This window comes from Marinobacterium sp. YM272 (genome assembly GCF_050908845.1).
Classification (GTDB): domain Bacteria; phylum Pseudomonadota; class Gammaproteobacteria; order Pseudomonadales; family Balneatricaceae; genus Marinobacterium_D.
The window spans coordinates 225,465-277,500 of sequence record NZ_CP194171.1 but is presented as its reverse complement, the minus strand read 5'-3'; the positions used below and the strand labels follow the sequence as shown (position 1 = coordinate 277,500).

The window sequence follows — 52,036 nt, the reverse complement described above, 5'->3', positions numbered from 1 at the left end:
TGGGAAACAGGTTAATATTCCTGTACCGCGCATAACTGCGACGGGGGGACGGAGAAGGCTAGGCCAGCACGGCGTTGGTTGTCCGTGTTTAAGGGTGTAGATTGAGGAACTAGGCAAATCCGGTTCCTTAAGATCGAGACCTGATGACGAGCTCCCATGTGGAGTGAAGTGGTTGATGCCAAGCTTCCAGGAAAATCCTCTAAGCTTCAGGTTATGTGTGACCGTACCCGAAACCGACACAGGTGGTCAGGTTGAGAATACCAAGGCGCTTGAGAGAACTCGGGTGAAGGAACTAGGCAAAATGGTGCCGTAACTTCGGGAGAAGGCACGCCGGCGTTGGTGATGAGATTTACTCTCTAAGCTGACACCGGTCGAAGATACCAGGTGGCTGCGACTGTTTATTAAAAACATAGCACTCTGCAAACACGAAAGTGGACGTATAGGGTGTGACGCCTGCCCGGTGCCGGAAGGTTAATTGATGGGGTTAGCGCAAGCGAAGCTCTTGATCGAAGCCCCGGTAAACGGCGGCCGTAACTATAACGGTCCTAAGGTAGCGAAATTCCTTGTCGGGTAAGTTCCGACCTGCACGAATGGCGTAACGATGGCCACACTGTCTCCACCCGAGACTCAGTGAAATTGAACTCGCTGTGAAGATGCAGCGTCCCCGCGGCTAGACGGAAAGACCCCGTGAACCTTTACTATAGCTTCACAGTGGACTTTGACATTACTTGTGTAGGATAGCTGGGAGGCTTTGAAACTCTGACGCCAGTTAGAGTGGAGCCGACCTTGAAATACCAGCCTGGTACTGTTGAGGTTCTAACCTAGGTCCGTAATCCGGATCAGGGACATTGTGTGGTGGGTAGTTTGACTGGGGCGGTCTCCTCCCAAAGTGTAACGGAGGAGCACGAAGGTACCCTCAGCATGGTCGGAAATCATGCATTGAGCGTAAGAGTATAAGGGTGCTTGACTGCGAGACAGACACGTCGAGCAGGTACGAAAGTAGGTTCTAGTGATCCGGTGGTTCTGTATGGAAGGGCCATCGCTCAACGGATAAAAGGTACTCCGGGGATAACAGGCTGATACCGCCCAAGAGTTCACATCGACGGCGGTGTTTGGCACCTCGATGTCGGCTCATCACATCCTGGGGCTGAAGCCGGTCCCAAGGGTATGGCTGTTCGCCATTTAAAGTGGTACGCGAGCTGGGTTTAGAACGTCGTGAGACAGTTCGGTCCCTATCTGCCGTGGGCGTTTGAGATTTGAGAAGAGTTGCTCCTAGTACGAGAGGACCGGAGTGAACGAACCTCTGGTGTTCGGGTTGTCATGCCAATGGCATTGCCCGGTAGCTACGTTCGGACGGGATAACCGCTGAAAGCATCTAAGCGGGAAGCCTCCTTCAAGATGAGATCTCACTGGACCCTTGAGGTCCCTAAAGAGCCGTTCAAGACCAGGACGTTGATAGGCTGGGTGTGTAAGCGCTGTGAGGCGTTGAGCTAACCAGTACTAATTGCTCGTGAGGCTTGACCATATAACGCCAAAGGCGTTTGAACATTGAATATATAGATCGTATCGCGGTTGTAGCTTGTAGCGAACGACAAGACATCAGATAGGAGATAAGCGACAGCGGGTCTTCTACTAAAAAGCTTTTAGATCTCAGTTTGTTCCAGTTTTGCCTGGTGACAATAGAGACGTGGAACCACCTGATCCCATGCCGAACTCAGTCGTGAAACGCGTCATCGCCGATGGTAGTGTGGGGCTTCCCCATGTGAGAGTAGGTCATCGCCAGGCACCTAATATGAAAAAAGGGTCACCCCATTGGGGTGGCCCTTTTTTTATGTTTGGACGGCAGGGTCTGCTGTGCACTACCAGGCCCATGTGAATACGCCTGTACCGTAGGTACGGCGGATAGGCGCCGCAGGCGTCCGAAGGATCGCAAGCACCGCTTGCGACCTAAAGTAGGTCATCGCGCCCCACCAAACGAGTCGGCCCCTACAGACACCCGCAGGGTCAGAAGTAACGCCTCTGATCACTGTAGGTCATCGCTGTTAAGCCTCCCTGCCCAACTCGCCCAAGCACTAGCCACTCGAGCTCAGCCCGCAGCCACTCCCCAGGCATAACCGCCACAGTAATCGGGGCGAGGGCGCCCCTCCTACGAAAACCGATTCTGGCACCGCCCCAGGGTAGGAGGTACGCACCCAAAGGGCATAATAACCATCGTGCCGATTGAACTCGGCATTCAAACCCCTGGGATTGATCGGGGCGACATAACCGCTCCCACCAACCCTTCCGATTCCTCACCGAACCCCCTAACATCAGACTAAAAGCCACACAGAGGGACAAGGCCGTGCCAAGATTTGCTGCCAACCTGTCGATGCTGTTTACGGAACTGCCGTTTCTGGAGCGCTTTGAAGCGGCTGCCAGGGCGGGCTTCAACGCCGTGGAATACCTCTTTCCCTATGACTTTCCGGCACAGGAAATAAAACAGCGCCTGGATGCTCACAGACTGGAGCAGGTGCTGTTCAATGCGCCTCCCGGTGACTGGCAGGCCGGTGAACGTGGTCTGGCTGCTCTACCGGGAAGGGAGGAGGAGTTTGCACGCGGTATCGAGCAGGCGATCGCTTATGCCCGCGTGCTCGGTAATCGGCGTATCCATGTTATGGCAGGCGTGGTCGGCGGAGATCTGTCACCCGAAGCGGCAAAGACCTGCTATGTGAACAACCTTCGCAGTGCCGCCCGCCAGGCTGCACAGCATGGTCTGAGAATCATGGTCGAGCCGATCAATAATATCGATATGCCCGGTTACCTGGTCAACTATCCAGCCCAGGCCAGGGCATTGATTGAAGAGATTGCTGAAGACAACGTCGGTCTGCAGCTGGATCTGTATCACTGTCAGATGATGCAGGGGAGGGTTACGCAGACTATGAAGGAGCTGTTCGGCCTGATCGAGCATGTGCAGATTGCCGGTGTACCAGGTCGGCATGAGCCGGATATCGGTGAGCTGAACTACGCTTACATTCTGGCTGAGCTGGACTGTCTGGGGTATGCCGGCTCTGTGGGCTGTGAATACAACCCACAGGGTGCAACAGCGGATGGACTAAGCTGGATGGCTGCGTATTGAGAAAATGGGCGTGGCGGCTCTCTCAGGCGCCCATGCTCTCGAGAATTTCATCTTTCAGGTTCAGGTAATCCAGGTCGATCACACCGAGGTAGCGCAGTGCCTGTTGCACGGCCGGCAGGCCCTGCTTCTGATTGATGCGCCAGTAGTAGCGGTATTCTTCGCTGATATCCTGGGCCAGGGTTAATACCGACAGCAGCTCCCGGGCGCGCTCTGTTGCTTCGATGCGGTCGTTCAGTACATCGTCAATCTGCGGCTGCAGTCGGATGGCGTCGGCCAGGTACTGCGGCAGCAGCCAGCGCTCAGCCATACGGGAGCCAACCTGGTAGTGGCTGAAGCCGAACTTCGCCACTTCGGCGCTTTCCAGCTCGCCGGTGCTGAGGTTGCCATGTTGCTGGAGGAAGTCACGAAAACCCTCGAACGCCTGGACCATCAACGGCAGCCCGCAGTCGTGCAGCATGCCGCAGGTGTACACATCGTCTTTGTTAAGATGGGTCAGGCGCGAGGCGATCAGTGTCGACAGCTCGCTGACATCGCGGGCCGTGTCCCAAAAGCGTTCCATCCTGCCGGTTTTTGCCAGGCTGTTTTTCATCAGAGTCAGCCTGACAAGGCTGAAAATGCGCTCGAATCCCAGCAGGCTCAGGGCACGTTCTACCGAGGTTATCTCTACAGCGAGCCCGTAGTAGGGGCTGTTGGCTGCCTTCAGGATGGTGGAATAGAGAGCCACATCCTTGCGCAGCAGGCCGGCGACTTCACGCTGATCCGGATACTCCTGGTTCAGCGCTTCGGCAAGAGAGCGCAGGATCTCCGGTTGAGGTGGAATCAGGGTGTTGAAGCTTTTATTCATCCCTTATTACTCATCCTGGTAAGTCCCGGCGGACTTGCTGTTGAATAGGAAGCCAGTATAGTGCGCACAACATGCATTTTCAGTCTCAAAATATGTCCAAAATCAACGAACCGGCGCGCAGGCCCTATTTAGCCCGCGGAGCCGGCGTAAAGCGCTGTGAAACCTGCCGTCTGGCGGTGGAGTCCTGCATCTGTGCACACCAGTCAAAGGTCACAGCAAACTGTGAATTCTGGTTGCTGATGCACCATAACGAGTTCTACAAGCCGACCAACACCGGCAAGCTGATCGCTGACAGCATCAGTGCGACCCGGGTGTTTGAATGGTCTCGGACCGAGCCGCCCCAGGCGCTGCTTGATGCGCTGAACGACCCCGCTTACTTTCCGTGTCTGGTGTTCCCTGAAGGTGATGACTACCAGGAACGGATGGTTGAACGTGCACCCGCAGACGGGCGCATTCCCGCCTTTATCATCCTGGACGGTACCTGGCGTCAGGCGCGCAGGATGTTCAGGCACAGCCGCTATCTGCAGCACCTGCCGGTGATTGAGCCGAAGTCAGATCGGGTATCGAGTTACACCCTGAGGCGTTCAAAGGTGGCACATCATCTGTGTACTGCCGAGGTGGCTATAGCGCTGCTGGAATTACAGCAGGATGAGGTGGCGGCTAGCCATCTGGAGGGCTATTTCGAGCGTTTCAACCGGGAGTATTTCGCGACGCGGCGAAAGTGGGACAGGGAAGGGGATAAGGTGGAGGCCTGACCGCGAAAGCGCCAGGCGGCGCTCGCGATCAGTGCGCGGAAAACGAATCAGTGCTTTTCGGTTTCCGCGGCTTTCTGCTGCTGCTGTGCGTACAGCGCATCGAAGTTCACCGGTGCCAGCATCAGGGCCGGGAAGCTGGCCTTGGATGCCAGGTTGTCGATCGCTTCGCGGGCGTACGGGAACAGCAGGTTCGGGCAGAACGCTCCCAGGGTGTGCTTGGTTTCCGCTTCGCCGAGGCCTGCCAGCAGGAAGATACCTGCCTGCTGAACTTCAACCAGGAATGCCGGCTCGCCTTCGTTCTTCACAGTTACGGTCAGGGACAGAACCACTTCATAGTGCTCTGCGTCCAGGGACGAGCTGCGGGTGTTGATATCCAGGTTAACTTCCGGCTGCCACTGCTTGGTGAATACACCCGGAGCAGCAGGAGTTTCCAGAGAAGCGTCTTTCAGGTAAACGCGCTTCAGCGCGAACTGGGGCTGTTTCGGTTGATTTTCAGACATCGAATTTTTCCTTTGATTGGTAACAGTCGGTGCTCAGTCAGCCAGTAGTGGGTCGAGCTCTCCTTTCCGCTCAAGCATGAACAGCTCGTCGCAGCCACCTACATGGGTTTCACCGATGAAGATCTGCGGCACGGTGTGGCGGCCGTTGGCGCGTTCCATCATCTGCGGTCGCAGTGCAGGGGCCTGGTCCACATCAATGGCGTTGTACTCAACCCCTTTGTGATCGAGCAGCATGATCGCCCGTGTACAGAACGGACACCAGCGGGTCAGGTAGATATCGACGGGCTTCATTATTTCACCACGGGCATGTTCTGGCCGCGCCACTCGGTCATACCACCAGAGAGTCTGATGGCCTGGGTAAAGCCTGCGGTCTTGAGTTGCTTGGTAGCCGTGGCCGCTGCCTGGCCAACGTTGCATACCACGATAACGGGCTTGGACTTATCTGCCTTGATTTCACTCATGCGGCGCTCGAGGTCGGCCAGCGGGATATGCACGGCGCCAGTGATGTGGCCGGTGTCCCACTCTTTCTTCGGGCGGATATCGAGAACGGCGGCGTCTTCTTTGTTAATCAGGCGGGTTGCCTCGGCAGGAGATACCGATTTGCCTGACTTGCGGCTTTCAGTCCAGAGCAGCATCGCCAGGGTGAGTACCCAGGCAGCAATCAGATAATAATGTTGAGATACAAATTCAATCACGCGATCCATAAAGCTTCCCTAAGTGGAGGGCTGTCAACAGGCGGGACAGTATACATGGGCGAAGCTAAGTGGATAAGGTTTGCGCCAGGAATTTGCCCGCCAGGGGGCAAGGTGAGGTAAACTCGTAGAACTCGATCTATGCTGCGGAATACTGTTGATATTCCGGAATTTGAATCCAAAAGAATACAGATTGCGATGACTCAAGCACGTTCTACCAAGGCACTGATAATCCTCGATGGTTTCGGTATCGAGGAAACTCCCTCTTCTGCGGTCCAGGCAGCCAATACTCCCACCTGGGATAAACTGCTTGCCTCCAAGCCACATAGCCGGATCAAAACATCCGGAATGGCGGTGGGGCTGCCCGATGGTCAGATGGGCAACTCCGAAGTTGGCCATATGAATATCGGCGCCGGACGTACCGTCTATCAGAACCTGACACGGATCACCAAGGCGATTGAAGACGGCAGCTTTGCTGAGAACGCGGCACTCACTGGCGCGATGGACAAGGCGATCGCTGCCGGTAAAGCGGTGCATCTGCTGGGACTGCTGTCGCCGGGGGGCGTGCATAGTCATGAAGATCATATGCTTGCGCTGGCTGAAGTGGCCGTCAAGCGCGGTGCCAAAGAGGTTTATCTGCACGCAATTCTCGATGGCCGCGATATGCCACCGCGCTCCGCAGAACCCTCCATCGCCAAGACCGAAGCGAAATTCCGCGAGCTGGGTGTAGGCGCCATCGCCACCGTGGTCGGTCGCTATTTCGCCATGGACCGTGATAATCGCTGGGACCGTGTACAGCAGGCCTATGATGCCATGACCAGCGGCGCAGCCAAACAGCACGCCCAGTCGGCTCAGCAGGCACTGGCGGAAGCCTACGCTCGCGATGAGAACGATGAATTTGTCACCGCGACGGTAATCACCGATATGGCCGGTCACCCGAAGGGACTGGTCAAGGATGGCGACGCCGTGATCTGCGCCAACTTCCGCCCCGACCGCGCGCGGGAGATTACCCGCTGCTTCGTCGAAGACAGTTTCGATGGTTTCGAGCGCCAGGTACGCCCGGCTCTTGCCGATTACGTCATGATGACGCAGTACGCGGCGGATATTCCGGCAAACTGCGCTTATCCGCCGGAAAAACTCTACAACGGGCTCGGTGAGTATCTCTCCAGCCTGGGCAAGACCCAGCTGCGTATTGCTGAAACCGAAAAGTACGCCCACGTCACCTTCTTCTTTAACGGTGGTGAAGAGGCGGTCTACCCGGGTGAAGAGCGTATCCTGGTGCCCTCACCGCAGGTGGCCACCTACGATCTCAAGCCGGAAATGAGTGCGCCGGAGGTGACCGACAAACTGGTTGAGGCGATCCTGGGCCGTCAGTTTGACCTGATCGTCTGTAATTTCGCCAACGGTGATATGGTGGGCCATACCGGCAAGTTCGATGCTGCCGTGAAGGCGGTGGAAACCCTCGACGAGTGCCTGGCCCGCGTGCTGGCCGCCATGGCCGAGGTCGACGGAGAAACGCTGATCACTGCCGATCACGGCAACGTTGAGCTGATGGTCAATCCGGAAACCGGTGAACCGCACACCTCGCATACCAACTGGCCGGTTGCGCTGATCTATGATGGACCGCGTGCAGCGCAGCTTAAGCTCGATGAAGGCGCGCTTTGCGACCTGGCACCGACACTGTTGACGCTGATGGATCTCGATGCGCCGGCAGAGATGAGTGGCAAGAACCTGGTTCATTTCAACTAATGCGGGGCACCCGGATCTGATTCATGCGTCTTCTTATTTTGACGCTCGTGCTGCTCGTTTCCCTGCCCCTGAGGGCGGCCACCGAACAGGAGGCGCGGGAAACCGAGCAGCGGATCGAGGCACTCAAGGATGAGATCGCCGGTCTGCAGAGAGGCATCGAGCGGCAACGTTCGGAGCAACAGAATCTGCAACAGGCGCTGCGTCAGAGTGAAAAGCGGATCAGTGAAGTCACCGCCCAGCTGCGTCAGATAAACGCCGATATCGACGGCCTGGGCGCTGACCTGGATGGCCTGCACGAGCGAGAGGCGCGCCTGGAACAGCAGGTGGAGGCCAGTGCAGAGCGGGTACGTGAACAGCTGCGTGCACAGTACCGTGAAGGCCGGCAGCCCCAGCTGCAGCTGATGCTCAGTGATCGCGACCCGGCACGCACCGAACGGCTGATCTACTATTATGATCAGCTCAACGCTCGACTGATCGAGCAGATGGAAACCTACCGTACACAGCTTAGCGCGCTTAACAGTACGCGCTCCCAGGCTGCCGACACCAGCGAGCGGATGCTGGCCAAGCGCGAGGAACTTCAGACTCAGCAGGGAGAGCTGGAAAAGGCCCGTGAGCAGCGTGCCTCCAGCCTTGCCAGTCTCAAGGCCTCTTTGGCCAAGGATCGGCAGCGTCTCAGTGGCCTGGAAAAAGACCAGGCGCAGCTGCAAAACCTGCTCGAGCAGATCCGGGAATCGATCCGGCGCTCGAAACTGGAGACCGCCAACCAGTCATTCGACAAGCTCAAAGGCAAGCTTTCCTGGCCCGTGGACGGGGCTCTCAAGCGCCGTTTTGGCCAGAAAGTAAACGATCTGGCCTACGAGGGGGTGCTGATCGGCGCCAGGGTCGGGCGTGAGGTGCATGCGGTGCACTCCGGTCGAGTCGTCTTCGCCGACTGGCTGCGGGGTTATGGTTTACTCTTGATCATTGACCACGGTGGCGGTTATATGAGCCTGTATGGACACAACGAGAGTCTGCTGCGGGAAACCGGTGCCTGGGTCAGACCGGGCGAGGTTGTCGCGACCACCGGCGACAGTGGCGGCTATGATGAAACCGGCCTCTACTTCGCGATCCGCAAGGGCGGGCGTTCTATCGACCCGGCCCCCTGGCTGGCAGACCGCTGAAAATCACTTCAAGGATAAGCTATGAATCTTCTTGCCAGTGTAAAACGAACCTCCCTGCTGCTTGGACTTTCGGTGACCCTCTCTGTGCCTGCCACCGCCTGGTCGCAAGAGGCCGATGAGGCGGCAATGCAGCCGGAGAAAGTGCTGCCACTGGAAGAGCTGAGAATGTTTGCCGAGGTCTACGGGCGTATCAAGGATGCCTACGTGGAACCGGTGGACGACAAGACCCTGCTCCAGGACGCCATACGCGGCATGCTGGCAGGTCTGGATCCGCACTCCACCTATCTGGAGCCGGAAGCGTTCGAAAACCTGCAGGTACACACCAGCGGTGAGTTCGGAGGCCTGGGGATCGAAGTCGGCCAGGAAGATGGTTTTATCCGGGTGATCGCGCCGATCGATGATACGCCTGCACAGCGTGCCGGTATCAAGGCGGGCGATCTGATCGTCAAACTGGACGATACGCCGGTGCAGGGGATGCCGCTTAACGAGGCGGTGGACATGATGCGCGGCGAGATCGGCAGTGAGATCGTGCTGACCATCGTCAGAGACGGGATCGAGAAACCCTTTGAGGTCACCCTGGTACGTGATGCGATCAAGGTGGCCAGCGTCAAGAATCGCCTGCTGGAGCCTGGCTACGGCTATCTGCGGGTAACCCAGTTCCAGCTTAATACCGCCGAGGATCTGCGTGATGCGATCAGCGAAATGGAGCAGAAGCAGCCGCTGCAGGGACTGGTGCTGGACCTGCGCAACAACCCCGGTGGTGTACTCCAGGCGGCCGTGGATGTGGCCGATACCTTCCTCAACGAAGGACTGATCGTTTACACCGAAGGGCGCCTGCCCAGCTCGCAGCTGGAGTTCAGCGCCCAGGCCGGTACCCAGGCGCCAGACCTGCCGCTGGTGGTGCTGATCAATGGCGGCTCCGCATCCGCTTCGGAGATTGTCGCCGGTGCGCTGCAGGATCATCACCGGGCGGTTCTGATGGGCACCGACAGCTTCGGCAAGGGATCGGTTCAGACCGTACTGCCCCTGGGTAGCGATCGTGCCGTAAAACTGACCACCGCCCGCTACTACACGCCCAGCGGGCGCTCGATCCAGGCTCAGGGGATCCATCCGGATGTGCTGGTCGAAGAGGGGCGCCTGACGCAGGTTGAACACGAAAATCTGGTGAAAGAGCGTGATCTGGTCGGTCACCTGGAAAACGGGGGTAGCGACGAGATGGCTGCCAACGAAGACAAGCAGCTGGCGGAGCGCGATATTCAGCTTTACCAGGCGCTCAACCTGCTCAAGGCGCTGAACATCGTGTCGGCGAACGCGCAGAGCAAGGGCTGACAGAATGGCCATCAGGCTGTCGCTGCTGGCGTTCTGTCTCCTCTCACTGCCGTTGTGGGCCGCACCGGTGGTCGACCGGCCCAGACTGGTGCTGATTATCGATGATGTCGGCTCCAGCCTGGAAAAGGGGCGGGCGGCCCTGGCGCTGCCAGGCCCGATCACCTACGCCATACTGCCCTTTCGTACCTATTCCCGCGAGCTCAGCCAGGAAGCCTCGGCACAGGGCAAGGAGGTGATCCTGCACGCGCCGATGGCCAACACCCGACAGCTGGAACTGGGACCGGGTGGACTGACGCCAGCGCAGACGCGCGAGCAGCTGCAGCAGCAACTCAGTGATTCGCTGGACGCGGTGCCGGAGGCGATCGGCGTCAACAACCATATGGGAAGCCTGCTGACCCAGCTGGATGAACCGATGGGCTGGGTAATGGAGGTTATCCACAAGCGCGGTCTGTTTTTTATCGACAGCCGCACTACGGCCAGCACCCGGGCGATGTCGATAGCCCAGGCCGCAGGCGTGCCCTCGGCCGAGCGTAACGTGTTCCTTGATAACGACCGTTCCATCGAGGCGATCACCGGTGAATTCAGGCGTGCCGTCGAGCTGGCCCTGAACGAGGGACGTGCGGTGGTTATCGGTCACCCCTATCCGGAAACGCTTGCCGTACTGCAGACCTTGCTGCCGACCCTTGGCGAGCTGGGCATAGTGCAGATGTCGGCAGCGGCATATCTGGATGAAATCGAAGATGCCAAACGGCGCGTGATCGCGCGTCAGAGTGCCGCGTCACACTGATCAGTCGCGCAACCTGCCTGCAATCTCAAGACCCGGTGATGGTGCCGGGCTTACCCGCCACAAGTCCCAGCAGGCACTGGATCACCTGCAGCGAGATCAGCAGCACGACGGCGTAGAACCAGCTGCCGTTGAAATCGTTGATCGCACCGATCACCAGCGGTCCGGCCGCTGCAATCAGATACCCCACCGACTGTGCCATCGCCGACAGCGCAAAAGCTTCGGTGGCCGTATTGGTTCGCAGCGCGAACAGTGTCAGCGACAGACTCAGCGAAGCGCCACCGCTGAGACCGATCAAGGTTGCCCAGAGCAGCGTCGCCTGGGTCGGTGCCAGCAACAGTCCCGCCAGTCCGGTGATCGCCAGCAGGGCAATCCCCAACACCAGCTTACGTTGGTCGTGAAAACGTGTTGCCAGCAACGGCGTGAGCAGGCCTGCGGGGATCCCGGCCAGGTTGCTCAGCGAGGTTGCCAGGCCCGCGTGTTCGTCGCTGAGGCCGCTGTCGGTCAACAGGTTGGCGAGCCAGGTGACGATCGAGTAGAAGAAGGTGGACTGCAGGCCCATATAGCCGGTGATTGCCCAGGCTCGGCCATTACGCCAGAGGCTGGGGCCGCGACTTTGTGGTGGTTGATAGGTGCGGGTGTGGACCCTCAACAGATACAGCCAGGGCAGAATGCATAGCGGGGGCAGCAGGGCCCAAACCGCTAAAGGTACCCGCCAGTCGTCAAAAATATCCCGCAGGGGGACCGCCAGGTAAACGCCGAGACCCGCGCCGGTGCCCAGTGTCACGGTATAGAGCCCGGTCATAATCCCCGGATGGTTCGGGAAATAGCCTTTGACCAGGCCAGGAATAAGCACGTTGAGCAGGGCGATGGCCGAGCCCAGCAGCAGCGTCCCGAGCAGAATCAACAGAAAAGCCGGCGCCATTCTCAGCGCTACGCCAAGACTGATTACCAGCAGCGCGATGATCACCAGTTGAGGTGGCTCCAGGCGCCGCGTCAGGGCGGGTACCAGGGAAGACACGAGGCCAAAACAGATCAGTGGCAGTGTGGTGAGCATGCTGAACTGGCTCGCGCTTAGGCCAAGGCTGGCGCGGATGTCGGCTACCAGCGGGCCGACCACGACGATGCCACCACGCAGATTGGCGGCAGTCAGCAGGATGGCAGCGATGGCGATGGCAAAGGCCAGCGGGCGGCCATGGAAGGGGCCCTTGATCGGCTCTGGCATGGGGTGTCCTTAATTCTTCTGTGACCCGACTGAAATGGCGTCACAGGTGAGGGGTGGTAAGTGTAACTGGTGTTACATATTTTAGGTAGGCCGATAGCTGCCCTGTTTCGTATAGTGAAATCGATGGGAAGGCAGGGCACCCGGAAGTGCCCTCAGTAAATCATCAGGAGGGGCGGAACAGGCCCTGGGCGAGGCGTGCCCACTGTTCTGGCCAGAACTCTGTGGGGCGGCGTTTGAATTCACTGCGCACAAACTGACGGATACGACCTTCAGCAGTGGCGAGAATCAGGTTGGCGGCCGAACCCGCCGGGATCTCGGTGCGCAGCCCTTCGCGGACTTCCGCTTCGCGCATGATCTGCTTGAGCTGGGTTTCCAGGCGCTCGAACAGCTGGTTGACCCGGGTACGAAGGCGCTCGGTTTCGCCGGCCAGGGCATCGCCGGTGAGAATGCGTGCCATGCCCGGATTCTTCTCCACAAACGCCAGCAGCAGCGTAAGGATCTGTTCGCACTGGCGCTTGCCACTGGCGTCGGAGCCGACGATCAGGTTAACCCGGGAAAACAGCGTATCCTCGATAAAGCCGATCAGGCCTTCGAACATCCGTGCCTTGCTCGGGAAGTGGCGGTAAAGCGCCGCTTCCGAGACACCGACTTCCCGTGCCAGGGCGGCAGTGGTGATGCGGGCGCCGGGGTTGCCCTCCAGCATCTGCGCGAGCGCCTGCAGTATCTGCTCGCGACGGGAGACTTTCCGTTCCTGCTGTATTTCGCTCATCCGCTGTCCTTAGCCGAGGTTCCGGTTTGTGATCAGGGTGCCGACACCTTCGTCGGTGAAGATCTCCAGCATGCAGGAGTGCTCGACCCGGCCATCGATGATGTGAGCGCTGTTTACGCCACATTTCACTGCGCTTAGGGCGCAGCCGATCTTCGGCAGCATACCGCCGTAGATGGTGCCGTCCTCGATCAGCTCATCCACCTGACGCGTGGAGAGGCCGGTCAGGACCTTGCCATCCTTATCCATGAGACCTGCGATGTTGGTCAGCAGAATCAGCTTTTCCGCCTGCAGTACCTCGGCTACCTTGCCGGCAACCAGGTCGGCGTTGATGTTGTAGGACTCGCCCTTTTCGTCGACGCCGATCGGTGCGATGACGGGGATAAAGTCGGAGTTGACCAGCATCTCCAGGACCCGCACGTTGACCTTTTCCACCTCGCCCACATGGCCGATGTCGATGATCTCCGGTGCTTCCATCTCCGGTGTCTTGTGCTTCACCTTGAGTTTGCGTGCGCGCAGCAGCTCGCCATCCTTGCCGGTCAGGCCGATCGCCTTGCCGCCGGCGGCATTGATCAGGCCGACGATCTCCTTGTTGACCATGCCGCCGAGCACCATTTCGACCACATCCATGGTCTTGGAATCGGTGACGCGCATGCCGTTGATGAACTTGGACTCGATGCTGAGCTTTTCAAGCAGATCGCCGATCTGCGGACCACCACCGTGGACCACGATCGGGTTGATGCCGATCAGCTTCATCATCACGATGTCACGGGCAAAGCTCTCCTTGAGCTTGTCATCGGTCATGGCGTTGCCGCCATATTTGATCACCAGCGTCTGGCCGACGAAGCGCTGGATATAGGGCATCGCTTCGGATAGTACCTGGGCGGTGGAGATCGCCTGACTACGGGTAAGGGGCATTGACTCATCCTCTGATTGATATGGCTGAAGACGCCTGTTTCTCGCGCTTATTCCTCGGGAATATCGAGACTGGCGTCGACACTGTGCAGTCGGGTTTGGAATGCGTTGCGGATACGTTCAAGCGCCGCTTCGCTCTCGGCCTCGAAACGCAGCACCAGCACCGGCGTGGTGTTGGAAGCGCGTACCAGGCCCCAGCCATCCGGGTAATCGACGCGGAGGCCGTCGATGCGGCAGGCTTCGCCACCGGGGAAATCGAGCTGCTGCAGGGCGTCCACGATCCGGAACTTGTTTTCTTCGGTGACCGGAATATTGATCTCCGGCGTGCTTATATCCTCAGGATAGCCGCTGAAAATCGCATCGGCGGTTTCTTCCCGCCGTGCCAGAATTTCCAGCAGGCGCACGGCACTGTAAAGGCCGTCATCGAAGCCGTACCAGCGCTCCTTGAAGAAGATATGGCCGCTCATCTCGCCGGCCAATAGCGCACCGCTCTCCTTCATCTGGCGCTTGATCAGCGAGTGGCCGGTTTTCCACATGGTCGGCTTGCCACCGGCGTTTTCGATCACCTTCGGCAGCCGGCGCGAGCATTTCACGTCGAACAGGATTTCGGCGCCCGGGTTACGCGCCACCACGTCCTCGGCGAACAGCATCATGACGCGGTCCGGGTAGACCACCTTGCCTGTGCCGGTCACCACACCGACACGGTCGCCGTCGCCATCGAAGGCGAGTCCCAGGTCAGCGCCGGTTTCGGCGACCTTGGCGATCACATCCTGTAGGTTTTTCAGCTTGCCCGGATCAGGATGGTGGTTCGGGAAGGTGCCATCCACGTCGCAGAAAAGCGGGATCACCTCCACGCCCAGGCGCTGGATCAGCTCCGGTGCCAGGATACCCGGGATACCATTACCGCAGTCGACGACCACCTTCAGCGGTCGGCTGATGTGCACGTCGCCGGTGATACGCTGCAGGTAGCTCTCGGCCACATCCTCTTCAGAGCCTGAACCCTTGCCCTCGGTGTAGTCGCGCTTCTCGATGCGGGTGCGCAGTTCCTGGATCTCTTCGCCGGACAGGGTGTGTCCGGCAAGCATCATCTTGAAGCCGTTGTAGTCGGACGGGTTGTGGCTGCCGGTGATCATGATGCCGGTCTGGTGGGCATGCTGGTGGGCGGCAAAGTAGAGCACCGGTGTCGGTACATAGCCGATATCGATCACATCCACGCCGCCGTCGCGCAGACCTTCGCTGAGTACCTCTTTCAGGCGCGGGCCGGACAGGCGGCCGTCGGCAGCGACGATCACCTCTCCGATACCCAGGCTGTGAGCGCTGGCGGCGAAGGCGCGGCCGAGGTGGTAGACCAGCGGTTCGGTCAGTGACGCGCCGACGATACCGCGGATGTCATAGGCGCGGAAAACGCCTGCGTCGAATGTCTCCAGATCAAAACTCATAACCTGCTCCTTGCTGTGCACCTGGCTGAGAGACGCATAATTGCTCTGGCCTCAGTGCCGGCCCGAAGAGCCGAAACCGCCGGCGCCGCGGTCGCTGTCGGTAAACTCATCAACCACTTCAAAGTCGGCCTGCACCACCGGTACCAGTACCATCTGGGCGATACGCTCGCCCGGTTCCACGGTAAAGGTGGTATTGCCGCGGTTCCAGCAGGAGACAAACAGCTGGCCCTGGTAGTCGGAGTCGATCAAACCCACCAGGTTGCCCAGGACGATGCCGTGCTTATGGCCCAGCCCCGAGCGTGGCAGGATCATGGCGCACAGGTTCGGATCCTCGATATGGATCGCAAGGCCGGTGGGGATCAGCTCGGTCTGGCCTGGCTCCAGCGTGATGGCTTCGTCCAGGCAGGCGCGCAGGTCGAGGCCCGCGGAGCCGTCGGTGGCGTAGGCCGGCAGCGGGAACTGACCGCCGATGCGGTCATCAAGAATCTTTACCTGTAGTTTTCGCTTGTTCATTGAAGTGCTCTGCTATGCGGTTGATCAGTTGGCGTGCCAACTGCTGTTTCGATGATTGCGGCAGCGTTTCTTCGCTGCTGGGCCCGATCAGTGTCACGGCGTTTTCATCGCTGTTAAAGCCTATGCCCTCGGCGGACACGTCATTGGCGACGATCAGGTCCAGGCGTTTGCGCGTCAGTTTGTCCCGGGCGTACTGCAGCACATCGCGGGTTTCTGCTGCGAAGCCGATGGTAAAGGGCCTGGACTCGGACGCAGCAACGCTGGCGACGATATCCGGGTTCTTGGTCAGGCGCAGCTCCATGATCTCTTCGGCGCCTTTTTTCATCTTGTGCTCCGCCACGGCAACCGGACGGTAATCGGCCACGGCAGCGGCGGCGATAAACAGGTCGCAGTCATGCAGGCTGTTCAGGGCGGCGTCCAGCATCTGCTGTGCGCTCTCGACCTCAACGCGCTGCACCCGGTCGGGGACGCCCAGATTGACCGGTCCCGAGATCAGTGTGACCCGGGCGCCGGCGTCACGGGCCGCTTCCGCCAGGGCGTAGCCCATCTTGCCGGAGCTGTGATTGGAGATGTAGCGCACCGGGTCGATCGCCTCACGGGTGGGACCCGCGGTGATGCAGACGTGGCGACCGGTTAACGCCTGGAAATCGAACTGCTCGGCACAGAACTGGGCAATTTCTGCAGGCTCCAGCATCCGTCCGGGGCCGGTATCGCCACAGGCCTGTGCGCCACTGCCGGGGCCGAAGGCTTTGACATTAATAGTATCGCGCAGCTTTGCCATGTTCTGCTGGGTGCGCGTGTCGCGCCACATCGCCTGGTTCATGGCGGGGGCCAGGCAGATGGGAGCATCGCTGGCCAGGCAGAGTGTCGTGAGCAGGTCATCGCCCATACCGGCCGCCAGGCGGGCAATGAAGTCGGCACTGGCCGGCGCCACCAGAATCAGGTCCGCCCATTTCGCCAGTTCGATATGGCCCATGCCGGCTTCGGCTTCAGGGTTTAACAGTTGCAGATGGACCGGGTTGCCGGACAGTGCCTGCAGTGTCAGCGGTGTAATGAATTCGGTGGCGGCGGGCGTCATGACCACGCGAACGTCGGCACCTGCGCCTTTCAGAAGCCGTGTCAGCTCGGCGCTTTTATAGGCCGCGATACCGCCCGTGATGCCCAGTAGAATCCGGCGGTTAGTAAGTCTGTGCATACCCTGTGAATCCGATGAATGCGGGGTGGAGGCTTGGGATAAACAAGCCCTTTAAGATAACATTCTGATGCTGTATTGCGTAGTGCAGGCAGTGCGATCGAAACCACAGGGAGGTGGCAAATGGCGATCACAGACTGGCCCGCCGACGAGCGGCCAAGGGAAAAACTGCTGGCGCGCGGCGCCGAGGCGCTCTCCGATGCGGAGTTGCTGGCGATCTTTCTGCGCACCGGAGTCAAAGGCAAGAGCGCGGTGGATCTGGCGCGGGAGCTGTTAAGTACTTTCGGTGGGCTGAGGCCGCTGATAGAGGCCCCGCGACAGGAGTTCTGTGCCGCGCTGGGGTTGGGCGATGCCAAGTATGTGCAGCTGCAGGCGGTGATGGAGATGTCGCGTCGCCATCTGGAAGCGCAGTTGCAACGCGGCTCGGCGCTGGAAAGCCCGCAGGCGGTGCGACGCTACCTGGCAGCCCAGCTCAGACATGAAAACCGCGAGGTGTTTGCCTGTCTGCTGCTGGATAACCGGCACCGGGTGATCCGCTTCGAACCGCTGTTCTTCGGTACCATCAACGCCGCCAGCGTCTACCCGCGCGAAGTGGTGTCACTGGCGCTGAGGCATCAGGCGGCGGCGATGATTCTGGCGCATAACCATCCGTCCGGGGTGGCAGAGCCCTCCCAGGCCGACCGGCAGATCACCGACCGTCTGATCGATGCGCTGGCGCTGGTGGAGGTGCGGGTGCTGGATCACCTGGTGGTGGGCGATGGCGAAAGTGTTTCCTTCGCGGAACGGGGGTGGATTTAACCCGAAGCCAGGCTGGTGAATAATTAGCCAAAAAGACTGGTGCTTTGGCGGCGATCTCTGTATAGTACGCGGCCTTCTGTCTCCTAATGGTACGGGATTTTGTCCGGGTTTTGGACGCTCCGCCTGAGAGAGCTGCTGTTTTGCTCTCGATAAGTATCTGACAGAGGTTAAGTCAAACCCTTTAAGATAAGGTTTAAAACAATGTCTCGAGTTTGCATGGTAACGGGCAAGCGCCCGGTAACCGGTAACAACGTTTCTCACTCCCAGCGCAAGACGCGTCGTCGTTTCCTGCCGAACCTGCACTGGCACCGTTTCTGGGTTGAGAGCGAAAACCGTTTCGTTCGTCTGCGTGTTTCTTCCAAGGGCATGCGTATCATCGACAAGAAGGGCATCGAAGTAGTTCTGTCTGAACTGCGCGCCCGTGGCGAGAAAGTCTGAGGAGATTGAATCATGGCTGCTAAAGGCGCACGCGAGAAGATCCGTCTGGTATCCTCTGCTGGTACTGGTCACTTCTACACCACCGACAAGAACAAGCGTAACACCCCGGACAAGTTCGAATTCAAGAAATACGATCCGGTTGTTCGCAAGCACGTGATCTACAAAGAAGCCAAGATCAAGTAATTGATAAGGCTTCAGAAAAAACCCCGGCCCCGGCCGGGGTTTTTTTATGTCCCCAGATCGTAACCGGCGTCGGCAAGTTGCCGGGTAGATGATCGCGCTGCTGCACCGCTTCAAGGTCCGATTTCCCTGCGCTGTTGCCGGAATCTGTCTATACCCGCGGTGCCAGTCTCCGGTATCTTGGGCCTTTCCGTCGATTGAGGGTCAGGCCCGATGCCCGTTGCTGCGCTGAAACGCTATATACCGCTGCTGTTTGTGCTGCTCTGGAGTACAGGCTTTATCGGTGCGCGTTTCGGGCTGCCCTATATCGAGCCGTTCAATTTCCTGTTTATCCGCATGCTTGTGACGCTGCTGGTGTTCCTCGGCCTGGTGCTGGCGTTTCACGCTGCCTGGCCCGGGCCGCGCCAGGCGCTGCACCAGATGGTGGTCGGTTCCCTGGTGCACGCGGGCTATCTTGGTGGGGTATTTGCCGCGATTGACTGGCAGATGCCCGCCGGCGTGGCATCGCTGATCGTCGGCCTGCAGCCGTTGCTGACGGCGGTACTGGCCTGGGTGGTCTGGCGTCAGCGCCTGCTGCCGCTGCAGTGGCTTGGTCTGGTGCTGGGTCTGCTGGGCGTGGCACTGGTGCTGGCCGGCGGTAACCGTCTGGGCCAGTTCGATCTTAACGCCCCGGCGCTTATCAGTGTGTTGATCGCACTGGTCGCCATCTCGCTGGGCACGCTGTACCAGAAGCACTTTGGCCAGGGCGTAAACCTGCTCACCGGTTCCTTTTACCAGTATCTGGCCACGGCGCTCTGGATGGGACTGCTGACCTGGATGTTCGAAACCGGTGAGGTGGACTGGCAGCCCGAGTTGATCGGCGCCCTGGCCTGGCTGGTACTGGGGCTGTCGGTGTCAGCTATTCTGCTGTTGCTGCTGATGATCCGCGAAGGTGAGGCATCCAGAGTGGCCAGCTATTTCTATCTGGTGCCGCCGGTTACCGCGATAGAGGCCTGGCTGCTGTTTGATGAGCAGCTGGGCGCCCTGGCGCTGCTCGGGGTTGGCGTGACTGTCAGCGGCGTTTATCTGGTTCTGCGGCGTCAGGCCGCGTCGAGTTAAGTGGATCCATGCCTGAATTACCCGAAGTCGAAACCAGCCGGGCCGGTATCGCCCCGCATCTTGAAGGTCGTATCGTCACCCGTCTGGTGGTTCGCCAGCCGCGGCTGCGCTGGTCCGTTCCTGAACAGCTGGCCGCCTGTCTCGAGGGAAAAACCATCCGCGCGGTTACCCGGCGCGGCAAATACATTCTGATCAGCGTGGATGGCGGTGCGGCGCTGCTGCACCTGGGGATGTCTGGCAGCGTACGTATCCTGCCGGCGGATACCCCGGCCGGTAAGCACGACCATGTGGACCTGCTGCTGGATAGTGGTTCAATGCTCAGGCTCACCGATCCGCGCCGGTTTGGCGCTCTGCTCTGGCAGCCGGACAATGAGCTGCACTCCCTGCTGGCCTCGCTGGGGCCTGAGCCGCTGTCGGACGAGTTTGATGCCGGCTACCTGCAGGCCTGCTGCCAGGGGCGCAAAACGGCGATCAAGACGCTGATCATGAACAGCCAGGTGGTGGTGGGCGTGGGGAATATCTACGCCAACGAAGCGCTATTCCAGGCGGGCATCGACCCGCGCCGTGCGGCGGGGCGGATCTCCGCGGCACGGCTGGAAACGCTGGTCGCCTGTATCAAGCAGGTGTTGGCACGGGCGATCGAGCAGGGCGGCACTACGCTAAGGGATTTTGTCGGCGGTGACGGCAAACCGGGCTATTTCAAGCAGGAGCTGCATGTATACGGCCGTGCTGGTGAGTCCTGTACCGCCTGTGGCAATATATTGAAAGAGGTGCGCCTGGGGCAGCGAAGCACCGTTTACTGCCCCTCCTGCCAGCGCTAGCCGCACAGCCGGACCTGCCTGATCGCTTGAGGAGGAAAGATGAACCGCCCTGCTGAAGAGTTGGCTCCACCGATCTTTGATTACAGTGATGATCCGCTCAGGGATGAATTGCGCCGACGCCTGGGGATTGGCCCCTATCTGGCGCGGCGGCAGGCCTTTCGCATCGGCCCGGATGGCGTGCACTGTGAATACTATCACTACTCGGACGACGCGCCGCTGCTGCTGTTCCTGCCGGGTATCGGTACCTACTGTGAACTCTACGCCGAGCTGCTGGCGCGGATCAGTGATCGCGGCTTTAACGTGGTCGGCGTCGATCCAAGGGGGCACGGTTATTCGGACGGCTCCCGGGGCGTCTACACCGTAGCGTCAACGGTCTGTGATCTGGAACGGGTCATCTCTGCGCTGCAAGGACGCAGTAACGGCAGGGTCCTGGTCTACGGCTACTCCATCGGTGCGGTTGTTGCGCTGGCCCTGGCCGAAGCCGACAAGCGGGTAGACTCCGTGCTCTGTGGCACCCTGCTGCTGACCGAAGAGCCCCCCGACATGCTGCATCAGATGGGCTGGTTCTGGACCTGGGGAGCTGCACAGTGGTTCCCGGGGCTGCGGGTGCCCTTACGCTCCTTCATGGATTTTGACACCCTGCTGGCCGGCAATCCTGCAGGTGAAGTGATCAATGACGATCCCCTGGTGGTTTTCGATTACCCGGTCAGTACGCTGGCCAGCCTGTTTACGCACCGTGCCGCTATCTGTTCCAGCGCTTTCGACTTCCGCCTCGGTATCATCCAGGGCGACAGGGACGAAGTCTTGCCGGTCAGTTATGCCAACCGGGTCATCGATCGGGTGGCGCACCCGACCGAACTGCTGGTGCTGCCCGACGAAGGCCATATGATTCCCTGGGATGACCCGGCGCACCTGGCGCAGCGTGCCTGTGACTGGCTCCACCTCTAGCCTCTACGACGCTGTTCATTAAAGCGTCAACCCCGCGTCATCCGTCTGTCATCCGCGATCGCAAATAATGTGCCCAGGCTGCACAGAAGCGGATGACTGCGATGAACAGACTTCAGAAACTGACCGCCCTGGATACGCGTTTTTTCTACTGGTGCAATGATCTGCACCGGAACCTGGGGTTGGCACCGGTAAGTCGATTTGTCTCCCGGCTGGGCGACGGTGTGTTGTATCTGCTGGTGGGATTGGGCTTCGCCCTCTGGGAGCGCGAGCAGGGTGTTATCTTCCTGCAGGTGGGCCTGATGGCCTTCGCGCTGGAGATGCCGCTCTACCTGATCCTGAAAAACACCATTCGCCGCGACCGCCCCTGTGACCGCTTGAGCGGATTCAGGGCCGTGATCAAGCCGTCCGACAAGTTCAGTTTTCCATCCGGGCACGCTGCTGCAGCCTTCCTTTTTGCCACGATCATGTCCGCGTTCTACCCGCCGCTGGCGCCGCTGGTGTTTATCCTGGCCGGCCTGATCGGTCTGTCGCGGGTACTGCTGGGCGTGCATTATCCCAGCGATATCGCTGCCGGTATTCTGCTCGGTGTCTGCTCCGCCGTGGTGGCTCTACACCTCTGGGAGCTGATCTGAATGCGGATACTTTACGGTGTACAGGGAACGGGGAACGGTCATATTACCCGGGCACGGGTGATGTCGGCGGCGTTGGCAAAGGCCGGGCTTGAGGTCGACTACATGTTCAGCGGCCGTCCGGCGGATGCCTACTTCAATATGGAACCCTTCGGTGAGTATCGTACCCGCCGCGGTATGACCTTTGTCACCGAAGCGGGCAAGGTGCAGCGTTACCGTACGCTGCGGGATAACAGCCTCCCGGAGCTGATTCGTGACGTGCGCGCGCTGGATCTGTCCGGCTATGACCTGGTGCTGACCGACTTCGAGCCGGTCACCGCCTGGGCGGCGAAGCTGCAGAAGGTGCGCAGTATCGGTGTGGCCCACCAGTATGCGTTCTGCTACCGGGTGCCCGGTGTCGAACGGGCGCCCCTGTTGAAACCCTGTCTGAGCCTGTTTGCACCGGCTGACGTGAAAGTGGGTGTTCACTGGCACCCATTTAATGCACCGATCCTTCCGCCCTTGATCGAACCCCAGCGTCTGCCGTTATCTCGCGAGGCGGGCCGGATACTGGTGTATCTGCCGTTTGAGGCGATGGAGGATATCAAGGCGGTGCTGAGGCCATTCAGCGATTACCGCTTTGTGATCTATGCCCGTGTCGACACGCCACTGGATGAGGGCAATCTGTCGGTCAGGCCGCTTTCCCGCGATGGTTTCCAGGCGGATCTGGCCCGCTGCGACGGGGTGATCTGTAATGCCGGTTTTGGCCTGTGCAGTGAAACCCTGCAGGCAGGCAAAAAACTGCTGGTGAAGCCTCTGGGTGGGCAGGTGGAGCAGCTTGCCAATGCCCGGGCGCTGCAGCAACTGGAGCGTGGACAGGTGATGAACAAGCTCTCCACTGATGCCGTTGCCCGCTGGCTGCCGGGGGATAATCCCGATCCTCTTCCCTGGCCGGATACGGCCGGTGCGCTGGTGGAATGGCTGGCCCAGGGGGCCGAGGCGCCGGTGGCGGATCTCTCCACGCGGTTATGGCGCGATTTTCAGTCTGCCGGCCTGCTTGCCGAACAGCTTTCCTGACGGATCAGTCCTGAAACTCTATCTCCTCCACCCGAACGCGGCTGCGCAGTGGCCTGAGTCTGCTCTGTGGCGTCTGTCTATCTGGAGGTGTAGCGGGGAGGGTGTGGTTTAACGGGTGCGGCGGGGCCAGAAAAGATAAAGGGGCGTATGTTCCGTCATACGCCCCCTTAAAATGGCTTCCGTTTTCCCTTGCATCTGTTCGCGTCCTGCGTGCGTCCTGCTGTCCTTCGATGCTTACTTGGCCGTCCGATTGTTCGGTCCGTGAACAGGAGATCCATGGGTGTAATTATCGCAGTGCGGAAAAAAATGGATATAGGAATTTTTCCTAATTTTTCGGCACTGCCGCAAATCCTTTCCCGACTTTGAGTGAGATCAATATTTTTGCAACAGCTTCTAGCGACTCTGGATGCACTCACTGCCGGGTGATTGGGGTAACATGGCGGAATCGACAGCAGGGCGTCTGATTGTCATCTTGCTGTCATCATTCTGTCGTCAAATGCGAAGCTGATAAAGGATACACACCGTGACGTTCACCAACAGTCAACGCTTCTACCCCGATACCCGCATGCGCCGTATGCGCGCGGATGATTTTTCCCGCCGCATGATGCGTGAAAACACGCTGACCCCCGATGACCTGATCTATCCGATGTTCGTGATCGAAGGCAGCAACGCGCGTGAGTCGGTTGCCTCTATGCCCGGTATCGAGCGGCTGAGTATCGATCTGCTGGTAAAAGAGGTGAAAGAGGTGGCGGCGCTGGGGATTCCCGCGGTTGCTCTGTTCCCGGTGACACCGCTCAGTGCCAAGTCCGAGATGGCGGAAGAGGCGTTCAATCCGAACGGGCTGGCGCAGCGCGCGGTACGTGCGATCAAGGAAGCGGTGCCGGAGCTCGGCGTGATCACCGACGTGGCGCTGGACCCGTTCACCACCCACGGCCAGGACGGCATCATCGATGATCGCGGCTATGTGCTCAACGATATCACTGTCGAGACTCTGGTGCGCCAGGCGCTGTCCCACGCGGAGGCCGGCGCGGATATCGTGGCGCCCAGCGACATGATGGATGGCCGTATCGGCCAGATTCGTGACGAGCTCGAGGATAACAGCTTTGTGAATACCCGCATCATGGCGTATTCAGCAAAGTATGCAAGTGCTTACTACGGTCCTTTCCGTGATGCGGTGGGCTCGGCAGGAAACCTGGGTAAGGGTAACAAGTTCACCTACCAGATGGATCCGGCCAACAGCGACGAAGCGCTGCATGAGGTGGCGCTGGATCTGGGCGAAGGTGCCGACATGGTGATGGTTAAACCGGGTATGCCCTACCTGGATATTGTCAGACGGGTGAAGAGTGAGCTCAAGGTGCCCACCTTCGCCTACCAGGTCAGTGGCGAGTACGCCATGCATATGGCGGCCTTCCAGAGCGGCTGGCTCGATGAAGAAAGCGTAATGCTTGAATCGCTGATGGCGTTCAAGCGTGCAGGCGCCGATGGCATTCTGACCTACTTTGCCATGAGAGCGGCGCGCCTGCTGAACAGTTAATCTATATTAGGCGGAGAGACAATGGAGCTGCAGACTGGAGTAACCGAAATGGCAGACGCCGAACACACAGAGCAGGATGCTGCCGAAGCGACGGTCGCATTGCGCGAAAGCCGCGAGATCCTGCCGACCATCGAACCAATCGATGTCGACACGCCGCCGGTGGATCTCAAGGCATCTGAGCTCTATATCAACCGTGAGCTGAGTCATCTGCAGTTCAACGTGCGGGTACTGGAGCAGGCGCTGGATGAAGAGCAGCCGCTGCTTGAGCGACTGATGTTCCTGCTGATCTTCTCCAGCAACCTGGACGAGTTTTTCGAAATCCGGGTCGCTGAGCAGATGCGCCAGCTCAAGTACGGTCGTGAGGCGGTGGGCCCCGATGCCATGCACCCGCAGAAAGTGCTGGAGAAGATCCGTGAGATCTGTGAGGTCAACGTCGACCGCCAGTACCGCATTCTCAACGATATCATGCTGCCGGCGCTGGAGCGTGAAGGCATTCACTTCGTGCGTCGTGGTGCCTGGACCCCGGAGCAGCGCGCCTGGGTTGAGGAGTACTTCAACGAAAAACTGCTGCCGGTAATCAGCCCGATCGGTCTGGATCCGTCCCACCCCTTCCCGCGCCTGGTCAACAAGAGCTTGAACTTCATGGTCGAGCTTGAAGGTAAGGATGCCTTTGGCCGTGAAACCGGTATGGCGATCATCCCGGCACCGCGCTCCCTGCCGCGTCTTATCCGTCTGCCGGATGAGCTCTGCGAGGGCGGTGATAACCTGATCTTCCTGTCATCGGTGATCCATGAATTTGCCGATACCCTGTTCCCGGGCATGCAGGTGAAGGGTTGCTACCAGTTCCGTATCACCCGTAATGCCGACCTGACCTTCGACTTCGAAGAGATCGAGGATCTGGCGCGTACCCTGCGCGGCGAACTGCACTCACGTAAATTCGGTGATGCGGTACGTCTCGAAGTGGACGGCCGCACGCCGTCGCACCTGATCGAGTTTCTGCAGGAGGAGTTCAGCCTGCCGGCGGAGCACGTTTACCGCGTTACGGGACCGGTGAACCTGACCCGTCTGATGGCGGTGCGGGATCTGGTCGAGCGCAAGGATCTGCGCTGGCCGCCGTTTACGCCGGGCCTGCCCAACAAGCTGAAGAACAGCGATGATATCTTTGCGGCGCTCAAGCGCAGCGATCAGCTGCTGCAGCACCCCTTCCAGTCGTTCTCTCCGGTGGTGGATCTGCTGCGTCAGGCCGCCAAGGACCCGGAGGTCGTGGCGATCAAGCAGACGCTCTACCGTACCGGTGTGAAGTCGGACATCGTCAACGCCCTGGTGGAAGCGGCCCGTGCCGGCAAGGAGGTCACGGTGGTGATCGAGCTGCGCGCCCGCTTCGATGAGGAGAGCAACCTGCAGCTGGCCAGCCGCCTGCAGGAAGCCGGCTGTCTGGTGGTCTACGGAGTGGTCGGCTACAAGACCCACGCCAAGATGATGCTGGTGGTGCGCCGCGAAGGTAATAAGCTGGTACGTTACTGTCACCTGGGTACCGGTAACTACCATTCCGGCACCGCGCGTCTGTATACCGACTACAGCTACATGACCGCCGATGATCAGGTCGGTGAGGATGTGCACAAGATCTTCCAGCAGCTCACCGGCATGGGCAAGATCCAGAAGCTGCAGAAGCTCTACAATGCGCCGTTCACCCTGCACGCCAAGATGATCGAGCTGATGCAGAACGAGATGCGCAACGCCAAGGCGGGCAAGGAAGCGCACATCATCATCAAGGTGAATGGTCTGACCGAGCCGAAGCTGATCCGCGTTCTGTACGAAGCGTCTCAGGCGGGGGTAAAGATCGACCTGATTATCCGCGGCATGTGCCGTCTGCGTCCCGGTCTGCCCGGTATCTCCGAAAATATCCGCGTGCGTTCGATCATCGGGCGTTTCCTGGAGCATACCCGGGTCTACTGGTTCGCCAACGCAGGCAAGCCGACGGTGATCTGTTCCAGTGCCGACTGGATGGAGCGCAACATGCTCAACCGTGTCGAGACCGGCTTTGAACTCTACGGCAAGCACGCCGAGCGGATCCGCAACGAACTGGGCTACTACCTGCAGGATAACTGCCAGAGCTGGGAGTTGCACTCCGATGGCAGCTATACGCTGAGCCAGCCGGCGGAAGGTGAGGAGCGCTTCAGCGCCCAGCAGCAGCTGCTGAACGAACTCGCCAACAGCTGATCCCGATCCACTGACCCCGGTATTGCGCCGGGGTCAGTCCCTCCCTTTCAGTCTTCTGAACTCAGCAACTCGCTGAATCCCGCCCTGAAATCCGGGTACAACAACGGGTAGCCGGTGGCTTTCATGCGCAGATTGCGGCAACGCTTGCTGCCGCCCCGACGAACAGGGCGCCGCTCGTTGATCTGCACTCCGATCTGTTTTGCCAGCCAGCCCATTACCTCGCTGATCGGGGTGGGTGCATCATCGCTGGCCAGATAGATCGGGGCCAGAGGTTTGCCCGAGCGCGCCATCCTGAGCAGATGGGCTAATATACCTACACAATCATCGCGATGGATTCGATTGCTATAGTGTATCGGGGCTTCCGGTGCCTGGATGCCGGCACGGACCTGATTCAGCAGATGGGTGCGGCCCGGTCCGTAGATGCCGGAAAAACGAACCACGCTGGCGGGCAGACCCGATGAGAGCGCCAGGTGTTCACTCTCGAGCAGGATGCGCCCGGTGGGGCTGTCCGGCTCGGTGGCGCTGAACTCGTCGATCCACTCATGCTGTTTCTGCGCGTAAACACCGGTGGAACCGGTCAGCAGTAGGTGGCGGGGCGGCTTCGGCAGCGCGTTCAATACGCGCCTGAGGCCGTCTACATAGACCGAACGGTAAACCTCGGGGTCACGGCTTTTGGCCGCGGCGCTGTAGACCAGGTAATCGCAGGCCGGCAGATCCGGCAGGCCGTCGGCGGAGGATAGATCGCCGGCCAGTGGCTGGATGGCCCCGGGGAGCTGGTTTATAGTACGCCGCAAACCGTACACCTCGGCGCCTTCAGCGGCGAGATTCAGTCCCAGGGCGGATCCGACATCGCCACAACCGGCAATGAGTACCCGGGTATTTTGCATTCGTATCTCCACGCAATCGCTCGGCTTTACATCTTAACAGAGGAATCTGCATGACGCTGACGGAGCTTCGTTACATAGTCACCCTGGCGCAGGAACAGCATTTTGGTCATGCCGCCGAGCGCTGCTATGTGAGCCAGCCCACCCTGTCGATCGCCGTGAAGAAGCTGGAAGAGGAGCTCGGCGTGGCCCTGTTCGAGCGCAGCAAGAACGCGGTGCGGGTGACGCCTGTGGGTGAGAAGGTGGTGCGCCAGGCGCAGATGGTACTGGAGCAGTCCGAGGCGATCCGTGAACTGGCAAAAGAGGGCAAGGATCAGCTGGCGTCCCCTCTGCGTGTAGGCGCGATCTATACCATCGGCCCCTACCTGTTCCCGAAGCTGGTGCCCAAGGTGCAGCAGATGGCGCCGCAGATGCCGCTCTATATCGAGGAGAACTTCACCGAGGTACTGCGTGGCAAGATCCGCACCGGTGAGCTCGATGCGATCATTCTGGCACTGCCGTTTCATGAGCCGGATGTACTGACCCGCTCGCTCTATGACGAGCCGTTCATGATGGTGCTGCCGAAAGAGCACCCGATGGCGAAAGAGAAAGAGATCGACAGCTCCAAGATCAGCGACGAGCGCATGCTGCTGCTGGGCGAGGGGCACTGTTTCCGTGACCAGGTGCTCGAAGCCTGCCCGGTGCTGAACCAGTCGTTCCATGACAAGCACACCATCACCGAGGGCAGTTCGCTGGAGACCATCCGTATGATGGTGGCGTCGGGGCTGGGTACCAGCGTGCTGCCGATCTCCGCCATCGAAGGTCATCCGTCACGCAACCTGGTCTCCACCGTACCGTTCAAGAAGCCGCAGCCGATGCGCACCGTGGCGGTGGCCTGGCGCGCAAGCTTCCCGCGTCCACAGGCGATTGAAGTACTGATGCGGGCGATTATGGAGTGCCACCAGGCCGGGCCGGTGGCGGATATCGCCTGATGCTGTCCGTTTCAGCCAGACCGGTACCTATCACCGAACTCAAGGGGGTGGGAACGGCGCTGGCACTGAAGCTGGAGCGGCTCGGTATAGAGACGATCCAGGACTTGCTGCTGCATCTTCCGCTGCGCTATCAGGATCGTACCCGGGTGTTGCCGATCGGCAGCCTGAGACCCGGCGACGAAGGTGTGATCGTCGGTCATATCGCTGCCAGCGATATCACCCACGGCCGCCGCCGTGCGTTGATGTGTCGGGTTCAGGATGGCACCGGTTCGATCACCCTGAGGTTTTTCCACTTCTCGGCGGCGCAGAAGAACAGCCTGGCCCAGGGCCGGCGCATTCGCTGCTTTGGCGAAGCGCGCCCGGGGCCTGCTTCACTGGAGATGGTGCACCCCGAATACAAGGTGATTGCCGACGAGGGTGCCGTGCGTGTCGATGACGCTCTGACGCCGGTTTATCCACTGACCGAGGGGCTGACCCAGGGCCGTATTCGCACGTTGGTGGAGCAGGCGTTGGGCTGGCTGGACAAGGGCATCGTAGAGGATCTGCTGCCGGATACCTTGCGCCAGCAATGGAAGCTGCCTGAGCTGACCGAGTCGATCCGCTATCTGCATCAGCCACCGGTGGCGGCAGATCAGGAACAGATGCTGGAAGGCAAACATCCCGCGCAGCAGCGGCTGGCGTTTGAGGAGCTGCTGGCACATCACCTGTCGTTGCTGAAGATCCGGCAGAGCGTGCGCGAACAGGGCGCACCGCTGCTCAAGGCGACCGGGAAGCTGAGTGTCCCGTTTATCAAGGGGCTGCCGTTCGAACTGACCCAGGCGCAGCTGCGTGTGGCCCGGGAGGTGGCCCGGGATCTTAACATGCCAGTACCAATGTTAAGGCTGGTGCAGGGGGATGTGGGTTCCGGCAAAACGGTGGTGGCGGCCCTGGCGGCGCTGCAGGCGCTGGAAAACGGCGCCCAGGCTGCGGTGATGGCACCGACCGAAATACTCGCCGAGCAGCATTTCAACAACTTTTCCGCCTGGCTCGAACCGCTCGGCATCAGCGCCGCCTGGCTGGCCGGCAAGGTCAAAGGCAAGCAGCGCGCCCGCGAGCTGGAGCGGATCGCCAGTGGCGAGGCACAGCTGGTGGTGGGCACCCATGCGTTGTTCCAGGACGATGTCCAGTTCCATGATCTGGCGGTGGTGGTGGTGGATGAGCAGCATCGCTTTGGTGTGCATCAGCGCCTGAGTCTGCGGGAGAAAGGCCGCAGGGGGGAGCAAACCCCACACCAGCTGATCATGACCGCCACCCCGATCCCGCGCACCCTGACCATGAGCGCCTATGCCGACCTGGACTGCTCGATCATTGACGAGCTGCCACCCGGACGGACGCCGGTGAATACCGTGGTGATCGCCGACGGTCGCCGTGACGAAGTGATCGAGCGGGTGCGCAGTGCCTGTCGTGAAGGGCGTCAGGCTTACTGGGTCTGCACCCTGATCGAAGAGTCGGAGGCGCTGCAGTGTCAGGCCGCGGAGGTGACGGCGGAGTCACTGAAAGAGGTGCTGCCAGAGCTGCGTATCGGACTGGTGCACGGGCGGCTGAAGGCGGCGGAAAAAGCCTCGATCATGGCAAGCTTCAAGGCCGCCGAGCTGGATCTGCTGGTGGCGACCACGGTGATCGAGGTGGGCGTGGATGTGCCTAATGCCAGCCTGATGATTATCGAAAACCCGGAGCGCCTGGGACTTGCCCAGCTGCACCAGCTGCGCGGTCGTGTCGGACGGGGGTCGGTCGAGAGCTTCTGTGTGTTGATGTATCATGCGCCGCTGTCGCAGCAGGGGCGTGAGCGCCTCGCCGTCATGCGCGAAAGTACCGACGGCTTCCGCATTGCCGAGAAAGACCTGGAGTTGCGTGGCCCCGGTGAAGTGCTGGGCACTCGCCAGACCGGCATGATGCAGTTTCGTATTGCCGATCTGCAGCGCGATGCGGCGCTGCTGCCAAGGGTTAAACAGGCAGCGGTCGATATCGGGCAGGCGCCCGCGTTGATGGACGCGCTGATCCGGCGCTGGCTGGGGCAGGGTGAAGCCTACGCCCGGGTCTAAACTCAATTTATCCTTTCGTTATTTTCATTATTTATTTCAGGGTACCGCGATGCTGCCGGACAGTGCACAACTCGAGATCATTGAACGTCAGCTGGGACGCAAACCCCGCGGTATCACCGATCTGGCCTATGTGACCGACAGCGGTGTCCCTGTCGTGCTGCAGATGCGATCGCTGGTCGATGACAAGCCGTTTCCGACCCTGTACTGGCTCTGCTCCAGGGATCTTTACCAGATGATCGCCGAGATCGAGACGGCGGGCGGGGTGAAGCGTATCGAGCAGCTGCTGGCGCAGGATGAGGCGTTACGCGAGCGTTATGCCCGGCAGCAGCAGGCTTACGTGGAGCGGCGCTGGCAGGCGATGAGTGACGAGGACCGGCAGAAGATCGAAACCCTGGGCTTCACCGAACTGTTTAGCAAATACGGTATTGGCGGTATTGCCCAGTGGGACAAGGTGCGCTGCCTGCATATGCAGTATGCCCATCACCTGGTGGGAGAGAATCTGGTCGGTGAGTGGATGGACCGTGAATACGGTCTGCGCGAGCGGTTGGCGGAAATCAGGATCTGACTATTCCTGTCTGAAAACAAAAACGGCAGCCCTGGGGCTGCCGTTTTTGTGACTACCTGAAAGGTAGGGGCCGTTAGCCCATCAGCTTGTGGTATTTATCCATCAGCTGATCTTCGGTTTCGGCGTGATCCGGATCTTTCGGAATACAGTCGACCGGGCAAACTTCGACACACTGCGGAGTATCGTAGTGGCCAACGCACTCGGTGCATTTGCCAGGGTCGATTTCGTAAATCTCTTCACCCGGAGAGATTGCCTCGTTCGGGCATTCCGGTTCGCATACATCACAGTTGATGCATTCATCGGTAATCATCAATGCCATGGTGGCTACCTCAATGACTGACAGGTTTAAGTTAGGACGAGTAACGCTGCTTCAGGGCTTGTGCCACGGACGGGTGCACGAACTTGTCCACATCGCCGCCCAGTGATGCGATTTCACGGATCAGGGTCGAAGATATGAATGACAGGCTTTCGGCCGGCGTCAGAAACAGACTTTCGACGTCGGGTGCCAGTTTGCGATTCATGTTCGCCAACTGAAACTCATACTCGAAATCCGATACGGCTCGAAGCCCGCGCAGGATTACATTAGCGTTCTGTTCACGGACAAAGTCAGCAAGCAGGCAGTCGAAACCGACTACTTCCACATGGTCGAGATGTGCAAGTGCTTGCCGCGCCAGATCGACACGGAGTTCCAGTGACAGGGCTGGTCCCTTTTTGGGACTGTCCGCCACAGCAACCACGATACGGTCGAACAGGCGAGCGGCACGCTCTACCAGGTCGGTGTGACCGTTGGTGATCGGGTCGAAGGTGCCGGGATAGACTACCGTATTCATCACAGGCGCTGACCTATATCTATTTATTAGCGACACTGTTTGAAGCGGGATCTCCGCGTCCTTTGGAGCAGATCACCATCTAAGCTTCCTTTATGGCGCGGATGTTAGCCCAATTACCAGAGGCGCACAAATAGAATAATGGAATCGCCATCTCTATATTGGTTATAAAAATTAAAAATATTTATAGCTATAAAGAATTAAAAGCGATGGGACGAAAGAACGGCGGACAGTTTTGCCGGACCTTTATGATAGTTTCATGACAGTTTGGTGTCGGTTGTTGAATACGTGATTTGTGCAACGTAAATTTCACGGGGTTGATGCAGTCGCATCAACATCGTTGAAAATATGAGGGAAATTCGTTGGTCAGGCGAAGTCGAGAGGAAGCGGAAGCTACTCGTCAGGGATTATTGAACAAGGCGTTGGAGCTGTTTGCGGCTCAGGGTACGGAAGCCGTCACGATGAAGCGCATCGCTGCCGAGGCAGGTGTTACACACGGCGCCATGTATTGGCATTTTCGCAATAAGCGCGATCTTTTGGTTCAGCTTCACCTGCGGGCGGAGTGGCCGTTTGAAAAGCACTACCTGGATCAGCGCCAGGCGGTGCAGCAGGATGCGCTGGAAGCGCTGGAGCATTTTTTACGTGCGGCGCTGGCCGAGTTTGCGGGCAATAAAGAGTTGCAGTGTCTGTACCGGGTTTTCCACTACGGCCGTGGCCGCTCGCCGGAGTTGGCGGAGCTGGAGCCGGTGCTAAATCAGGAACTCGATAGCTGGCGCGACTTTATCCACTATTTTCTGAAACAGGCCCGCAAGCAGAAGCAGCTGCGCAAAAAGCTGGATCTGGACCTGCTCAGCGACAGTCTGTTGATCGCCATTATCGGCGCCATCGATCTCTGGCTCACGGTACCGGAGCGTTTCGATCTGCGTAAGCAGGCCGATTACCTGCTGGCGACGCAGATCCAGGGGTTGAGAGTCCTCAAGTCATCCATGGTCTGAGCTGCGCTCATACAGGCGATAGCTCACCTGCCCGGCCTGTTTTTCCCGGTACAGCGCCCAGTGCGCCGGCATCTCCGGCAGGTCCAGCTCCCGTTCGCATTCGATATAGATCATCGCACCTTCGGCGAGCAGGTTCCGGCTTTCCAGCAGGGTGCACAGGGGTGCGATCAGGCCCTTGCGGAAGGGGGGGTCCATAAACACCAGGTCGAATCGCTCCGACTCGTCCAGCGGCAGGGTGGTCAGCCAGTCCAGGGCAGACGCATTGACCACCTCGGCATTCTGCGCTTTCAGGCTCTGTAGATTCGCTTTCAGTGTTCTCGCCACCAGCGGAGACTGGTCAATAAAGGTAACCGAGCGCGCTCCCCGGGACAGGGCCTCAAGGCCCAGGGCACCGCTGCCGGCACAGAGATCCAGACAGCGGGCACCGTCGGTCACGCCCAGTAGCCAGTTGAACAGAGTTTCCCTGACACGATCTGGCGTGGGGCGAAGTCCCTCGATGGCGGCGAAGGGGACCCGGCGGCTGCGCCAGTCTCCACCGATGATACGGACGAACGCCTGATCGGTGTTGTCGGGGCGTTTGCGGGAGGTGCGGCGGCTCATTGTTGGTTTCCAGCGGTGATAAAACTGATCTGCAGATTCTGGTGCGGGTTAAAAAGATCGTTGACCCGGCTTTTGGCCGAACTCAGTTCGGCGGCAAGCAGTGTATCGCGAAACGCCCGATGACTGTCCAGTGGCAGACGGTACAGGGCGACCAGTTCAAGCCACTGCTGTGGCGATTCATCCAGCATCCGCTCGTAACGTTCCAGCAGCGCGTCCCGGGTAGTGTCCAGCAGCGCTTGATCCAGCCGGGCGGCCAGTGCGGGTATCGGCGCCGTATCTGTCACAGAGGGTGTTTCCAGCGTCAATAGCGCGCGGTACCCGCCCCGGACCAGGGGCTTCCAGATCCAGCGGTAGGATTCGAACTGCGCCGCTGACCGGGAAAGAAGCTGGGCTACCAGCTCGGCATCGAGCCGCTGGTTGGCCAGTTCCGCACCGTTAGTGGGCGCGGGCTGGGGGTGCCCCGTTAACTGCCAGTATGATCTGGCCGGGTGTGAGCGATCATCCAGGCTGATAACACCGGGGCTCCAGCCGCGTGAACGGGCTGGGGATTGCGATGCTGGCGCTTGAGTGCTGCCGGATACACGGTCGAGCTTGCCCGCCAGGATCCAGAGCGGCGTCTCAGGCCGGGAGGCCTCCTGTGCCGGCAGTCTGTCACCGAGGGCGGCTAACAGGCGCACCTCATCCTGGCGCGACTCCAGATAGCGCTCCGCCCTGGCACGCTTGGCCAATGTGGTTTGGGGGACGTCGGAGGTCAGCAGCGAATAAAAGCGGCGCATCTGAGAAGCCTGGGGAGGTGCCTGCATCTGGAGACTCACCCGCAGGTGGGTGGGCGCCTGGCTGATGTCGGCCTGCCAGCCCTGTTGCGACAGCCAGTGCTGGAGTGTTGTATCTGCGAGCTGCTGGCGCAGGGATTCAATACGGACGCGCTGCCCGATCCAGTCCCGGTCGGTCAGTGCCTGTGACAACGGAATTATCAGGGTCAGGAGAATGTCATCGCGGCTTGCCGGCAGCAGATAGGCCTGGCGTTCGCCATCCCACTGGACCCTGTCTATGGGGCTCTCACTGCCGCCTCGCTGCAGCAGCAGTATCATGATCGGCAAGACCCATACCAGAATCAGCAGGTAGCGGCGGTTGAATAGCGGTTTATGTTTAGGTGGTGCCACAGCCTTTTGCTGTCCTTCGGTTGGGTATATGCAACGCTATGGTAAGATAGCGCGCTTTAGACTCTCAATGAACGGGATCGCGACGCGATACCCCCTATTTGTTACCCGGATAGTACAGAATTTATGGAAGCTCTCTATAACTGGATGCTCGCAAACGGGCTTGATCCCAGTATCGTGCCCTACGCCTTCGGCGCCCTCGCATTTGTCATTCTGCTCGCGATCTACCTGTACCAGCGCGGCGATAAGCAGACGCCCGCTGAAAAGCCGGCTGTGGACAAGTCGGAATCAGCCGCCGAGAAGATCGAAGAACCCGCGCCGGCCAAACCGGAGCAGGAAGCCAGCGAGGCGGCAACCGATGTGCTTGGGCAGGCTTCCCTGGAGGCCGAAAAGGCCGAGGCCGCGCGTGCCGAGCTTGAAAGGGAGCAGGAGCAGCTTGAAGACCAGGCGCGCGAGGCGCGTGAACAGGTAGAAGCTGAAGCTAAGCCTGAGCCTGAGGCAGAAAAGCCTGCAGAAGCGGCAGCGGAGCTCCCCACTGAAGCCCAGGCACCGGCTGAGCAGGAAGCACCGAAAGCCACTAAAGACGAAGCCCCCGAAGAAGCCGCGGCACAAGAGGCCGAGCCTGAAAGCGCCGAGCAGCCGGAAACGGAAGAAAAAGCCGAGCCGGTAGCAGAGGCCGCGCCCGAGAAAGAGGCTGTTGAGCCTGAACCCGAGCCTGAGCCTGCTCCCGCTCCCGCTCCCGCGCCTGCAGAAAAGCCCGAGGCGAAGAAAAAGCGCCTGTTCGATCGCATCAAGAGTGGCCTGAGCCGCACCAAGGCTGGCCTCACCGAGCAGCTTGGCAGCCTGTTCCTGGGTGCCAAGGAGATCGATGACGATCTGCTGGAAGAGATCGAAACCCTGCTGCTGATGGCGGACGTGGGTGTTGAAGCGACCACCGAGATCATCACCCGTCTGACCGACCGGGTGGAGCGCAAGCAGCTGAAGGATCCGGAAGCGCTGCGCGGTGCCCTGAAAGAAGAGCTGGCCGACCTGCTCGGCGGCGTCGAACATCCGCTGGTACTGCCGGCAGACAAAACGCCGGCCGTGATCCTGATGGTTGGCGTCAATGGCGTCGGCAAGACCACTACCATCGGCAAGCTGGCCAAGCGTTACCAGAGTGAAGGCAAGTCGGTGATGCTGGCGGCGGGCGATACCTTCCGTGCCGCGGCGGTGGAACAGCTGCAGGTCTGGGGTGAGCGTAACAACGTGCCGGTGGTGGCCCAGCATACCGGCGCTGACTCCGCGTCTGTGCTTTACGATGCGCTGGAATCCGCCAAATCCCGCGGCGTGGATGTACTGATCGCCGATACCGCCGGTCGCCTGCAGAACAAGGACAACCTGATGCAGGAGCTGCAGAAGGTGGTGCGCGTCATGCAGAAGATCGATCCGAGCGCGCCGCATGAAGTAATGCTGGTGCTGGATGCCGGTACCGGCCAGAACGCCATCAGCCAGGCGAAGCAGTTCAAGGAAGCGGTGGGTGTCAGCGGTATTACCCTGACCAAACTGGATGGTACCGCCAAGGGCGGCATCATCTTCGCCATCGCCAAGCAGTTTGGGCTGCCGATCCGGTTTATCGGTGTCGGTGAGCAGGTGGATGATCTGCGCCCGTTCGAGGCTGACGAATTCGTCCAGGCACTGTTCGACTGAGATAAGGACCGACCCCGATGACGGCGATCCGCTTCAGCAACGTAGGCAAGCGCTACCCGAATGGACATGAAGCGCTGATCGGCCTCAATTTTGAATTGGGGTCCGGGGAGCTGGCGTTCCTGACCGGTCACTCCGGTGCCGGCAAGAGCACGCTGCTCAAGCTGATTATGCTGATGGAGCGGCCCAGCCGGGGTGAGGTCTGGGTCGGTGATCAGGATCTGGCACGGCTGCCGCGCAAGCAGATCCCGTTTCACCGGCGTCGTATCGGGGTGGTGTTCCAGAACCACCAGCTGCTGTTTGATCGCAGCGTGTTCGATAACGTGGCGCTGCCGCTGCAGCTGTCCGGTTACGACCCGTCCGACGCCGCGCGCCGGGTACGCGCTGCGCTGGACAAGGTGGGGTTGCTGTCGCGTGAAAAGCTCAATCCGCTGACCCTCTCCAGCGGTGAACAGCAGCGGGTGGGCATCGCCCGAGCGATTGTCCACAAACCCAAACTGCTGCTGGCGGATGAGCCCACCGGTAACCTGGATCCGGCGCTGTCCGAGGACATCATGCACCTGTTCGAACAGTTCAACAGCATCGGCACCACGGTGCTGATCGCCAGTCATGATCTTTCGTTGATCAACCGTATGCATCATCGCGTATTGACGCTGCAGGGTGGCAGGATGGTGACCGATGGCCGATAAGCCGCAGAAAAGTGCCAGGAAGGCACCCCAGGCCCCACGGCGCGGTGCGGTACAGCACCGCATCGGCCTGGCTGACCGCAGTCGGGGCTGGGTAAGACACCATCTGGAGGTGGCAAGCCAGGCGTTTTTCCGCCTCTGGTCGACCCCGGTTGCGTCAATTATGACCCTGGCGGTGCTGGCCATTGCTCTGGCGCTGCCCGGTTTTCTGTTCACGGCGCTGAAAAACGTTGATCAGCTGACCAACGGGCTGGAGACCGATCCCCATATTTCGCTGTATCTGAAGGTGGAGTTGAGCGATGCGCGGGTCGATCAGTTCAGCCGTGAGCTGCTGCTGCGTCAGGACCTGGCATCGGTGGAACTGATCAGTCGCGAAAAGGGGCTGGAAGACTTCAAGCGCTATACCCGCTTCGATGACCTGCTTGAGTTTTTCGATACCAATCCGCTGCCGGCGGTGATCACACTCATACCTCTGTCTCGGGATTCCGACACGCTGGTGCAGCTGCAGACGGAGCTGGCCCAGTTGCCGGAGGTCGACGAGGCGCGCCTGGACCTGGAGTGGGTGCGCCGACTGGAAGCGTTCATGGCACTGGCAACGCGCGGAGCCTGGGTGCTGGGTGGCCTGCTGGCCCTGACGGTACTGCTGGTCGTCGGCAACACCGTACGCATGACCATCGAGTCGCGTCGGGACGAGATTCAGGTGAGCAAGCTGGTGGGCGCCACCGATGCCTGGGTGCGCCGGCCCTTCCTCTACAGCGGTGTCTGGTTCGGCCTTTTCGGCGCGCTGCTGGCCTGGTTGCTGGCGCAGCTGGCACTGGCGCTGCTGTCCGAGCCCGTGCAGGCACTGGCAGCGCTCTATCTGAACGGCTATGTTGTTCAGGGGCTGGGCTTCAGCGAATCGCTGATGCTACTGCTCACCGGCATGGTGCTGGGCCTCGGCGGAGCCTGGCTGGCGGTGGCCCGCCACCTGCGGGATATCGAGCCGGGTTAACGGCCCGGCCATTTTTCGGGCGGTTGCGTTTTTGCGGACAACAAGGTAATTTTTCCGGTCCGATTATTAATCAGGCGCTTAGCCTGGTGGAACTTTCCCGGTGGTTTCCGGGTCATAGTTCAGGTTTTGAATCCTTCTGGATGTAAATGAGGTGATTCCTTAAATGGGCACGAGCTTACAGGTTGTTGAACAACTCTCACCGGGGCGCAATGTAGACGCTTACGTGCAGAGTGTGAGCACGATTCCGATCCTCACTGCTGAAGAGGAGCGTGAACTGGCCGAGCGTCTGCACTACCAGAGCGATCTGGAAGCAGCACGGCAGCTGGTCATGTCTCATCTGCGTTTCGTCGTACACATTGCACGTAGCTACTCCGGTTACGGTCTGCCGCTGGGCGACCTGATCCAGGAAGGTAACGTGGGCCTGATGAAGGCCGTCAAACGCTTTGACCCCAGCATGGGGGTTCGCCTGGTGTCCTTTGCGGTGCACTGGATCAAGGCGGAGATGCATGAATTTATCCTGCGCAACTGGCGTATCGTCAAAATTGCCACCACCAAGGCGCAGCGCAAGCTGTTCTTCAACCTGCGCTCGCAGAAGAAGGGCCTGGGCTGGATGAACAACGACGAGGTCAAGGCGATTGCCGACGACCTCGGTGTTGATGCGAAAACCGTACGCCAGATGGAGGGCCGTCTGGCCTCCAGCGATACCGCCTTCGATGCGCCTGCCGATACCGATGAAGACAGCGCCTGGCAGGCACCGGCCGCTTATCTGGAAGATATGAGCGGTGATCCGGCTTCTCAGCTTGAGGCAGCGGATTGGGAGGAAAACTCCCAGAAAGCACTGATGAACGCCATGTCTGCTCTGGATGAGCGTAGTCGCGACATTCTGATGCAGCGCTGGCTCAGCGAGCAGAAAGCCACGCTGCATGACCTGGCTGCGAAGTACGGTGTTTCCGCGGAACGTATCCGCCAGCTGGAAAAGAACGCGATGAACAAGATCAAGGTGGCGATGAGCGCCTGATCCCGGTTTGTTGTGACAGGCCGCCGCACTCCCCGTGAGTCCGGCGGCCTTTGTTTTTACGCCTGCCGGTGGGCGGCGTATACTATGGCCCCGATCTGAATAGCCGGAGAGAAAATGTCGGCCCGCCTGACGTTGCTGAGTGCTGCTTTGTTGGGTGCCCTGGCGGTCTGCCTGGGTGCATTCGCCGCACACGGCCTGCGTGACCAACTGTCCTCGCGCATGCTGGAAGTTTTCCAGACCGGGGTAACCTACCAGTTCTATCATGTGCTCGCGCTGTTTGGCGTTGGTCTGCTGCTGCAGCGCCAGGATCGACCTTTGCTGCGTGTCAGTGCGGCGTTGTTCCTGACCGGTATGCTGCTGTTCTGCGGCAGTCTCTACCTGCTGGTTGCCACGGGCGTTCATTATCTGGGAATGGTCACCCCGGTGGGTGGAGTGCTGATGATACTGGGCTGGCTGACGTTGGCCGGTGCCGTTTTCAAGGCTCTCCCGGTAAATAGTTAATCAAGGTAAATCAGGATGCAGATACAGTTAAACGGTGAATCTTTCGATACCGCGGAAGGCGCCACCTTGGAGCATCTGGTTGAACAGCTGGGCCTTGTCGGCAAGCGGATCGCCATTGAGCTGAACATGGAGATTGTGCCGCGGGGCGAGCACGCGGAAACCGCGCTGAAAGCGGGCGACCAGGTCGAAGTGGTTCACGCCATCGGCGGTGGTTGAGTCGCACCTGTCCAAGCCGTTCTCCCATCGAATTTATGCAGGGTAATACACAATGTCAGAGCAACAGCTGAACGATAAACTGGTTATCGCCGGTAAAACCTACAACTCCCGTTTGCTGGTAGGCACCGGAAAATACAAGGATCTGCAGGAAACCGGCGAAGCGATCGCCGCCAGCGGTGCGGAGATCGTCACCGTTGCGGTGCGCCGTACCAACATCGGTCAGAACCCCGATGAGCCGAACCTGCTGGACGTCGTCAGCCCGGACAAGTACACCATCCTGCCGAATACCGCCGGCTGCTACACCGCTGCCGATGCGGTTCGCACCTGCCGCCTGGCCCGTGAACTGCTTGACGGCCACGACCTGGTGAAGCTGGAAGTACTGGGTGACCAGAAAACCCTCTATCCCAATATCATCGAGACGGTACAGGCAGCCGAAACCCTGGTTAAGGATGGCTTCAAGGTGATGGTTTACACCAACGACGATCCCATCGTCGCCAAGCGCCTGGAAGAGATCGGCTGTGTGGCGGTCATGCCGCTGGGCTCCCTGATCGGTTCCGGCCTGGGTATCCAGAACCCGCACAACATCCGTCTGATCATGGAAGAGGCGCGTGTGCCGATCCTGGTGGATGCCGGTATAGGCACCCCATCGGAAGCCACCATGGCGATGGAAATGGGCTGCGCCGGTGTACTGGTCAACTCCGCCATTGCCGGCGCCCAGAACCCGGTGTTGATGGCGCAGGCGATGCAGAAAGCCGTGCAGGCTGGGCGCGAAGCCTTCCTGGCTGTACGTATGCCGCGTAAAGCCTACGCCAGTGCTTCCTCGCCGCTGGCGGGGACGATCAGCTAATTAACCGGCGGGCACGTGATCGCCCGCCTGCTTACCGAGATACGAGTTCCATGAGCGAAACAGAACAGCAGCAGCCGCGCCCGATGCGGCAGGTACGCAGCTTTGTAGTGCGTGCCGGACGGATGACCGAAGGCCAGGAGCGGGCCCTGAAAGAGAACTGGCCGTTGTACGGGCTGGAACTGAGTGGCGGCATGCTCGATTTCTCCGGGCTGTTTGGCGATCAGCGTCCGGTGGTCCTGGAGATCGGCTTCGGCATGGGTGACTCGCTGATCGAAATGGCGCGTCAGGCACCGGAAAAGGGCTTTATCGGCATCGAGGTGCATCCGCCCGGCGTGGGTCGTCTGCTGTCGCGGGTGCGCGAAGAGGGGCTGGAGAACATCCGCGTTTTCTGTGATGACGCTATCGAAGTGCTGGCCCAGTGTATTCCCGATAACAGCCTGGCCGGTCTGCAGCTGTTCTTCCCCGATCCCTGGCCGAAGAAACGCCACCACAAGCGCCGTATCGTGCAGCCGGAGTTTGCCCAGACGATCCGTAAAAAGCTGGCAGTGGGTGGTGTTTTCCACATGGCGACGGACTGGGAGAACTACGCCGAGCACATGATGGAAGTGATGAGTGCCGCCGAAGGCTACCGTAATGTAGCCGGTGACGGGCAGTATTCACCGCAGCCGGAATGGCGCCCGGTGACCAAGTTCCAGCGGCGTGGCGAGAACCTGGGCCACGGTGTCTGGGATCTGATGTTCGAACGGACCGAATAAAGCTTCCGGCGCATCTCCTGTTCGGGAGGTGCGCCTGTGCTTTTCTATCCTTTTTTACCTTTCTCGCTGCAGCTATCCCTGCTGCTATTCCTCCTGATTCAGTCGCGGTTGATCGCTGGCTCCAGAATCCACTCCGCGCTGTCGTTCCAGACATCCATGCGCGTAATTTTCCCTTCTCGTACTTCGAAGCGGTCCAGGTAACGGTTGCCGGAGAAGCTGCGGCCATCCAGCCACTCGCCATACAGCGTGCCGTTGGAATAGACCACCACATGGTCACCCTTGTCGCAGGCATCGAACTGACCCAGCTGCTTTTTGACCCAGCTGTAGCGGGACGCATTAAAGGCGGTGATCTCGTGGGCGCTGGGCATGGCACGGCCACCGGTAAAGGTGATCTTCACATCCTCGGCCATATAGGTGGCGGCGAGGACGGGATCGGGCTTCATGGAAGCATCGAGAAACTCACGAACTATCTCTACGGCAATCTCTACGGCGTTTTGCATCTTATCTCTCCCGGTTAAGGCGTTTTGTGCACGGTTTTAACGGGTTGTGCACTCTGCTGGTGCCAAAATCTGTTGATCACTAGCCAAATAGCTAGCATTTCCTAAGTTATTTTAATGGCATTTATATTGCTAGCAATAAATTAGCAATCAAACAGCGAGGAGATGTTCATGTCTAGCAAGCGAAGCATTCTGGGTAAGGGACTCAAGGCGGCAGCCCTGGCAACAGCGGTCACTGCAGCCAGCGTATCCGCGCAGGCGGCAGAAACGATCAAGGTGGGCCTGGTGGCGGCGCTGTCCGGTCAGTCGGCCAAATCCGGCGAAGCGATCACACGGGGCCTGTCGGTGGCGATCGATGAGATCAACGCCAATGGCGGTGTGCTTGGCAAGCAGATCGAACTGATCCGCCGTGACGATGAGAGTAACCCGTCACGTGGTCTGCTGGCGGCCCGTGAGCTGATCCAGAAAGAAGATGTGGCGGTGATCTTCGGTGGTCTGGATACACCGGTCTCCATGGCGCTGGTGCCGGTGATGAACCAGCTTAAGGTGCCATACATGGGGACCTGGGCCGCCGGCACGGCGATTACCCACAACGGTGCTGAAGAGAACTACGCCTTCCGCGTATCCGCTGTGGATGAAATCGTCGATGAAGCGCTGCTGCGCTACTCCATCGAGCACTACAACACCCAGAAGCCGGGCATGATGCTGATCAACAACCCCTGGGGCGAATCCAACGAGAGGGGCCTGATGAAGGCGATCGAGTCCCGTGATATGCCGATTGCCGGGCTCGAGAAGTTTGAATCCGGCGATGTGGATGTAGTGCCGCAGCTGACCCGCTTGAAAGAGGCCGGTGCCGATACCCTGTATATGGTGGGTAACGTGTCGCCCTCGGCTCAGGTGGTGAAATCCCTGGATCGCATGGGCTGGGACGTGCCGATTGTTTCCCACTGGGGTCCGGCCGGTGGCCGTTTCAGTGAGCTGGCAGGTCCCAACGCCGATCGCGTCGAGTTTATCCAGACCTTCCTGTTCGCTCCGGAGGGTGAAGATCCCAAGGGCGATGCCGTCTTTGCCGCTCTGCAGGCCAAGTATCCGGAGATCAAAACCCATGCGGATGTGACACCGGCAGTGGGTATCGCTAACGCCTATGACGCCATGCACCTGGTGGCCCTGGCGATGGAAAAGGCCGGCACCGTTGAGGGACCTGCACTGCGTGAAGGCTTCTACGCCATCGATGAGTACGAAGGCCTGATCAAGACCTATAACAAGCCGTTCACTCCCGAAAACCAGGACGCGCTGGGTCCGGATGACTATGTGTTCGCACACTTCGTCGACGGCGCCATCGTACCGGTTTCCAAATAATAACCGGTCCTAGAAATAAAAGGTTAGCTACAGAAGGGCCCGCCCCGAAAAAGGGGCGTGGCGGGAGTTTGTGATGATAAGTGCCTCGATCATATCGGGCCTGGGGCTGGGCAGCATGTATGCGCTGCTGGCTCTGGGTTTCCACGTCACCTTTATCGTGTCCCGCACGGTTAACTTCGCCCAGGGCAGTGCGATGATGCTGGGGGCCGTGTTCGGCTTCACCCTGTATCAGACCTGGGGGTTGCCGCTCTGGCTGGCGGTGCCCATCGCGCTGGTGCTGGCCGCGATCTATGGACTGGCGATCGAGCGCTTTCTGGTGCGGCCCTTTGCTTCCCGCGGCTCCGACGGCTGGCTGATGGCGACGGTAGCCGGCGGTATCCTTGTGGATAACCTGGTGCTGTTCACCTTCGGCAAGGAGCCGCGCCAGTTTCCCTCCGACTGGGCATCCAGCACCGTCGAGCTGTTTGGCTCGGGTGTCTATATCCAGCAGCTGCTGATTCCCGCCATGGGGCTGCTGCTGGCGGCGGCCCTGATGCTGGTCAACCGCTATACCCGCCTCGGCAAGGTGCTGCAGGCCACGGTACAGAACCCGGATGCGGCATCGCTGATGGGGATTCGGGTGCCGCGAGTGATCTCTATCGCCTTCGCGGTTTCTACGGTGCTGGCGGCCATCGCCGGTCTGCTGATCGCGCCGCTGTTCAGCGTTTCGTCCGATATGGGCACGCTGTTTGGCCTCAAGGCGTTCGCCGTTGCCATTCTGGGCGGTATCGCCAGCGCGCCCGGAGTGCTGCTAGCCGGCCTGCTGTTCGGTGTGATCGAGGCGCTTGTAACAGCACAGCTGGGTTCCGCATTTACCCAGATCATTACGTTTTCCCTGGTTATTGTCGCGCTCGCGCTGCGGCCCGACGGTCTGTTCGGTAAACGTCGACTGCTTAAGGTGTAACGTGCTATGACCCTGAATACTTCCCTGGGATTGGCGGTGGTCGCACTGCTTGGCGCCAGTCTGAGTTTCCTGGTGGACAGCTACAGCCTGCTGGTACTCACGCTGTTTTGCCTCAGTGCGCTGGTGGCCACTGGACTTAATATCCTGATCGGTCTTAGCGGCCAGATCTCCTTTGGCCATGTGGCGTTTTACGCCATAGGTGCCTACTGCGCTTCGTTAATGACGATGGCCGGTGTGCCCTTTGGGCTGGCGCTGCTCAGTGCGGCCCTGCTGACCGGTATTTGCGGCGGTCTGCTGGCTATCCCTGCACTGCGTGTGCAGGGGCCCTATCTCGCTATGGTCACCATCGCGTTTGCCTTCGTGATCCATCACGGGCTGATGGAGTGGAAGGATCTCACCGGTGGTTCCAACGGCCTGATTGGTGTCCCCATGCCTGATTTCGGCGTCGTCTCATCAGAAACCGGCCTGGCACTGACCTCAGTCCTTCTGATGGTAGCCGGGCTCTGGTTTTACCAGCGCCTCTCCCTGGGGCCCTGGGGCAAGGCGATGCGCGCGGCCAAGGGCTCAGATACTGCGGCGCGCTCCATCGGTATCAATCCGATGGTGCCCAAGGCCTGGGCCTTTGCGCTGTCTGCAGCGATGGCGGGCAGTGCCGGGGCGCTGATCGGGCCGCTGATGATGTTTATCAGCCCGAGTACCTTCCCTTTCTCCCAGTCGATCCTGTTTGTGCTGGCGGTGATCGTCGGTGGCAGTGGTTTCCTGTTCGGGCCGGTGATCGGTGCGGCGGTGATTGTGCTGTTGCCGGAGCTGCTTTCCGGTGTGGCGGAGTATCGCCTGCTGGTATTTGCCGGCTTTCTGCTGGCGGTGCTCTGGGCGGCGCCGAGCGGTTGTATCGGTCTGGTACTGTCGCGGCTGCGCCGCAAAGAGGGTGAGATGGTCCCGGCGCGGGCGGATGCTGCGGTGCTGGAGTCGTTCCTGAATCCGTCACGCGGTTACGCCGGTGGCCTATCTGTGGATAACATCGGCATCAGTTTTGGCGGCGTTAAAGCGGTACAGGGCGTCAGCCTCAAGGCGCCGGAAGGTGAGGTGACCAGTATTATCGGCCCCAACGGCGCCGGTAAAACCACGGCGTTGAACCTGATCAGTGGCTTCTATACGCCTGACAGCGGCTCGGTGAAGCTGGAGTCCGAGCTGGCAGGCCGTAACGCCTGGGATATCGCCCGCGCCGGGGTGGCGCGAACCTATCAGACCACTCAGCTGTTCGAGGAGCTGAGTGTGATGGACAACCTGCTGATCGCCATGCGTAAGGGCGAACTCAGCCATCCTCTGGCGCAAGACAGCGACCGGGCGCGGGATATCGTGCGCAACCTGCTGGCGTTTACCGGCTACTGTGGCGAGCTGAATATCGCCGCCGGTAACCTGCCCCATGTGGACCGTCGCCTGGTGGAGATCGCCCGGGCGTTGGCGATGGCGCCGCGGGTATTGTTGCTGGATGAGCCGGCGGCTGGCCTGAGCCGTTCCGAAACCGACCAGCTGGGCGAGCTGCTGAAAGCGATTGCCGGCTTCGGTATCGCCGTGATTATTGTCGAGCACGATATGCCGCTGGTGATGTCGGTATCGGATTCGATACTGGTACTTGATTCCGGCAAGCCGATCGCGCTGGGTACACCGGCCGAGATTCGCGATAACCCGCAGGTGATCGCGGCCTATCTCGGTGGCACCGACTATGAGGGTCGCCCGCGTCAGCAGGCCTGGTCGGGACCGGCCGACCACACTCTGTTTGTGAAGGAGCTGCAGCTCGACTATGGCGCTGCGCCGGTGGTTTCTGATGTCAATCTGATGGTGAAACCCGGCGAATGCGTGGCGATTCTCGGAGCCAACGGCGCCGGCAAGTCCAGCATCATGCGTGCGCTGGCGGGGCTTCACCGGCCGGTGCAGGGCAGCATTCTGCTGAACAACGAGAGTATCGATAAGCTCGATGCCAGCGCCATCAGCAGCCAGGGGCTGGCGCTGGTGCCGGAAGGGCGTCAGGTGTTCCCGGAGCTGAGTGTACGTGACAACCTGCTGATGGGCGCCTTCCAGCGTGATTTCCGCAAGGAGGAACTCTCTAAAGGGAAAGGCCAGGAAGACGCCGTGGAGGCAGTGCTTGAGCGCTTCCCCCGACTGCGTGATCGTATCGACCAGCCGGCGGGGCTGCTTTCAGGCGGCGAACAGCAGATGGTGGCGATTGGCCGTGCGCTGATGGCCAAGCCCAAGCTGCTGCTGCTTGATGAACCCTCGCTGGGGCTGGCTCCGGCGATGATTCGCGAGCTGTTCGAGGTGCTGGCGAGCCTGCGTGACGAGGGTATCACCATCCTGCTGGTGGACCAGATGGCCAACCTGGCGTTGACCCTGGCGGACCGTGCCTACCTGCTGGAGACCGGGCGGATCGTCAAGGCGGGCAGTGCCGAGGAACTCAGTAAGGACAAGGCACTGGAAGCGGCTTATCTGGGCTCGGCAGATAAAGAACGGGATAAAGAGGGGGAGGATGCGGCATGAGCCTGACCCGTTTTATCAATCTGCGCCTGCCGGAAAACCCGGATCAGCTCAGCGAGCTCTGGGTCGATGCCAGCGGACAGTTTATCGCCGCGCCCGAAGACGCTGCGGCGGATGCTGAGATCGACCTCCGGGGGCAGCTGGTGCTGCCGGGCCTGATCGAAACCCACGTACACCTGGACAAGGCGTGCATCATGGATCGCTGCCGCCTGGTGGAGGGATCGTTGCAGGAAGCGATCAGCGAAACCGCCAGGGCCAAGCAGGCGTTCGATCCTGAAGATATCTATCAGCGCGGCAGGCATACGCTGGAAAAGGCGATTCTGCAGGGTACGACCTGGATGCGAACCCACGTGGAGATCGACCCGGTGATCGGCTTAAAGGGGCTGGAGGCGGTTCTGCGGCTGAAGCAGGAGTACCGCTGGGCGATCACGCTGCAGGTTTGTGTCTTTCCACAGGAGGGGATGTTCAACAACCCAGGTACCGAGGCGCTGCTGCTTGAGGCACTGGATCGCGGCGCCGATCTGCTGGGCGGCTGTCCCTACACCGACAGCGAGCCGGTGGCGCAGATCGAGCGCCTGTTCGATATCGCGCTAGAGCGTGACCTGGATCTGGATTTCCACCTGGATTTTGACCTGAACCCGGCCAACAGCCTGATCCCCGCCGTGGTGGATGCCTGTCTGCGGCGGCAGTGGCAGGGGCGGGTCACCATCGGCCATGCCACCAAGCTGTCGGCCCTGCCGCCGGCAAGGCTTGCCGAGGTATCCACCAGCCTGGTGAAAGCGGGTATCGCGGTGACGGCGCTGCCGGCCACCGATCTCTACCTGAATGGACGCGGCCAGGATCATCTGGTGCCGCGGGGTGTCAGTCCGTTGCATCGGCTCAGCGATGCCGGGGTCTGCTGCTCGATCTCTACCAACAACATCTCTAATCCGTTCACGCCGTTCGGCGATATGTCGCTGGTACGCCAGGCGAATCTCTTTGCCAACGTGGCGCAGCTCGGCACGCCGGCGGACTTCGAGCGCTGTCTGGATTGGGTATCGGTGGAGTCGGCGCGACTGCTGGGGCTGGACCGTTACGGGCTCAAGCCCGGCTGCCGTGCCGACTTTATCACTCTGGCTGTGGATAACCGGGCGGGGGTGGTGCGCGACCTGAGTCAGCCCACACAGGGTTTCAAGGGCGGACGGCAGACCTTCTCCCGGCCGCAGCCAGAGCTGCTCCGGCCTTAGTCGATTTGCTGAGCCGTCTTGCGAAGAGACGTTATTCCGCCGTTGTAAGCAGGGCCTGGAGGCTGTCGGGCGTGGCTTGATAGCCGGACAGGTCCAGCTCGCTTTCCAGGTGGTTGAGGTGCTCGATCATCAGTTCATGGGCTCGTGAGCGGTCGCCCTCGGCCAGGGCGGCGATAATCTGGCCATGTTCATCGTGCTGGCAGGGTGGCTGGTCGTTGCGCTGATACAGGCTGACGATCAGCGAGCTGCGGGTCATCAGGTTCTGCAGGATCTCGCGCAGCACCGTATTCTCGGAAATCTCCGCCAGCAGCAGGTGAAAGTCGCTCAGCGAGCGCACGATATCGCGGCGGTCTTCGCCGTCGGTGGCCTGCTTTTCCCGCGCCATGTGAGCGTCTATACGGTCGCGATTGCGCTCCAGCTTATCCTGGGTAATCGCTTCAACTATGCCACGCTCCACGGCACGACGGGCGGCAAACACATCCCGCGCCTCCTGTGCTGTGGGCTTGGCCACGCTGGCGCCCCGGTTCGCTTCAATAGTGACGATGTGCAGCATCGACAGCCGCTGCAGGGCGGCCTGCACATGGTTGCGGTTGGCGTCCAAAGCTTCGACCAGCTGGGCTTCGACCAGGCGCATACCGGGGGGGAGTTTATGCTGGGCGATCGCCTGGGAGAGGCGCTCGATAATACGGTTTATTTCACGTTGCTTGGGTGTCACGGGCCGACTCACGAATCGATAAAACAAATTTTAAGTCAGTGATCTTCATACTGCGCAGCAAATGATAGCAGAAACTGCTAGCACAGTAGCTGATTCCCGTCGGCCAGGTTTCCAGTAAACGATTCCGCTGCGGCTTAACCTAAAACGGCCGGTATAAAACCGGCCGTTTGGGGTGTGAATGTTGTGTCCGGCTAGCCGGATTTAGCGGCAGTCACGCTCGCCGTGATGACCTTTGAAGTCGCCGTGGCCGCGCTCGCCGTCATGTTTCCAGCCGCGCTCGCCGCGCATCTCCTGAAACTGCTGCATCTGTTCCGGTGTCAGGATTTCAGCCATCTGCACACGCATATCGGCACGCTGCTGAATACGTTCGGCTACCCGGGCCTGGGTCTGCTCGATCAGATTCTGCACATCCGCCTGGTAGCTGTCGGATGTCGGGTCCAGATCCCGCAGTCCGCCGCGTTGGTCGCGCATTTCGTCTCGCATCTCCTTACGTGCTTCACGGTGTTCGTCCCAGAGCGCTTTCATCTGTGTCTGCTGCTCTTCGCTCAAGCCCAGCTTGCTGGCCATACGATCGCCGCGATACTCGCCTTTCTCATAGCTTGAGGCCATGCCAACGGCAGACGTGGCCAGCAGGGCTGCGGTGATACCGCCGATAATTAATTTACGCATGGTGTTTCTCCTCGCTGTCTTTATCGTTGATGGATGCAGTATGCGACCGGTCACTGCTAAGTTGGGTTAGCAGGGAGTAAAGTTTGGTAAAGGCGCCCCGGTCGGTGTCCCGACGGCTTAATATGCAGGCATGGAAAGGTTGAGGAGACAACGTGAGTAACGAACGGCTGCTGATTATCGATGATGACCGGGATCTGTGTGAGCTGCTGAAAGATTATCTTGGCCACGAGGGTTACCGGGTTGACGCCTGTCATTCGGCGGAAGAGGCGCTGGAGCTACTTGGCGTAGAGTCGAGCTGGGATCTGCTGATACTGGATATTCAGATGCCCGGTGCCAGTGGTCTGGAGCTGTTGCAGCAGCTGCGTCCACGGGTACAGACGCCGGTGATTATGCTGACCGGGCGGGGCGACGAGATCGACCGTATCCTGGGGCTGGAGATGGGGGCCGATGACTACCTCGGTAAACCCTGCAATCCACGGGAGCTGCTGGCGCGGGTCCGGGCGGTGCTGAGGCGCTCATCACTGCAGGAGCTGCCCGCACAGAAGAGCCTGTTTCCGGAGCAGCCGGTGGCGGCGTTTGGTATACGCCTGGATCCGGGCGCGCGCGAGGTCAGGGCGGGTGAGGCCGTGCTGGAGATGACCAGTGCCGAGTTCAATGTGCTCGCCTACCTGATGAACAGCGCTGGCACCGTGATGAGCAAGGAGCAGCTGACCGAGCTTGTACTGCACCGCAAGCTGACAGCTTATGACCGGGCGCTGGATGTGCATGTCAGCCGGGTCCGGCAGAAGCTTGCAGCCCAGCTGGGGCCGGACAGGGAGCTGATCAAAACCGTTCGCGGCCAGGGCTACCAGTTCCTGAAGGATCATGCATGAAGTGGCATCGTAAACTGTTCCTGAAGATTTTTCTGATTATCTGGCTGGTCAGTGCCGCCGGCACCGCGGTTGCTGTTATCAGCGTGCTGGCCGTTGCCGCCGAGCGTCAGTACAAGGAGCTGCTGGAGACGCGGGCGCTCGGACAGGCGCGCTTGATGCTGGAGCGTGAGGATTGGGCCGAGCGTCGTCGTCACGACGATGATCATGATCACGATGGACATCGCCGGCCGCCGCTACGCGTATGGATCTTTGATCCGCAGAGTGACCGGCTGCTGCTAGGCCCCGATAGCGATCCGCCCCGGGGGCCTGAGGCGGTCAGCTTTGATATGGAAGGGCTGAATGGCGAGCCGCTCAAGGTCATCGCCAACGCTCCCCGCCGGGAGCTTTATCTGAAAAAGATTCTGCGCTTCATGGTGTCGATTCAGGCGGTCATCGTGCTGTTTGTGTCAGCCTTGGCGGCGCTGCTGCTTTCCTGGCTCATCGTCAGGCCGATTAACCAGTTGCGGGCCCATGCAAAGGATCTTTACCGTAACCAGAATCTGAGTACCCGGGCCAGCACCCGTCTGAGTCAGCGCCAGGACGAGATCGGCGAGCTGTCGCGGGAGTTCAATGCCATGGCGGGGTACGTTGAGGATACGCTGACATCACAGCAGCGCCTGTTACAGGATGTGTCCCATGAGTTGAGAGCGCCGCTGGCCCGGCTGCAGGTCGCCGCGGGTCTGGCGGAGCAGAAACTCGGCGAAGAGGACCCCACCGCGCGCCGAATCAACCGGGAGTGTGAGCAGCTGGACGGGCTGATCGGCAAGATCCTGTCGCTGTCGCGGCTTGATCAGGCCAGCCGGGAGGGCGAGCCGTTCCCTCTGGCTGAGCTGCTCGAAGAGCTGCGTGCCGATGTGGCCTTTACCCAGCCGGAACGGCCGTTCAGGCTGAGTGTGGAGCCGCCGGCCCTGCGTCTGTCACTGAATGAGGAACTGCTCAGAGGTGCGCTGGCCAACCTGATCAGTAATGCCCTCAAATATACCGAGGCGGACAGCCTGCTAACCCTGAAGGCGGCACGTGAAACGGATGGTGTGCGTTTTACCCTGAGGGACCGGGGACCCGGTGTTGATGACGCCCTGCTGGCGCGGATAACCGACCCGTTCGTGCGCGGTCGCGGCGGTTCCGATGGCTACGGGCTCGGGCTCAGCATAGCCCGGCGCGCAATAGAGCGCCTGGGAGGCCGCCTGAGCCTGCGTAATCATCCGGACGGTGGCCTGGAGTGCGTGATACAGCTGCCCCTGTCCAGCCTGTCAGCCTAACTTCAGCAGGCGGGCATCTTCACCCTCGCTTAGCCCCAGGCAGTCGGCCTGCTCGCGGCTCAGGGGCAGCAGGTTGCGACGCGGACGCACCTGCGCCATGACGCAGCGAAAGCCGGTTGTCAGGGTGTTGGCGATAAGATAGCGCTCGGCGTCCTCACCGGGCGCTGTATCGTCGATACTTACCTTGACCCGACGACTCTGTGTGATCGCCCGTATGTCTCCCTGACGGGCGGCCAGGGTGGGTCCGGCATCGAAAATATCCACATAGTTTTCGAAGCGGAACCCCTCTTTTTTCAACATCTCGCAGGCGGGCTGCGTATTGGGGTGAACCTTGCCGATGATCGCCTGCGCTTCTTCGGGCAGCAGGTGGATGTAAATCGAGTGTTTCGGCATCAGCTCGGCGATAAACACCTTGTTGCCGGCCCCGGTGAGGTAATCGGCG

Annotated in this window: 53 protein-coding genes and 2 rRNA genes (2 of these 55 only partly in view); 36 read left to right on the top strand and 19 right to left on the bottom strand. The window is 60.0% G+C overall.

Features of this window, described 5'->3' with window-relative positions; genetic code table 11:
* The 3 genes from ACQUQP_RS01395 to otnI all read left to right on the top strand — a co-directional run.
* Nucleotides 1-1,525 (top strand): 23S ribosomal RNA (locus ACQUQP_RS01395) (it extends 1,362 nt beyond the left edge of the window).
* Nucleotides 1,526-1,669: 144 nt separating this feature from the next.
* Nucleotides 1,670-1,785, top strand: a 5S ribosomal RNA gene (rrf, locus tag ACQUQP_RS01390).
* Nucleotides 1,786-2,341: 556 nt separating this feature from the next.
* Nucleotides 2,342-3,115 carry a 2-oxo-tetronate isomerase gene (otnI, locus tag ACQUQP_RS01385; RefSeq protein WP_432697037.1) on the top strand — a complete coding sequence of 258 codons (774 nt, stop codon included), beginning with the start codon at nt 2,342-2,344 and terminating at the stop codon, nt 3,113-3,115.
* Between the two features lie 22 nt (nt 3,116-3,137).
* On the opposite strand, the gene ACQUQP_RS01380 is transcribed toward otnI, so the two are convergent.
* Nucleotides 3,138-3,959, bottom strand: coding sequence for an HDOD domain-containing protein (locus tag ACQUQP_RS01380; RefSeq protein WP_432697036.1), 822 nt, complete (start codon nt 3,957-3,959; stop codon nt 3,138-3,140).
* A gap of 92 nt (nt 3,960-4,051) precedes the next feature.
* On the opposite strand from ACQUQP_RS01380, the gene ACQUQP_RS01375 reads away from it, so the two are divergent.
* Entirely contained in the window at nt 4,052-4,714 is a 663-nt protein-coding gene (locus ACQUQP_RS01375; RefSeq protein ID WP_432697035.1) for a tRNA-uridine aminocarboxypropyltransferase, read from the top strand.
* A 47-nt stretch (nt 4,715-4,761) separates the two neighbouring features.
* Here ACQUQP_RS01375 and secB read toward each other — a convergent pair whose 3' ends face one another.
* Genes secB through ACQUQP_RS01360 form a run of 3 tightly spaced genes read right to left on the bottom strand, consistent with a single transcriptional unit; the run spans nt 4,762 to nt 5,918 of the window.
* Nucleotides 4,762-5,214, bottom strand: a complete 453-nt coding sequence (gene secB, locus ACQUQP_RS01370; protein WP_432697034.1) for a protein-export chaperone SecB — start codon at nt 5,212-5,214, stop codon at nt 4,762-4,764.
* A gap of 33 nt (nt 5,215-5,247) precedes the next feature.
* Entirely contained in the window at nt 5,248-5,505 is a 258-nt protein-coding gene (gene grxC / locus ACQUQP_RS01365) for a glutaredoxin 3 (RefSeq protein WP_432697033.1), read from the bottom strand.
* Nucleotides 5,505-5,918, bottom strand: coding sequence for a rhodanese-like domain-containing protein (locus tag ACQUQP_RS01360; protein ID WP_432697032.1), 414 nt, complete (start codon nt 5,916-5,918; stop codon nt 5,505-5,507). Before ACQUQP_RS01360 ends, grxC begins: the two co-directional genes overlap by 1 nt.
* A 186-nt stretch (nt 5,919-6,104) precedes the next feature.
* Here ACQUQP_RS01360 and gpmI point away from each other — a divergent pair, with 186 nt between their 5' ends.
* Genes gpmI through ACQUQP_RS01340 form a run of 4 tightly spaced genes read left to right on the top strand, consistent with a single transcriptional unit; the run spans nt 6,105 to nt 10,931 of the window.
* Nucleotides 6,105-7,655, top strand: a complete 1,551-nt coding sequence (gene gpmI, locus ACQUQP_RS01355) for a 2,3-bisphosphoglycerate-independent phosphoglycerate mutase (RefSeq protein ID WP_432697031.1) — start codon at nt 6,105-6,107, stop codon at nt 7,653-7,655.
* Nucleotides 7,656-7,678: 23 nt separating this feature from the next.
* Nucleotides 7,679-8,815, top strand: coding sequence for a murein hydrolase activator EnvC family protein (locus ACQUQP_RS01350; protein ID WP_432697030.1), 1,137 nt, complete (start codon nt 7,679-7,681; stop codon nt 8,813-8,815).
* A gap of 21 nt (nt 8,816-8,836) precedes the next feature.
* Complete coding sequence (locus ACQUQP_RS01345) at nt 8,837-10,144, top strand: S41 family peptidase (RefSeq protein WP_432697029.1); 1,308 nt, start codon at nt 8,837-8,839, stop codon at nt 10,142-10,144.
* Between the two features lie 4 nt (nt 10,145-10,148).
* Entirely contained in the window at nt 10,149-10,931 is a 783-nt protein-coding gene (locus ACQUQP_RS01340; protein WP_432697028.1) for a divergent polysaccharide deacetylase family protein, read from the top strand.
* Nucleotides 10,932-10,956: 25 nt separating this feature from the next.
* Here ACQUQP_RS01340 and ACQUQP_RS01335 read toward each other — a convergent pair whose 3' ends face one another.
* The 6 genes from ACQUQP_RS01335 to coaBC form a co-directional block, all read right to left on the bottom strand.
* Nucleotides 10,957-12,153: a CynX/NimT family MFS transporter gene (locus ACQUQP_RS01335; RefSeq protein ID WP_432697027.1), complete on the bottom strand. Its 1,197-nt coding sequence runs from the start codon at nt 12,151-12,153 to the stop codon at nt 10,957-10,959.
* A gap of 163 nt (nt 12,154-12,316) precedes the next feature.
* Nucleotides 12,317-12,922 carry a nucleoid occlusion factor SlmA gene (gene slmA, locus ACQUQP_RS01330; protein WP_432697026.1) on the bottom strand — a complete coding sequence of 202 codons (606 nt, stop codon included), beginning with the start codon at nt 12,920-12,922 and terminating at the stop codon, nt 12,317-12,319.
* Nucleotides 12,923-12,931: 9 nt separating this feature from the next.
* Entirely contained in the window at nt 12,932-13,837 is a 906-nt protein-coding gene (gene argB / locus ACQUQP_RS01325) for an acetylglutamate kinase (protein WP_432697025.1), read from the bottom strand.
* Between the two features lie 47 nt (nt 13,838-13,884).
* Nucleotides 13,885-15,273 (bottom strand): phosphomannomutase/phosphoglucomutase, encoded by a 1,389-nt coding sequence (locus ACQUQP_RS01320; protein WP_432697024.1) that lies wholly within the window; start codon nt 15,271-15,273, stop codon nt 13,885-13,887.
* Between the two features lie 51 nt (nt 15,274-15,324).
* On the bottom strand, nt 15,325-15,786 hold the full coding sequence (gene dut, locus ACQUQP_RS01315; RefSeq protein ID WP_432697023.1) for a dUTP diphosphatase: 462 nt from the start codon (nt 15,784-15,786) through the stop codon (nt 15,325-15,327).
* Nucleotides 15,752-16,981: a bifunctional phosphopantothenoylcysteine decarboxylase/phosphopantothenate--cysteine ligase CoaBC gene (gene coaBC / locus ACQUQP_RS01310; RefSeq protein WP_432697022.1), complete on the bottom strand. Its 1,230-nt coding sequence runs from the start codon at nt 16,979-16,981 to the stop codon at nt 15,752-15,754. The genes dut and coaBC overlap by 35 nt, the downstream gene beginning before the upstream one ends.
* 120 nt (nt 16,982-17,101) lie before the next feature.
* Here coaBC and radC point away from each other — a divergent pair, with 120 nt between their 5' ends.
* The 10 genes from radC to ppk1 all read left to right on the top strand — a co-directional run bounded on the left by radC (nt 17,102) and on the right by ppk1 (nt 26,700).
* Nucleotides 17,102-17,776 (top strand): RadC family protein, encoded by a 675-nt coding sequence (gene radC / locus ACQUQP_RS01305; protein ID WP_432697021.1) that lies wholly within the window; start codon nt 17,102-17,104, stop codon nt 17,774-17,776.
* A gap of 201 nt (nt 17,777-17,977) precedes the next feature.
* Entirely contained in the window at nt 17,978-18,214 is a 237-nt protein-coding gene (rpmB, locus tag ACQUQP_RS01300) for a 50S ribosomal protein L28 (RefSeq protein WP_432697020.1), read from the top strand.
* 12 nt (nt 18,215-18,226) lie between these two features.
* Nucleotides 18,227-18,397, top strand: a complete 171-nt coding sequence (gene rpmG / locus ACQUQP_RS01295) for a 50S ribosomal protein L33 (protein ID WP_036511775.1) — start codon at nt 18,227-18,229, stop codon at nt 18,395-18,397.
* A 210-nt stretch (nt 18,398-18,607) separates the two neighbouring features.
* Nucleotides 18,608-19,492 carry a DMT family transporter gene (locus ACQUQP_RS01290; RefSeq protein WP_432697019.1) on the top strand — a complete coding sequence of 295 codons (885 nt, stop codon included), beginning with the start codon at nt 18,608-18,610 and terminating at the stop codon, nt 19,490-19,492.
* 8 nt (nt 19,493-19,500) lie between these two features.
* Nucleotides 19,501-20,313, top strand: a complete 813-nt coding sequence (gene mutM / locus ACQUQP_RS01285) for a bifunctional DNA-formamidopyrimidine glycosylase/DNA-(apurinic or apyrimidinic site) lyase (protein ID WP_432697018.1) — start codon at nt 19,501-19,503, stop codon at nt 20,311-20,313.
* A 39-nt stretch (nt 20,314-20,352) separates the two neighbouring features.
* The gene (locus tag ACQUQP_RS01280) at nt 20,353-21,261 is read left to right on the top strand and encodes an alpha/beta hydrolase (protein WP_432697017.1); all 909 of its coding nucleotides are present in this window, start codon (nt 20,353-20,355) and stop codon (nt 21,259-21,261) included.
* Between the two features lie 101 nt (nt 21,262-21,362).
* Nucleotides 21,363-21,893 carry a phosphatase PAP2 family protein gene (locus ACQUQP_RS01275; RefSeq protein ID WP_432697016.1) on the top strand — a complete coding sequence of 177 codons (531 nt, stop codon included), beginning with the start codon at nt 21,363-21,365 and terminating at the stop codon, nt 21,891-21,893.
* The gene (locus ACQUQP_RS01270) at nt 21,894-22,946 is read left to right on the top strand and encodes an MJ1255/VC2487 family glycosyltransferase (protein ID WP_432697015.1); all 1,053 of its coding nucleotides are present in this window, start codon (nt 21,894-21,896) and stop codon (nt 22,944-22,946) included.
* A 523-nt stretch (nt 22,947-23,469) separates the two neighbouring features.
* Entirely contained in the window at nt 23,470-24,480 is a 1,011-nt protein-coding gene (hemB, locus tag ACQUQP_RS01265) for a porphobilinogen synthase (RefSeq protein ID WP_432697014.1), read from the top strand.
* 48 nt (nt 24,481-24,528) lie between these two features.
* On the top strand, nt 24,529-26,700 hold the full coding sequence (gene ppk1, locus ACQUQP_RS01260; RefSeq protein ID WP_432697013.1) for a polyphosphate kinase 1: 2,172 nt from the start codon (nt 24,529-24,531) through the stop codon (nt 26,698-26,700).
* Nucleotides 26,701-26,747: 47 nt separating this feature from the next.
* Here the strand turns inward: ppk1 and ACQUQP_RS01255 are convergent, their stop codons facing one another.
* On the bottom strand, nt 26,748-27,587 hold the full coding sequence (locus ACQUQP_RS01255; RefSeq protein ID WP_432697012.1) for an SDR family oxidoreductase: 840 nt from the start codon (nt 27,585-27,587) through the stop codon (nt 26,748-26,750).
* 50 nt (nt 27,588-27,637) lie between these two features.
* Here ACQUQP_RS01255 and ACQUQP_RS01250 point away from each other — a divergent pair, with 50 nt between their 5' ends.
* The 3 genes from ACQUQP_RS01250 to ACQUQP_RS01240 are packed head-to-tail and all read left to right on the top strand — an operon-like array spanning nt 27,638 to nt 31,201.
* Nucleotides 27,638-28,555 (top strand): LysR substrate-binding domain-containing protein, encoded by a 918-nt coding sequence (locus ACQUQP_RS01250; RefSeq protein ID WP_432697011.1) that lies wholly within the window; start codon nt 27,638-27,640, stop codon nt 28,553-28,555.
* Entirely contained in the window at nt 28,555-30,636 is a 2,082-nt protein-coding gene (gene recG / locus ACQUQP_RS01245; protein ID WP_432697010.1) for an ATP-dependent DNA helicase RecG, read from the top strand. The genes ACQUQP_RS01250 and recG overlap by 1 nt, the downstream gene beginning before the upstream one ends.
* A 49-nt stretch (nt 30,637-30,685) precedes the next feature.
* Entirely contained in the window at nt 30,686-31,201 is a 516-nt protein-coding gene (locus tag ACQUQP_RS01240) for a DUF501 domain-containing protein (RefSeq protein ID WP_432697009.1), read from the top strand.
* A gap of 73 nt (nt 31,202-31,274) precedes the next feature.
* On the opposite strand, the gene ACQUQP_RS01235 is transcribed toward ACQUQP_RS01240, so the two are convergent.
* Both ACQUQP_RS01235 and coaD read right to left on the bottom strand, forming a co-directional pair.
* Nucleotides 31,275-31,520, bottom strand: a complete 246-nt coding sequence (locus ACQUQP_RS01235; RefSeq protein ID WP_132294208.1) for a YfhL family 4Fe-4S dicluster ferredoxin — start codon at nt 31,518-31,520, stop codon at nt 31,275-31,277.
* Nucleotides 31,521-31,551: 31 nt separating this feature from the next.
* Nucleotides 31,552-32,031, bottom strand: a complete 480-nt coding sequence (gene coaD / locus ACQUQP_RS01230; RefSeq protein WP_432697008.1) for a pantetheine-phosphate adenylyltransferase — start codon at nt 32,029-32,031, stop codon at nt 31,552-31,554.
* A 359-nt stretch (nt 32,032-32,390) separates the two neighbouring features.
* Here coaD and ACQUQP_RS01225 point away from each other — a divergent pair, with 359 nt between their 5' ends.
* Complete coding sequence (locus tag ACQUQP_RS01225; protein WP_432697007.1) at nt 32,391-33,023, top strand: TetR family transcriptional regulator; 633 nt, start codon at nt 32,391-32,393, stop codon at nt 33,021-33,023.
* Here the strand turns inward: ACQUQP_RS01225 and rsmD are convergent.
* A complete protein-coding gene (gene rsmD, locus ACQUQP_RS01220) occupies nt 33,009-33,623 on the bottom strand; it encodes a 16S rRNA (guanine(966)-N(2))-methyltransferase RsmD (RefSeq protein ID WP_432697006.1) in 615 nt (204 codons plus the stop codon). The two genes, ACQUQP_RS01225 and rsmD, sit on opposite strands and share 15 nt — an antisense overlap.
* Entirely contained in the window at nt 33,620-34,786 is a 1,167-nt protein-coding gene (locus ACQUQP_RS01215; RefSeq protein ID WP_432697005.1) for a hypothetical protein, read from the bottom strand. The genes rsmD and ACQUQP_RS01215 overlap by 4 nt, the downstream gene beginning before the upstream one ends.
* Nucleotides 34,787-34,909: 123 nt before the next feature.
* Between ACQUQP_RS01215 and ftsY the strand changes: the two genes are divergently transcribed.
* From ftsY to trmB, 8 genes are all read left to right on the top strand, one after another.
* Nucleotides 34,910-36,469: a signal recognition particle-docking protein FtsY gene (gene ftsY / locus ACQUQP_RS01210; RefSeq protein WP_432697004.1), complete on the top strand. Its 1,560-nt coding sequence runs from the start codon at nt 34,910-34,912 to the stop codon at nt 36,467-36,469.
* Nucleotides 36,470-36,486: 17 nt separating this feature from the next.
* Nucleotides 36,487-37,155 carry a cell division ATP-binding protein FtsE gene (gene ftsE / locus ACQUQP_RS01205; RefSeq protein ID WP_432697003.1) on the top strand — a complete coding sequence of 223 codons (669 nt, stop codon included), beginning with the start codon at nt 36,487-36,489 and terminating at the stop codon, nt 37,153-37,155.
* Nucleotides 37,145-38,143: a permease-like cell division protein FtsX gene (ftsX, locus tag ACQUQP_RS01200; protein WP_432697002.1), complete on the top strand. Its 999-nt coding sequence runs from the start codon at nt 37,145-37,147 to the stop codon at nt 38,141-38,143. The genes ftsE and ftsX overlap by 11 nt, the downstream gene beginning before the upstream one ends.
* A gap of 163 nt (nt 38,144-38,306) precedes the next feature.
* Entirely contained in the window at nt 38,307-39,161 is an 855-nt protein-coding gene (rpoH, locus tag ACQUQP_RS01195) for an RNA polymerase sigma factor RpoH (protein ID WP_432697001.1), read from the top strand.
* Nucleotides 39,162-39,275: 114 nt separating this feature from the next.
* Nucleotides 39,276-39,662, top strand: coding sequence for a DUF423 domain-containing protein (locus ACQUQP_RS01190; RefSeq protein WP_432697000.1), 387 nt, complete (start codon nt 39,276-39,278; stop codon nt 39,660-39,662).
* 15 nt (nt 39,663-39,677) lie between these two features.
* On the top strand, nt 39,678-39,878 hold the full coding sequence (gene thiS / locus ACQUQP_RS01185) for a sulfur carrier protein ThiS (RefSeq protein ID WP_432696999.1): 201 nt from the start codon (nt 39,678-39,680) through the stop codon (nt 39,876-39,878).
* A 52-nt stretch (nt 39,879-39,930) separates the two neighbouring features.
* On the top strand, nt 39,931-40,725 hold the full coding sequence (locus ACQUQP_RS01180) for a thiazole synthase (RefSeq protein WP_432696998.1): 795 nt from the start codon (nt 39,931-39,933) through the stop codon (nt 40,723-40,725).
* 50 nt (nt 40,726-40,775) lie between these two features.
* Nucleotides 40,776-41,480 carry a tRNA (guanosine(46)-N7)-methyltransferase TrmB gene (gene trmB, locus ACQUQP_RS01175; protein WP_432696997.1) on the top strand — a complete coding sequence of 235 codons (705 nt, stop codon included), beginning with the start codon at nt 40,776-40,778 and terminating at the stop codon, nt 41,478-41,480.
* A 98-nt stretch (nt 41,481-41,578) separates the two neighbouring features.
* On the opposite strand, the gene ACQUQP_RS01170 is transcribed toward trmB, so the two are convergent.
* Nucleotides 41,579-41,980: a nuclear transport factor 2 family protein gene (locus ACQUQP_RS01170; protein WP_432696996.1), complete on the bottom strand. Its 402-nt coding sequence runs from the start codon at nt 41,978-41,980 to the stop codon at nt 41,579-41,581.
* A 168-nt stretch (nt 41,981-42,148) separates the two neighbouring features.
* On the opposite strand from ACQUQP_RS01170, the gene ACQUQP_RS01165 reads away from it, so the two are divergent.
* The 4 genes from ACQUQP_RS01165 to ACQUQP_RS01150 all read left to right on the top strand — a co-directional run bounded on the left by ACQUQP_RS01165 (nt 42,149) and on the right by ACQUQP_RS01150 (nt 48,040).
* Entirely contained in the window at nt 42,149-43,336 is a 1,188-nt protein-coding gene (locus tag ACQUQP_RS01165) for an ABC transporter substrate-binding protein (protein WP_432696995.1), read from the top strand.
* Between the two features lie 73 nt (nt 43,337-43,409).
* Nucleotides 43,410-44,279: a branched-chain amino acid ABC transporter permease gene (locus ACQUQP_RS01160; protein ID WP_432696994.1), complete on the top strand. Its 870-nt coding sequence runs from the start codon at nt 43,410-43,412 to the stop codon at nt 44,277-44,279.
* A gap of 6 nt (nt 44,280-44,285) precedes the next feature.
* Nucleotides 44,286-46,817: a branched-chain amino acid ABC transporter ATP-binding protein/permease gene (locus ACQUQP_RS01155; protein ID WP_432696993.1), complete on the top strand. Its 2,532-nt coding sequence runs from the start codon at nt 44,286-44,288 to the stop codon at nt 46,815-46,817.
* Complete coding sequence (locus ACQUQP_RS01150; protein ID WP_432696992.1) at nt 46,814-48,040, top strand: amidohydrolase family protein; 1,227 nt, start codon at nt 46,814-46,816, stop codon at nt 48,038-48,040. Before ACQUQP_RS01155 ends, ACQUQP_RS01150 begins: the two co-directional genes overlap by 4 nt.
* 31 nt (nt 48,041-48,071) lie before the next feature.
* Here the strand turns inward: ACQUQP_RS01150 and ACQUQP_RS01145 are convergent, their stop codons facing one another.
* Both ACQUQP_RS01145 and ACQUQP_RS01140 read right to left on the bottom strand, forming a co-directional pair.
* Nucleotides 48,072-48,755, bottom strand: a complete 684-nt coding sequence (locus ACQUQP_RS01145) for a GntR family transcriptional regulator (protein ID WP_432696991.1) — start codon at nt 48,753-48,755, stop codon at nt 48,072-48,074.
* A gap of 201 nt (nt 48,756-48,956) precedes the next feature.
* Nucleotides 48,957-49,424 carry a Spy/CpxP family protein refolding chaperone gene (locus ACQUQP_RS01140; RefSeq protein WP_432696990.1) on the bottom strand — a complete coding sequence of 156 codons (468 nt, stop codon included), beginning with the start codon at nt 49,422-49,424 and terminating at the stop codon, nt 48,957-48,959.
* Between the two features lie 152 nt (nt 49,425-49,576).
* Here ACQUQP_RS01140 and ACQUQP_RS01135 point away from each other — a divergent pair, with 152 nt between their 5' ends.
* Together ACQUQP_RS01135 and ACQUQP_RS01130 are read left to right on the top strand one after the other, a co-directional pair.
* Entirely contained in the window at nt 49,577-50,296 is a 720-nt protein-coding gene (locus tag ACQUQP_RS01135) for a response regulator transcription factor (RefSeq protein ID WP_432696989.1), read from the top strand.
* Complete coding sequence (locus tag ACQUQP_RS01130) at nt 50,293-51,594, top strand: sensor histidine kinase (protein ID WP_432696988.1); 1,302 nt, start codon at nt 50,293-50,295, stop codon at nt 51,592-51,594. Before ACQUQP_RS01135 ends, ACQUQP_RS01130 begins: the two co-directional genes overlap by 4 nt.
* On the opposite strand, the gene astA is transcribed toward ACQUQP_RS01130, so the two are convergent.
* On the bottom strand, nt 51,586-52,036 hold the end of the coding sequence (astA, locus tag ACQUQP_RS01125; RefSeq protein ID WP_432696987.1) for an arginine N-succinyltransferase. 572 nt of this gene lie beyond the right edge of the window; only the last 451 of its 1,023 coding nucleotides appear in the window; the start codon falls outside the window, past its right edge; the stop codon is at nt 51,586-51,588. The genes ACQUQP_RS01130 and astA overlap by 9 nt on opposite strands.

Bases quoted from the DNA above. Each gene is read 5' to 3' on its own strand.
- gpmI (WP_432697031.1), top strand. From the start codon at position 6,105: ATGACTCAAGCACGTTCTACCAAGGCACTGATAATCCTCGATGGTTTC.
- slmA (WP_432697026.1), bottom strand. From the start codon at position 12,922: ATGAGCGAAATACAGCAGGAACGGAAAGTCTCCCGTCGCGAGCAGATA.
- ACQUQP_RS01130 (WP_432696988.1), top strand. From the start codon at position 50,293: ATGAAGTGGCATCGTAAACTGTTCCTGAAGATTTTTCTGATTATCTGG.
- ftsX (WP_432697002.1), top strand. From the start codon at position 37,145: ATGGCCGATAAGCCGCAGAAAAGTGCCAGGAAGGCACCCCAGGCCCCA.
- coaD (WP_432697008.1), bottom strand. From the start codon at position 32,031: ATGAATACGGTAGTCTATCCCGGCACCTTCGACCCGATCACCAACGGT.
- coaBC (WP_432697022.1), bottom strand. From the start codon at position 16,981: ATGCACAGACTTACTAACCGCCGGATTCTACTGGGCATCACGGGCGGT.
- ACQUQP_RS01320 (WP_432697024.1), bottom strand. From the start codon at position 15,273: ATGAGTTTTGATCTGGAGACATTCGACGCAGGCGTTTTCCGCGCCTAT.
- recG (WP_432697010.1), top strand. From the start codon at position 28,555: ATGCTGTCCGTTTCAGCCAGACCGGTACCTATCACCGAACTCAAGGGG.
- ACQUQP_RS01380 (WP_432697036.1), bottom strand. From the start codon at position 3,959: ATGAATAAAAGCTTCAACACCCTGATTCCACCTCAACCGGAGATCCTG.
- ftsY (WP_432697004.1), top strand. From the start codon at position 34,910: ATGGAAGCTCTCTATAACTGGATGCTCGCAAACGGGCTTGATCCCAGT.
- radC (WP_432697021.1), top strand. From the start codon at position 17,102: ATGGCGATCACAGACTGGCCCGCCGACGAGCGGCCAAGGGAAAAACTG.
- ACQUQP_RS01290 (WP_432697019.1), top strand. From the start codon at position 18,608: ATGCCCGTTGCTGCGCTGAAACGCTATATACCGCTGCTGTTTGTGCTG.
- ACQUQP_RS01335 (WP_432697027.1), bottom strand. From the start codon at position 12,153: ATGCCAGAGCCGATCAAGGGCCCCTTCCATGGCCGCCCGCTGGCCTTT.
- ACQUQP_RS01140 (WP_432696990.1), bottom strand. From the start codon at position 49,424: ATGCGTAAATTAATTATCGGCGGTATCACCGCAGCCCTGCTGGCCACG.
- ACQUQP_RS01165 (WP_432696995.1), top strand. From the start codon at position 42,149: ATGTCTAGCAAGCGAAGCATTCTGGGTAAGGGACTCAAGGCGGCAGCC.
- rpoH (WP_432697001.1), top strand. From the start codon at position 38,307: ATGGGCACGAGCTTACAGGTTGTTGAACAACTCTCACCGGGGCGCAAT.
- ACQUQP_RS01360 (WP_432697032.1), bottom strand. From the start codon at position 5,918: ATGGATCGCGTGATTGAATTTGTATCTCAACATTATTATCTGATTGCT.
- ACQUQP_RS01345 (WP_432697029.1), top strand. From the start codon at position 8,837: ATGAATCTTCTTGCCAGTGTAAAACGAACCTCCCTGCTGCTTGGACTT.
- ACQUQP_RS01170 (WP_432696996.1), bottom strand. From the start codon at position 41,980: ATGCAAAACGCCGTAGAGATTGCCGTAGAGATAGTTCGTGAGTTTCTC.
- ACQUQP_RS01240 (WP_432697009.1), top strand. From the start codon at position 30,686: ATGCTGCCGGACAGTGCACAACTCGAGATCATTGAACGTCAGCTGGGA.
- ACQUQP_RS01250 (WP_432697011.1), top strand. From the start codon at position 27,638: ATGACGCTGACGGAGCTTCGTTACATAGTCACCCTGGCGCAGGAACAG.
- ACQUQP_RS01160 (WP_432696994.1), top strand. From the start codon at position 43,410: ATGATAAGTGCCTCGATCATATCGGGCCTGGGGCTGGGCAGCATGTAT.
- grxC (WP_432697033.1), bottom strand. From the start codon at position 5,505: ATGAAGCCCGTCGATATCTACCTGACCCGCTGGTGTCCGTTCTGTACA.
- rpmG (WP_036511775.1), top strand. From the start codon at position 18,227: ATGGCTGCTAAAGGCGCACGCGAGAAGATCCGTCTGGTATCCTCTGCT.
- ACQUQP_RS01340 (WP_432697028.1), top strand. From the start codon at position 10,149: ATGGCCATCAGGCTGTCGCTGCTGGCGTTCTGTCTCCTCTCACTGCCG.
- ACQUQP_RS01280 (WP_432697017.1), top strand. From the start codon at position 20,353: ATGAACCGCCCTGCTGAAGAGTTGGCTCCACCGATCTTTGATTACAGT.
- mutM (WP_432697018.1), top strand. From the start codon at position 19,501: ATGCCTGAATTACCCGAAGTCGAAACCAGCCGGGCCGGTATCGCCCCG.
- rpmB (WP_432697020.1), top strand. From the start codon at position 17,978: ATGTCTCGAGTTTGCATGGTAACGGGCAAGCGCCCGGTAACCGGTAAC.
- ACQUQP_RS01270 (WP_432697015.1), top strand. From the start codon at position 21,894: ATGCGGATACTTTACGGTGTACAGGGAACGGGGAACGGTCATATTACC.
- ACQUQP_RS01155 (WP_432696993.1), top strand. From the start codon at position 44,286: ATGACCCTGAATACTTCCCTGGGATTGGCGGTGGTCGCACTGCTTGGC.
- thiS (WP_432696999.1), top strand. From the start codon at position 39,678: ATGCAGATACAGTTAAACGGTGAATCTTTCGATACCGCGGAAGGCGCC.
- ACQUQP_RS01375 (WP_432697035.1), top strand. From the start codon at position 4,052: ATGTCCAAAATCAACGAACCGGCGCGCAGGCCCTATTTAGCCCGCGGA.
- ACQUQP_RS01150 (WP_432696992.1), top strand. From the start codon at position 46,814: ATGAGCCTGACCCGTTTTATCAATCTGCGCCTGCCGGAAAACCCGGAT.
- ACQUQP_RS01255 (WP_432697012.1), bottom strand. From the start codon at position 27,587: ATGCAAAATACCCGGGTACTCATTGCCGGTTGTGGCGATGTCGGATCC.
- argB (WP_432697025.1), bottom strand. From the start codon at position 13,837: ATGCCCCTTACCCGTAGTCAGGCGATCTCCACCGCCCAGGTACTATCC.
- ACQUQP_RS01235 (WP_132294208.1), bottom strand. From the start codon at position 31,520: ATGGCATTGATGATTACCGATGAATGCATCAACTGTGATGTATGCGAA.
- ACQUQP_RS01275 (WP_432697016.1), top strand. From the start codon at position 21,363: ATGAACAGACTTCAGAAACTGACCGCCCTGGATACGCGTTTTTTCTAC.
- ppk1 (WP_432697013.1), top strand. From the start codon at position 24,529: ATGGCAGACGCCGAACACACAGAGCAGGATGCTGCCGAAGCGACGGTC.
- trmB (WP_432696997.1), top strand. From the start codon at position 40,776: ATGAGCGAAACAGAACAGCAGCAGCCGCGCCCGATGCGGCAGGTACGC.
- secB (WP_432697034.1), bottom strand. From the start codon at position 5,214: ATGTCTGAAAATCAACCGAAACAGCCCCAGTTCGCGCTGAAGCGCGTT.
- dut (WP_432697023.1), bottom strand. From the start codon at position 15,786: ATGAACAAGCGAAAACTACAGGTAAAGATTCTTGATGACCGCATCGGC.
- ACQUQP_RS01180 (WP_432696998.1), top strand. From the start codon at position 39,931: ATGTCAGAGCAACAGCTGAACGATAAACTGGTTATCGCCGGTAAAACC.
- ACQUQP_RS01190 (WP_432697000.1), top strand. From the start codon at position 39,276: ATGTCGGCCCGCCTGACGTTGCTGAGTGCTGCTTTGTTGGGTGCCCTG.
- ftsE (WP_432697003.1), top strand. From the start codon at position 36,487: ATGACGGCGATCCGCTTCAGCAACGTAGGCAAGCGCTACCCGAATGGA.
- ACQUQP_RS01350 (WP_432697030.1), top strand. From the start codon at position 7,679: ATGCGTCTTCTTATTTTGACGCTCGTGCTGCTCGTTTCCCTGCCCCTG.
- rsmD (WP_432697006.1), bottom strand. From the start codon at position 33,623: ATGAGCCGCCGCACCTCCCGCAAACGCCCCGACAACACCGATCAGGCG.